This is a genomic window from Sphingomonas sp. (genome assembly GCF_035317925.1).
Taxonomy (GTDB): Bacteria; Pseudomonadota; Alphaproteobacteria; order Sphingomonadales; family Sphingomonadaceae; genus Sphingomonas_I.
Map to the genome: position 1 here is coordinate 1 of NZ_DATHFV010000044.1, position 40,950 is coordinate 40,950.

At 65.4% G+C, this 40,950-nt stretch carries 42 protein-coding genes and 2 pseudogenes; 15 read left to right on the forward strand and 29 right to left on the reverse strand.

Annotated features, from left to right (window positions below; genetic code table 11):
- A pseudogene (locus tag VK533_RS03360) lies at positions 1 to 1,093 on the forward strand (ATP-dependent helicase C-terminal domain-containing protein); the annotation flags it as partial.
- On the opposite strand, the gene VK533_RS03365 reads toward VK533_RS03360, so the two are convergent.
- Positions 1,062 to 1,577: a BLUF domain-containing protein gene (locus VK533_RS03365; protein WP_324375014.1), complete on the reverse strand. Its 516-nt coding sequence runs from the start codon at positions 1,575 to 1,577 to the stop codon at positions 1,062 to 1,064. The pseudogene VK533_RS03360 and the gene VK533_RS03365 sit on opposite strands and share 32 nt — an antisense overlap.
- 141 nt (positions 1,578 to 1,718) lie before the next feature.
- Between VK533_RS03365 and VK533_RS03370 the strand changes: the two genes are divergently transcribed.
- Positions 1,719 to 2,018 carry an NADH dehydrogenase ubiquinone Fe-S protein 4 gene (locus VK533_RS03370; protein ID WP_324375016.1) on the forward strand — a complete coding sequence of 100 codons (300 nt, stop codon included), beginning with the start codon at positions 1,719 to 1,721 and terminating at the stop codon, positions 2,016 to 2,018.
- Entirely contained in the window at positions 2,018 to 2,611 is a 594-nt protein-coding gene (locus VK533_RS03375; RefSeq protein ID WP_324375018.1) for a YdeI/OmpD-associated family protein, read from the forward strand. Before VK533_RS03370 ends, VK533_RS03375 begins: the two co-directional genes overlap by 1 nt.
- Before the next feature lie 161 nt (positions 2,612 to 2,772).
- On the opposite strand, the gene VK533_RS03380 is transcribed toward VK533_RS03375, so the two are convergent.
- Both VK533_RS03380 and VK533_RS03385 read right to left on the reverse strand, forming a co-directional pair.
- Positions 2,773 to 2,934, reverse strand: coding sequence for a hypothetical protein (locus tag VK533_RS03380; protein ID WP_324375020.1), 162 nt, complete (start codon positions 2,932 to 2,934; stop codon positions 2,773 to 2,775).
- Between the two features lie 143 nt (positions 2,935 to 3,077).
- The gene (locus tag VK533_RS03385; RefSeq protein ID WP_324375022.1) at positions 3,078 to 3,563 is read right to left on the reverse strand and encodes a DUF4440 domain-containing protein; all 486 of its coding nucleotides are present in this window, start codon (positions 3,561 to 3,563) and stop codon (positions 3,078 to 3,080) included.
- 246 nt (positions 3,564 to 3,809) lie between these two features.
- Here VK533_RS03385 and VK533_RS03390 point away from each other — a divergent pair, with 246 nt between their 5' ends.
- A complete protein-coding gene (locus VK533_RS03390; RefSeq protein ID WP_324375023.1) occupies positions 3,810 to 4,418 on the forward strand; it encodes a PEPxxWA-CTERM sorting domain-containing protein in 609 nt (202 codons plus the stop codon).
- A 202-nt stretch (positions 4,419 to 4,620) separates the two neighbouring features.
- Here VK533_RS03390 and VK533_RS03395 read toward each other — a convergent pair whose 3' ends face one another.
- Positions 4,621 to 4,833 carry a hypothetical protein gene (locus VK533_RS03395; RefSeq protein ID WP_324375025.1) on the reverse strand — a complete coding sequence of 71 codons (213 nt, stop codon included), beginning with the start codon at positions 4,831 to 4,833 and terminating at the stop codon, positions 4,621 to 4,623.
- A 95-nt stretch (positions 4,834 to 4,928) separates the two neighbouring features.
- On the opposite strand from VK533_RS03395, the gene VK533_RS03400 reads away from it, so the two are divergent.
- A complete protein-coding gene (locus VK533_RS03400) occupies positions 4,929 to 5,507 on the forward strand; it encodes a hypothetical protein (protein WP_324375027.1) in 579 nt (192 codons plus the stop codon).
- Positions 5,508 to 5,573: 66 nt separating this feature from the next.
- On the opposite strand, the gene VK533_RS03405 is transcribed toward VK533_RS03400, so the two are convergent.
- From VK533_RS03405 to VK533_RS03425, 5 genes are all read right to left on the reverse strand, one after another.
- Positions 5,574 to 6,221, reverse strand: a complete 648-nt coding sequence (locus VK533_RS03405; protein WP_324375029.1) for an RNA methyltransferase — start codon at positions 6,219 to 6,221, stop codon at positions 5,574 to 5,576.
- Between the two features lie 35 nt (positions 6,222 to 6,256).
- Positions 6,257 to 7,336 (reverse strand): ribonucleotide-diphosphate reductase subunit beta, encoded by a 1,080-nt coding sequence (locus VK533_RS03410; RefSeq protein WP_324375030.1) that lies wholly within the window; start codon positions 7,334 to 7,336, stop codon positions 6,257 to 6,259.
- Between the two features lie 15 nt (positions 7,337 to 7,351).
- Positions 7,352 to 7,681: a hypothetical protein gene (locus tag VK533_RS03415; protein ID WP_324375033.1), complete on the reverse strand. Its 330-nt coding sequence runs from the start codon at positions 7,679 to 7,681 to the stop codon at positions 7,352 to 7,354.
- 2 nt (positions 7,682 to 7,683) lie between these two features.
- A complete protein-coding gene (locus VK533_RS03420; RefSeq protein ID WP_324375035.1) occupies positions 7,684 to 7,953 on the reverse strand; it encodes a hypothetical protein in 270 nt (89 codons plus the stop codon).
- Positions 7,954 to 8,103: 150 nt separating this feature from the next.
- Positions 8,104 to 8,277 carry a hypothetical protein gene (locus tag VK533_RS03425; protein WP_324375036.1) on the reverse strand — a complete coding sequence of 58 codons (174 nt, stop codon included), beginning with the start codon at positions 8,275 to 8,277 and terminating at the stop codon, positions 8,104 to 8,106.
- Between the two features lie 462 nt (positions 8,278 to 8,739).
- Between VK533_RS03425 and VK533_RS03430 the strand changes: the two genes are divergently transcribed.
- Positions 8,740 to 11,349: an AMP-binding protein gene (locus VK533_RS03430; protein WP_324375038.1), complete on the forward strand. Its 2,610-nt coding sequence runs from the start codon at positions 8,740 to 8,742 to the stop codon at positions 11,347 to 11,349.
- 130 nt (positions 11,350 to 11,479) lie between these two features.
- On the opposite strand, the gene VK533_RS03435 is transcribed toward VK533_RS03430, so the two are convergent.
- Positions 11,480 to 12,604, reverse strand: coding sequence for an acyltransferase (locus VK533_RS03435; protein ID WP_324375040.1), 1,125 nt, complete (start codon positions 12,602 to 12,604; stop codon positions 11,480 to 11,482).
- A gap of 174 nt (positions 12,605 to 12,778) precedes the next feature.
- Here VK533_RS03435 and VK533_RS03440 point away from each other — a divergent pair, with 174 nt between their 5' ends.
- Positions 12,779 to 13,021, forward strand: a complete 243-nt coding sequence (locus VK533_RS03440) for a DUF2171 domain-containing protein (RefSeq protein ID WP_324375042.1) — start codon at positions 12,779 to 12,781, stop codon at positions 13,019 to 13,021.
- A gap of 242 nt (positions 13,022 to 13,263) precedes the next feature.
- Here the strand turns inward: VK533_RS03440 and VK533_RS03445 are convergent, their stop codons facing one another.
- A complete protein-coding gene (locus VK533_RS03445) occupies positions 13,264 to 15,141 on the reverse strand; it encodes a ribonucleoside-diphosphate reductase subunit alpha (RefSeq protein ID WP_414712274.1) in 1,878 nt (625 codons plus the stop codon).
- 396 nt (positions 15,142 to 15,537) lie between these two features.
- Between VK533_RS03445 and VK533_RS03450 the strand changes: the two genes are divergently transcribed.
- Positions 15,538 to 17,061: a fumarate hydratase gene (locus VK533_RS03450; protein WP_324375045.1), complete on the forward strand. Its 1,524-nt coding sequence runs from the start codon at positions 15,538 to 15,540 to the stop codon at positions 17,059 to 17,061.
- A gap of 30 nt (positions 17,062 to 17,091) precedes the next feature.
- Here VK533_RS03450 and VK533_RS03455 read toward each other — a convergent pair whose 3' ends face one another.
- Together VK533_RS03455 and VK533_RS03460 are read right to left on the reverse strand one after the other, a co-directional pair.
- Positions 17,092 to 17,601 carry a hypothetical protein gene (locus VK533_RS03455; RefSeq protein ID WP_324375047.1) on the reverse strand — a complete coding sequence of 170 codons (510 nt, stop codon included), beginning with the start codon at positions 17,599 to 17,601 and terminating at the stop codon, positions 17,092 to 17,094.
- Between the two features lie 5 nt (positions 17,602 to 17,606).
- Positions 17,607 to 17,882, reverse strand: a complete 276-nt coding sequence (locus tag VK533_RS03460; RefSeq protein WP_324375086.1) for a helix-turn-helix transcriptional regulator — start codon at positions 17,880 to 17,882, stop codon at positions 17,607 to 17,609.
- 147 nt (positions 17,883 to 18,029) lie between these two features.
- Between VK533_RS03460 and VK533_RS03465 the strand changes: the two genes are divergently transcribed.
- On the forward strand, positions 18,030 to 19,118 hold the full coding sequence (locus tag VK533_RS03465) for an MBL fold metallo-hydrolase (protein WP_324375049.1): 1,089 nt from the start codon (positions 18,030 to 18,032) through the stop codon (positions 19,116 to 19,118).
- Positions 19,119 to 19,646: 528 nt separating this feature from the next.
- Here the strand turns inward: VK533_RS03465 and VK533_RS03470 are convergent.
- The 3 genes from VK533_RS03470 to VK533_RS03480 are packed head-to-tail and all read right to left on the reverse strand — an operon-like array spanning position 19,647 to position 23,097.
- Complete coding sequence (locus tag VK533_RS03470) at positions 19,647 to 20,906, reverse strand: MFS transporter (protein ID WP_324375051.1); 1,260 nt, start codon at positions 20,904 to 20,906, stop codon at positions 19,647 to 19,649.
- The gene (locus tag VK533_RS03475) at positions 20,903 to 21,745 is read right to left on the reverse strand and encodes an arylamine N-acetyltransferase family protein (protein WP_414712275.1); all 843 of its coding nucleotides are present in this window, start codon (positions 21,743 to 21,745) and stop codon (positions 20,903 to 20,905) included. Before VK533_RS03475 ends, VK533_RS03470 begins: the two co-directional genes overlap by 4 nt.
- Positions 21,742 to 23,097, reverse strand: a complete 1,356-nt coding sequence (locus VK533_RS03480; RefSeq protein WP_324375055.1) for an oligosaccharide flippase family protein — start codon at positions 23,095 to 23,097, stop codon at positions 21,742 to 21,744. Before VK533_RS03480 ends, VK533_RS03475 begins: the two co-directional genes overlap by 4 nt.
- 155 nt (positions 23,098 to 23,252) lie before the next feature.
- Here VK533_RS03480 and uvrB point away from each other — a divergent pair, with 155 nt between their 5' ends.
- The gene (uvrB, locus tag VK533_RS03485; protein ID WP_324375057.1) at positions 23,253 to 25,451 is read left to right on the forward strand and encodes an excinuclease ABC subunit UvrB; all 2,199 of its coding nucleotides are present in this window, start codon (positions 23,253 to 23,255) and stop codon (positions 25,449 to 25,451) included.
- Positions 25,452 to 25,474: 23 nt separating this feature from the next.
- Here the strand turns inward: uvrB and VK533_RS17235 are convergent.
- From VK533_RS17235 to accB, 7 genes and pseudogenes are all read right to left on the reverse strand, one after another.
- Positions 25,475 to 25,576: pseudogene (locus VK533_RS17235) on the reverse strand (PEPxxWA-CTERM sorting domain-containing protein); the annotation flags it as partial.
- 1,001 nt (positions 25,577 to 26,577) lie between these two features.
- A complete protein-coding gene (locus tag VK533_RS03495) occupies positions 26,578 to 27,411 on the reverse strand; it encodes a diacylglycerol/lipid kinase family protein (protein WP_324375059.1) in 834 nt (277 codons plus the stop codon).
- Between the two features lie 87 nt (positions 27,412 to 27,498).
- Positions 27,499 to 28,113: a PEPxxWA-CTERM sorting domain-containing protein gene (locus VK533_RS03500; protein WP_324375060.1), complete on the reverse strand. Its 615-nt coding sequence runs from the start codon at positions 28,111 to 28,113 to the stop codon at positions 27,499 to 27,501.
- Between the two features lie 61 nt (positions 28,114 to 28,174).
- Positions 28,175 to 28,510 carry an arsenate reductase (glutaredoxin) gene (gene arsC / locus VK533_RS03505; RefSeq protein ID WP_324375061.1) on the reverse strand — a complete coding sequence of 112 codons (336 nt, stop codon included), beginning with the start codon at positions 28,508 to 28,510 and terminating at the stop codon, positions 28,175 to 28,177.
- A complete protein-coding gene (locus VK533_RS03510; protein ID WP_324375062.1) occupies positions 28,507 to 28,869 on the reverse strand; it encodes an ACT domain-containing protein in 363 nt (120 codons plus the stop codon). Before VK533_RS03510 ends, arsC begins: the two co-directional genes overlap by 4 nt.
- Positions 28,866 to 30,218 carry an acetyl-CoA carboxylase biotin carboxylase subunit gene (accC, locus tag VK533_RS03515; protein WP_324375063.1) on the reverse strand — a complete coding sequence of 451 codons (1,353 nt, stop codon included), beginning with the start codon at positions 30,216 to 30,218 and terminating at the stop codon, positions 28,866 to 28,868. Before accC ends, VK533_RS03510 begins: the two co-directional genes overlap by 4 nt.
- A 6-nt stretch (positions 30,219 to 30,224) precedes the next feature.
- A complete protein-coding gene (gene accB / locus VK533_RS03520) occupies positions 30,225 to 30,689 on the reverse strand; it encodes an acetyl-CoA carboxylase biotin carboxyl carrier protein (protein ID WP_324375065.1) in 465 nt (154 codons plus the stop codon).
- Between the two features lie 128 nt (positions 30,690 to 30,817).
- On the opposite strand from accB, the gene thiS reads away from it, so the two are divergent.
- From thiS to VK533_RS03535, 3 genes are all read left to right on the forward strand, one after another.
- Positions 30,818 to 31,822, forward strand: a complete 1,005-nt coding sequence (gene thiS / locus VK533_RS03525) for a sulfur carrier protein ThiS (protein ID WP_414712276.1) — start codon at positions 30,818 to 30,820, stop codon at positions 31,820 to 31,822.
- Positions 31,823 to 31,905: 83 nt separating this feature from the next.
- A complete protein-coding gene (locus VK533_RS03530; RefSeq protein WP_324375068.1) occupies positions 31,906 to 34,926 on the forward strand; it encodes a TonB-dependent receptor in 3,021 nt (1,006 codons plus the stop codon).
- 207 nt (positions 34,927 to 35,133) lie between these two features.
- Complete coding sequence (locus tag VK533_RS03535) at positions 35,134 to 35,367, forward strand: hypothetical protein (RefSeq protein WP_324375070.1); 234 nt, start codon at positions 35,134 to 35,136, stop codon at positions 35,365 to 35,367.
- On the opposite strand, the gene VK533_RS03540 is transcribed toward VK533_RS03535, so the two are convergent.
- The 5 genes from VK533_RS03540 to cobA are packed head-to-tail and all read right to left on the reverse strand — an operon-like array spanning position 35,364 to position 39,265.
- The gene (locus VK533_RS03540) at positions 35,364 to 36,143 is read right to left on the reverse strand and encodes a phosphoadenylyl-sulfate reductase (protein WP_324375072.1); all 780 of its coding nucleotides are present in this window, start codon (positions 36,141 to 36,143) and stop codon (positions 35,364 to 35,366) included. The two genes, VK533_RS03535 and VK533_RS03540, sit on opposite strands and share 4 nt — an antisense overlap.
- Entirely contained in the window at positions 36,136 to 36,558 is a 423-nt protein-coding gene (locus tag VK533_RS03545) for a DUF934 domain-containing protein (protein WP_324375074.1), read from the reverse strand. The genes VK533_RS03540 and VK533_RS03545 overlap by 8 nt, the downstream gene beginning before the upstream one ends.
- Entirely contained in the window at positions 36,555 to 38,183 is a 1,629-nt protein-coding gene (locus tag VK533_RS03550; protein WP_324375076.1) for a nitrite/sulfite reductase, read from the reverse strand. The genes VK533_RS03545 and VK533_RS03550 overlap by 4 nt, the downstream gene beginning before the upstream one ends.
- Positions 38,184 to 38,480, reverse strand: coding sequence for a DUF2849 domain-containing protein (locus VK533_RS03555; RefSeq protein WP_324375078.1), 297 nt, complete (start codon positions 38,478 to 38,480; stop codon positions 38,184 to 38,186).
- The gene (cobA, locus tag VK533_RS03560; protein WP_324375080.1) at positions 38,477 to 39,265 is read right to left on the reverse strand and encodes a uroporphyrinogen-III C-methyltransferase; all 789 of its coding nucleotides are present in this window, start codon (positions 39,263 to 39,265) and stop codon (positions 38,477 to 38,479) included. Before cobA ends, VK533_RS03555 begins: the two co-directional genes overlap by 4 nt.
- A 147-nt stretch (positions 39,266 to 39,412) precedes the next feature.
- On the opposite strand from cobA, the gene VK533_RS03565 reads away from it, so the two are divergent.
- Both VK533_RS03565 and VK533_RS03570 read left to right on the forward strand, forming a co-directional pair.
- On the forward strand, positions 39,413 to 40,075 hold the full coding sequence (locus VK533_RS03565; RefSeq protein WP_324375082.1) for a cytochrome b: 663 nt from the start codon (positions 39,413 to 39,415) through the stop codon (positions 40,073 to 40,075).
- Positions 40,076 to 40,210: 135 nt separating this feature from the next.
- Positions 40,211 to 40,528 (forward strand): endonuclease domain-containing protein, encoded by a 318-nt coding sequence (locus VK533_RS03570; RefSeq protein ID WP_414712277.1) that lies wholly within the window; start codon positions 40,211 to 40,213, stop codon positions 40,526 to 40,528.
- 129 nt (positions 40,529 to 40,657) lie between these two features.
- Here VK533_RS03570 and VK533_RS03575 read toward each other — a convergent pair.
- A partial coding sequence (locus VK533_RS03575) for an aldehyde dehydrogenase family protein (protein ID WP_324375084.1) occupies positions 40,658 to 40,950 on the reverse strand: 293 nt, incomplete at its 5' end.

Genomic DNA, 40,950 nt, shown 5'->3' on the forward strand with positions numbered 1-40,950 from the left:
CGGAGCAGGGACTGGGCGGGAACGATCCCGATCTGGAGACGCGGCTGCGGCGCTGGCGGAGCGAGAGCGGGCGGCGGGCCGAGGCGGCGCGCGGGCTGGCGCAGCGCTGGGCGAAGCTGGCGGGCGGAAAGGGCGGCGAAGGGCCGATCGGCGCGTGCGTCGCCCTGGCCTTTCCCGACCGGGTGGCGAAGCGGCGCGGGGCCGACGGGGCGGACTGGATATCGGCGGGCGGGCGCGGCTTCCGGCTCGATCCGGCCTCGTCGCTTGCGCGCGAGGAGTGGCTGGCGGTGGCCGAGACGCAGGGCTCGGCGGCAGGGGCTCGCATCCTGTCAGGTTCAAAAATAGGCGATTCCGAACTGAATGATTGTTTCGGGACCGTATCGAAACTCGGCGGACGGTGACGTTCGATCCGGCGAGCGGGGCGGTCCAGGCGGTGCGCGAACAGAGGCTGGGGGCGATCCGGCTGTCGTCGGGGCCGGACACGAATGCCGATCCGGCGGAGGTCGCGGCGGCTTTGGTCGAGGGCGTACGGACGCATGGGCTGGGGTTGCTGCCCTGGTCGGAGGCGGCGCGCGCATTGCGGCTGCGCGCGGGGTTCGTCGGCGGGGCGGATCTGTCGGACGAGGCCTTGATCGCGCGGCTCGACGAGTGGCTGCCGTCGCTGGTCGAGGGCAAGCGCAAGCTGGGCGATGTGGATCGCGGGGCGCTGTTCCAGGCGCTCGAAAATCTGATCGGGTGGGAGGGGAAATCGGCGATCGACCGCGAGGCGCCGTCGCACTTCACCTCGCCGCTCGGGACGAGCCATGCGATCGATTATGGCGCGGAAGGCGGCCCGGCGGTAGAGTTGCGGGTGCAGGCCTTGTTCGGGCTGGCGGCACATCCGATGATCGGGACGACGCCATTGGTGCTGCGGCTGACCTCGCCCGCCGGGCGGCCGATCCAGACGACGCGCGATCTGCCGGGGTTCTGGAAGGGGAGCTGGGCGGCGGTGGCGAAGGAGATGCGGGGCAGATATCCGCGCCATCCGTGGCCGGACGATCCGACGCAGGCGGATCCGACGCTCAGGACCAAGCGGGCGGCGGCTCGCCCCTAGCCTCGGCGAGCTCGGCCGGATCATCGTGGGCCGAGGCGAATTGCACGAGCATCGCCGCGAGCCGGTCGATTTGCCTATGGTCGGGCTCGAGGTCTTTTCCGAGAAGCGGCTCGATGCGGTTCGCGACGTAGCTGGATGGCCCCGAATACGCCATCGACCAATCCGGCAGTTTGCGACGCGTTATCGGATAGTAACGAAGGATCTGAACATTGACGTGGCGCGGGTCGTCTTCGATGCGCTCCATCAAATCGTCAATCGCTTCGCCGGGGCCTTCCAGGAGCTGCGCGAACGCGTAGTTCGTGTTGATCAGACCCCCTGTAATCCCGACCTTGGCGTTGTGCACGCGCGCGGTCGCGAGGATATTCGCGATCTCTGCCTTGTCCGTTTCGAGCGGAATGGTCTTGCGGCTTATGTACAAAAGAGATCGGTCCATCGGCTTCTTTTCCGCTCCGGCCCGACGCAGATTGCGGGCGATTGGGTGCAACTACCCCCGGGCCCCCAATCCTCCTTCTTCGTGAACGATCTTCGCTGGTCGGTTACCGTAATAATACGTGCCGGCGTCGGCGCTGGAATGACGGACCAAGGAGTCCCTTGATTCCCGCCGCGCCCATTGTATCCAGCGCCTATGGTTCAGGCCCGCATCCGTCAGCGCATCAAGAGCAGCATGCAATCGGGCCGCGCGCTCGAGGGCAAGTGGATCCTCGAATATGAGCCGGCGGAGGCGAAGAAGCCCGATCCGCTGACCGGCTGGGCGGGCTCGGGCGATACGCGCGAGCAGGTGCGGCTGGGCTTCGAGACGCTGGATGCGGCCAAGGCCTATGCCGAAAAGCATGGGCTGGCCTTTCATGTCAGCGTCGCGGGCGCGGAGCGCAGCCTGAAGATCCAGACCTATTCGGACAATTTCAAAGGCCCGGACCTCTTCTGATGGCGCGCGACCCGAGGGTCGACGCTTACATCGCCGGGGCCCAGCCGTTCGCGCGCCCGATCCTGACGCATCTGCGCGACGTGATCCACGCCGCCTGCCCCGATGCGGTCGAGACGATCAAATGGAGCCGTCCGTTCTTCGAGCACAAGGGCCGCATGTTCGCGGCTTTGGGCGCGTTCAAGGCGCATGCCTCGCTCATCCTGTGGCGGATGGGGGAGAGCGGCGGCATCACCAGCCGCGAGCGCGACGGCATGGGCCAGTTCGGCAAGATCGCCAGCCTGGCCGATCTGCCCGACGATGCCGAGGTGATCGCGGCGGTGCGCGACGCGATGGTGGCGATCGACACGGGCAAGCCGGCGCGGGCGAAGACGGCGCCACGCCCCGAGCTGCCGGTGCCCGACGAACTGGCCGCCGCATTGGCGGAAGCGCCCGGCGCCAAGGCGACGTTCGACGGCTTCTCGCCCAGCCAGCGGCGCGATTACAATGAGTGGATCGGCGAGGCGAAGCGCCCGGAAACGCGCGCCGCGCGGGTGGCGCAGGCGATCCTATGGCTGTTCGAGGGCAAGCCGCGGCACTGGAAATATCAGAAATAGGGGGCGGTTCCCCGCTGCCATTGTGCTTACTTTGTCACCCCGGACTTGTTCCGGGGTCCACTCTGAGGCTTGGCGCCTGCGTCCCGGTGGATGCCGGAACAAGTCCGGCATGACGAGAAGAAGCTGGATTCCCGCGTTCGCGGGAATGACGGCTGAGGGACTCAGGCGGCTTCGTGTTTGTCGTCGCGGACGCGGCGGGCATAGGCTTGGGCGAACTGCATGTGAATCTGCTGCACGCCCGGATCGTTCGCCTGCGCGGCCATCTCGCGCGACTGGCGCTCGCGTTCGCGATAATAGATTTCGTCGTCGTTGCGGGCGGACACTCCACCCTCCCTTCGCTCTACAGGCGGCAGCGGCTGCATGAGCTGTCGATCAGGGCAATGCCTGTGGGTGAGTCGGCCCCGACTGTGGATAGAATACACCCAAAAGCGGGGGTGCCCCAATACCCATGTTAGCGTAGGTGCGCTTACCCGCCGCCCGCCGCCTGATGCTTGTAGCTGAGCACGCGCGACAGCCGCCACACGCCATCCGCGCCAAGCTGCCAGAGCTGGACGAAATGCGCCTTGCCCGTCAGCTTCTCGGGCCCGTCGCCCTGGCGTTCGTAGAAGAGGTGATCGCCTTCCTCGACCGCGCCGAAGCCCGGTATCGGATCGACATAGAGGCTGTCCGCCACCAGTTCGCGGCGCGAGCGGAAGGCGTCGGGCTTCTTCCTGGCTTCGCATTGCGTGGCATAAACGTCGACGAACGCCTGCGCCGATCCTGCGACCTTGCCGCCGCGATCATGATAAAATTCCAGATCGGGCGCGAGGAAGCCCGTCATCTTCGCGAGATCGCATTCCTCGAAGAAGGTGTGGAACAAGGCGGCGTCGCGCGCGGCGATCGCCTGCGTCAGCGCGGGGCCGGTCGGGACCTGGATTGTGGCCGCGACGGCAAGAGCGAGGAAAGCGAGCATGAGGGCGTCCTTGAAGTGTATTACTACACTAATACGCTTGGACGCTTATGCAAGGTCGGATTTCAAGTCGTTACGGAGCCGTTCCTTGACATTGAAGGGTGATCAACTCAGGGTCAGCGCGCGTCGCCGTGGGGTTGGCGCGGGGGGTGCTGTCTTTTTCTCGATGATCCTGCAGGCAGGCCGTTCGAGCAGTCGTGGCGTCGTTATCGGGCGGGCGGAAGCCTGCCCCTGTTGGGGGATGATGAAATGAATCGGTCTTTTTGGGCGCTCGCGCCGCTTGCCGCCGTGATGCTTGCTTCGCCGGCGCTGGCCGGCCCGGGCTTCACCGGCGGCTATGCCTACGGGACCTGGACCTCGGTCAACACCGATGGCGGCCCGACCGCCTCGTCGATCGACGGCTCGCAGCAGATCCTGACGCTGTACGAGCCCGACTTCAACAACGATTATATCGAGCAGGAGTTCGACTTCTCGCACATCGCGCTGGCTTCGGGCACGGTCTCGTTCGACTGGGCGTTCGACGGGGCGGACGACCCGTGCTGCTCGGGCCTGAACTTCTATGTGAACGGCAATCTGGTCGCGAACCTGGCCAATGGCTATTTCGGCAATCCCTATAATTGGCAGGGCAGCCCCCTGTCCGGCTCGTTCAGCATCGCGGTGGATTCCGGCGATCTGCTGACGTTCGGTGCGTACAGTGCCGACGGCTGCTGCGGCCCGAGCGTGACCACGATCTCCAACTTCAGCGCGCCGGGTGGCGCGGTGCCCGAGCCCGCGAGCTGGGCGATGATGGTTGGCGGCTTCGGCCTGATCGGCGGCGCGCTGCGCAGCCGCCGCCGTGCGGCGGTCACTTTCGCCTAAGTTCGTCGCTTAAACGCGAATAGAAGCGCCGTCGGTCTTCGGACTGGCGGCGCTTTTCGTTTGCGCGCGCTCTGTGTGCCGGCGGCGGGAATGGTTATGCTTCGTCACCCCGGACTAGTTCCGGGGTCCACTCAGCGGCGAGGCGCTTGCCTCACGGTGGATGCCGGAACAAGTCCGGCATGACGGTTGTGGTTTGCTATGCTCAGTCCTTCGACGTGTCGGCCGCCTGATCGGCCGGGGCTTTGCGCCTTTTGCTGGGAATGGCGGTGGCGGCCTTGCGGGCGCGGATGAGCACATCCAGCGCGGCGATCCGGTCGCGCTGCGCCGATCCGACGGGCAGGCCCTTCAGCCGCGCCTCGGCCCACAGCCGGTTACGTTCGCCCTGCAATTCCCTGATCGGTATTTCGTCCGCCATGTCGGCTCCTTGTTCGCAGCAAGCATAGTGAGTGGCTTGCCGGAAGGCGACCGGGCTATTGGGTCATCCTGCGGGCGGGAAGGAGGCACGGCAATATGCGCACGCCGAAAACGGTCGAGGCCCTGACGAAGCTGGGCCGGGTGCGATTGTCCAAAAGCTTCTTCATGCGCGATTTCCTCTATTCGGAGATCGCGGCGGTGCACGGCATCCTCAACGTGCCGGACGATCCGGACCTGGCGATCAGGGTCGGCACGCGTCTGTGCGAGGATCTGCTCGAACCGCTGCAGGAAGAATGGGGGCGGGTCGCGATCCGATCCGCTTATCGTTCGGCCGAGCTCAACGCCTTCGGCAACCGGATGCAGAAGGAAGGCAGCAGCGGTTACACCTGTGCCTCGAACACGGCCAACGCGGCCGGCCATATCTGGGATCTGCGCGATGCCGACGGGCTGACCGGCGCTAGGGCCTGCGTCGTTCTTCCGCATTTCTGGGACCAGCATCAGGCGCCGGGCGAATGGCAAATCCTGGCCCGCTGGATCCACGAGAATTTGCCCTATTCGGCGCTCCAGTTTTTCCCGACCTACTGGGCGTTCAACATCTCATGGCACGAGCGGCCGAAGCGGCAGATCCACTCTTATGCTGATCCGAAGGGATGGCTGGTAAGAGGGATTGGGTAGTGCTTTTCTGCGGAGGCAGCACCGCATAAATAAATGCACTGTAACGGCAATGGCGTTGCGCGATGTCTACTCGCGATGCGGCATCACTGTGGGTAGCGGCTTCTCACGTTTTCTGCGGTGATCGCGCCAGCGATATTGGCTCTGATAGGCGCGCCGCTGCTTTGCGACCTCATAGAGGACAATGCCCGAACTCGTTCCTAAGTTGAGGCTCTCGACCATACCGAACATCGGAATGCAGACGCACATGTCGCTGCGCTCGACGGCGCGATCGCTGATGCCGATCGCTTCACTTCCAAACCAGACTGCAAGCTTGTGGTGAGTCGTGTAATCCCCTTCGTCGAGGAATATGCTGGTTTTGCCCTTCACATGGGGCGACGTGACAATCGATTTGAACTTCTTGCTCTCGAGGTAATCGAAGCATTCGTCGGTGCTGTCGAACCGCCGCACGAACGTCCATTTCACGGCTGACACTGACGTCTTAGATACCCGTTTCGCTTCGCGCAGCTCCTGCCAGTCGTCGGGCAGCGTCCGGTGGGGATCAACGACGTAGACCTTCTCCACGCCGAGCGCATTCACGTTTCGGATGACGGTGCCGATATTCTGCACGTCGCTGGGGTTCTCAAGAACCGCGATCAGGTTCTTGCAGCGAAACTCCCGGATCGCGTTGGCGCGCTCTCGAACGCTGGGCTTCGATTTCTTCTCGTCGGTATCCATATCCGCGATATAGCGCCCGGCGACCGGGGCACCAACTACTCCGCCGCCACCCCGGAATTCCCGAACAGCCCGCCGCCTTCGCCGCCGGCCTCGTCGCTGCCGGCCGCATCCTCGTTCGCGACTTCAGCCGCCGCCTTGGCCTGCTTGCGCCGATCGAAGCTGTCCCACACGTCGCTCCAGTCGCCGCGCGTCGCCGCCTTCGAATATTCGGTCGCGCGGGTTTCGAAGAAGTTGGCGTGCTCGATGCCGTTGAGCATCGGCGCGAGCCAGGGGAGGGGGTGTTCCTCGATCATGTAGATCGGCTTGAGGCCGAGCTGGCCGAGGCGCCAGTCGGCGATGTAGCGGACGTAGCGCTTGATATCCTTCGGCGTCATGCCGTTGACCGGGCCCATCTCGAACGTCAGGTCGATGAAGGCATCCTCCAGCCGTACCGTCTTCTGGCACATGTCGAGGATGTCGTCCTTGACCGCGGGGGTCAGGCAGTTCCGCTCCTTACAGAAAGCGTGGAACAGGCGGATGATGCCCTCGCAATGGAGCGTCTCGTCGCGGATCGACCAGGTGACGATCTGGCCCATGCCCTTCATCTTGTTGAAGCGCGGGAAGTTCATCAGCATCGCGAAGCTGGCGAAGAGCTGGAGCCCCTCGGTGAAGCCGCCGAACATCGCCAAGGTGCGCGCGATATCCTCGTCGGTGTCGACGCCGAACGTGCTCAGATAGTCATGCTTGTCCTTCATCTCCTTGTACTGGAGGAAGGCCGAATATTCGCTCTCGGGCATGCCGATCGTGTCGAGCAGGTGGCTGTAGGCGGCGATGTGGACCGTCTCCATGTTGGAGAAGGCGGTCAGCATCATCTTGATCTCGGTCGGCTTGAACACGCGGCCGTATTTTTCGTGGTAGCAATCCTGCACCTCGACATCGGCCTGCGTGAAGAAGCGGAAGATCTGCGTGAGCAGGTTGCGCTCGTGGTCCGAGAGCTTCTGCGCCCAGTCGCGGCAATCCTCGCCCAACGGCACCTCTTCGGGGAGCCAGTGGAGCTGCTGCTGGCGCTTCCAATATTCGAACGCCCACGGATATTCGAAGGGCTTGTAGGAGCGCGAGGCTTGCAGGAGGGGCATGGACGGATACTCCGGTCAGAATTTTGGATGATCGTGTGGGGGATGGTCGGCGCCGCGCTTGGCACGTCGCGACCAGATGAAGAAAGTGGCGAGAAAGGCGGGCATCGACCAGATCCAGGCGAAGAGCGCATATTCGCCGAGATAGCCGCCGTGGAGCAGGATCGGGCTATGCCACAAATCAGACATCCAACAGGCCTTGCCCTGGCAGTGGAAACCGTAGCGATCAGGCCAGCCGATCCGCATCTCCAGCCACATGCCGAGCGCGGCCCAGGCCGTCAGCACGGCGATGATCACCCAGAATACGGGCGCCTTCAACACTTCCCAGGTCTCGCGCAGACTGGTCATGCCTACCTGCGCGTCTGGCTGGCGCCGCCGGCAAAGCCGCCGATGCCGAGGACGAAACCGAAATTGTACCAGCCGCCATCGTTGGGGACGGCATAGACCGCGACGTCATGGTCGAAGAGCGAGACGATGAACGTCACCGGCGCGATGAAGCCCTGGACGAGGCCGAACAGGAAACCGGGCGCTTCGGGCTTGACCACGCCCTGCATCTGCGTCGCGCAGCCGGCGAGCAGGATCGGCAGCGCCAGCACCGCGAAACGGGCGGCTTTCCGCATCGAAATCGGCCATTCATTCATCACAAACAGCCTCCCACGGAACACAGCGCGAACATGTGTATATATAGGGAAAGCTACGCCCATTCGCCACAAAGTCTAGCGTGAATGCGGCCTTTTCCACAGGTATATAGGGGGCTGTGGATGGGTCGTTCAGGGCCCGGGCCGTGTCGACAGCCAGGCCGCCAGGATCGCGACCGCGAGGCCGCTGACGATCAGCACGATCCGGGTCTGTCTGGGCATGGAATCCGGGTCGCCGCGCCCGAACGCGATCGCGCCCGCCAGCAGCAGGGCGACGACGATGATGACGAAATAGAGTGAGTGCATGGTTGCGATTCCGCCGCTGGTTTGCGGGGCAAAGCTACGCCGGGGCGCGGGGGAGTCCAGCCCTGGGGGATCAATGGCACCGCCCGTGGGGTGAGTGTCCTGGCGGTCATTCCCGTGCAGGCGGGGATGACGACTGAACGGGCGGTCGGCATCACATTCCGCGCCGTCACCCCGGACTTGTTCCGGGGTCCACCGACGGGCGGGCTCACCCTTTGAGCCATGAACGCTGTCCGTGCGGCACCGTGGACCCCGGAACAAGTCCGGGGTGACGGATGAAGGGATACGGACGCTGCGCTTGTGGATGGGGTGGATGCCGGAACCCCAGCCTTCGCTGGGGCAGGCAAGTCCGGCATGACGGATAGGCTTCAGACCAGTCGTTCCCGCATCGCGCTGCATTGCGGCGTAGAGTTGGACTTGGGACCGGGCGGCGGATAAGGCCGGGAGGTCGCCACAGGGGGTGAGATGATCGAGGTCGGTGCGGTGCGTGTGATCGCTCTCCAGAAAGTGAGCTCGCCCGCTTATCTGCATCAGATATTCGCCGCGTGGCGCGCGCGCGACGTGATCGTCCCGACCGACGATCCCGCGACGCTGACGCTTCCCCACTGGCCGATCGCCGAACGGCTGATGGTCGAGGCCGGCGGCGGCTGGTTCGACGAGAGCCTGCCGCTCGACGACGATCCCGCGCCCGCGCAGATCAGCTTCACGTCGGGCACGACCGGCACGCCCAAGCCGATCTTGCTCAGCCGCCGCGCGCTGAGCGACGTCACGCGCCGGCTCAATGATGTGATGCGGATCGATGACAGCATCCGCGAATATGTCGGCGTGCCGGTGACCTTCTCGTTCGGGCTGGGGCGGGCGCGGGCGATCGCGGCGGTGGGCGGCAAGGCCTATCTGCCGCCGAACGGTTTCCGCCCCGACGAGCTGGCCGACATGCTGATGCGGGGCGAGGTGAACGCCCTGTCGGCGGTGCCGACCTTGCTCCGCATCCTGATCCAGCAGAGCGACCTGATCGCGGCGGCCGGGCCGAAGCTCAAATGGCTCGAGATCGGCAGCCAATATATGAGCGCGGAGGAAAAGACGGCGGTACGCGCGCTGTTCCCCAAGGCGCGGATCGTCCAGCATTACGGGCTGACCGAGGCGTCCCGCACGACCTTTCTGGTCGTATCCGACACCAAGGGCGCGGCGCTGGAGAGCGTGGGCCAGGCCGAAGCGCCCGATCGGGTGCGGATCGACGGCGAGGGACGGATCGCGATCCGCGGGCCGCATGTCGCCGACGGGATTTTGACCGAAACGGGCGTGACCCCGATCGCGGATGCGGACGGCTGGCTCACCACCAACGATCTGGGCGCGATCGACGCGCAGGGCTTCGTCCATTTCCGGGGGCGGTCGGACCATCTGCTCAACGTCAGCGGCATCAAGGTGCCGGCCGAATTGTTCGAACAAAGGCTGGCCGAGGCGCTGGGGCCGGACGGGGCGAAGATCGCGGTCGCGGCGCGCAAGGATCCGTTGCGCGGCGAGGCGGTGCTGGTCTGTCATCTGCCCGGCGTCGCGGTGAAGCCGCTGCAGGACAAGGCGCGCGCGATCGCGCTCGGCTTCGGGCTGGGCGCGGCGGATGTGAGCGTGACCGAAGTGCCGTCGATCCCGCGCACCGATACCGGCAAGGTAAGGCGCGGCGAGATCACCGATCTGTACGGCGCGGCGCCGGCGGCGGTGGCGGCGTCATCCGGCGCCGGCGATGCTGACGATGATGGGGAATTGACCGACCGCGAGCGCGAGATCGCCGCGATCTGGACCGACGCGCTCGGCGTGTCTCCGATCGGCAAGCATGAGAGCTTCTTCGATATCGGCGGGGATTCGCTGTCGGCGATCACGGTGATGATCAAGATGGAGCGCGCGGGCGTTCCGAAGTCGCTGACCCAGCAGATTTTCGAAGGCCGCACGATCGCCGAGATCGCGGCCGATGCCGAGGCGACCGACCAGTTCGGCGTCGCTCCCGGCGCGGGCGGCCCGCGCGGCCTGCGCGCGGTCACCACCGATGCGATCAGCATGACGCGCGCGGTGCTGGTGATGCTGGTGATCGTCAGCCACTGGTCGCCCTTCCTGTTCGGCAAGTTCGGCCCGGGGGGGATGGAGATCTATCACTGGCTGGTGCCGATCTTCCGCGCGGGCACGCCCGGCTTCGCGGTCGTGTTCGGGGTCGGGCTCGGCTATTTCCAGGCGCCGGTCGCGCGCAAGAATCCCGAGCGGCTGACAAGCTGGCGGCGGACGCGCGTGGCGATCATCGGCGGCGCCATCCTGGTGCTGGGCGTGGTGCGCACCGCCGACCTGTATCTGCACACCGGCGGGTTCGACGCGCAATGGCCGACCGAGCTCTTCTTCGGCGTGCTGTGCTTCTATCTGCTGATGGTGCTGACCGCGCCCGAATGGCTACGGCTGATCGGCCGCGCGCGCTATCCGATCGTGGCGGCTTTGGTGGCGGCGGCGGTGAGCTATCTGCTGTCGGCCCTGTTTTCCTGGCTGTGGATCGAGTCCGACACGAGTGGCTTCGTCAATTTCGGGCGGCTGCTGCTGGTGACGCGCTATTCCTATCCGGAGATGCTGGGCCACGCGATGGTGGGGCTCGCGATCGGGCTGTGGATCGGCCAGAACGACCAGCGCCCCGATCTGGCGCGCGCGGCGGCGTGGGGCGGAGCGGCGATCCTGCTCGGCGGGCTGGTGCTGTCGCTGCGCGGCGACGTGATCCACTGGTTCGACAATGTCGCGTCGCTGCCGCAGGTGCTGACCTATGCCGGCGGCGCATTGCTGGTGTTCAGCGTGGCGTTCGCGCGCGCCCGGCGGCAGGAGCATGCGCCGTGGGCGCGGCGCGTGATGCGGATCCTGATCGTGATCGGCCTGCTCGCGCTGCCGGCCTATGTCGGCCATGAGGGCGTGACGCCGGTGACGAACGTGCTGACGCAGCTGGGGCTGCGGCCGATGCTCGCGATCGGGCTGCCGGTGCTGGCGTTCGTCGGCGGCATGCTGTTCGCGATGCAGCGCGTCTATCGGCTCTATTATCGGGAAAGCGCGGGTTAGTTTTCTGTTCCAGTTTCACTGAAACGGCGCCGCACCGGCCCGCACGCCCACCCGGCCTCCCATAGAATAAACTGATTGGGAGGCCGGTGGGGGTGCGGGCCGGTGCGGCTTCAGCCCAGCAAAACGCGGCTTAACCGCCGTTGAGATAGATGACGGTGCCGCCGATCAGGCCGATCCCGACCAGCGCATAAGCGATCCCGCCCAAGGCGCGGCCGCGCGCGGGGCTGTACCAGCCGGCGCGGCGCTTCATCACCAGCCGATCGACGAAGAACCAGCTGGCGATGCCGACCAGCACCGCGCCGCCATAGGCGATCGCGACCGCGATCACGGCGGGCAGGGGCCCCGTGACCTTGGCGACGACGTGCATCGCGAACGCGCCGATCCAGTGGTTGAGATAGAGCGGATAGGAGATCGCGCCGAAGAACAGCCCGATCCGCGCGCGCGGACCGATAAAGGCCAGCGACAGCACCACGCCGATCGAGAACAGGGCATGGAGCGGGGTGACGTCGTAGCGCCACATCGCCGCGAGCAGGATCGCGGTGAGCGCGACCAGCAGCCAGTGCGCGACGCGCTTCGCCTGCCACGCGCCATAATCGCGCTGGGTGATCGCGGCGGCGACGCCCAATGCGATCGGCGCGGCGCGCACCTCGAACCCGACCAGCAGGGCGCTCAGCACCAGCCACAGCCACAGCTTCTTGCCGAACGGGAGCGTCAACATCACGATCGGCGCGAGCAAATAGAATTGCTCCTCGATCGACAGGCTCCAGAAATGGTTGCCGGTGCCGCCGAGCGGCATTTCCATGAGCGCGCGCGGGAAGGTCGTGAAGGTGTAGTGGGTGAAGGTGACGTCGTAGAAGAGGTATTTGAGCCAGTTGAGGCCGGCCCCTTCCTTGGCGACCGCCAGCCCGTACACCAGCAGGATCGCGACCGCGTAGGGGATCCAGATGCGGGTCGCGCGGTTGAAGAAGAAGCGCGGCAGGCCCGCAACCGGGGTCGCGATCAGGATGCCGCCGATCAGCCAGCCGCTGAGTGCCAGGAAGATATCGACCGCGAGCCCCGCCGAGATCGGGCCGGGGAAGGGAACGCCCTCATGCGCGAGCGCCACGGTCGAGGCGAGCGCGAAGCGCAGCCAGTCGAGGCCGGGATAGGAATCGAGCTTGTGCGTCTCGGGATTGGCGCCGAACGCGGCCGCGTCCGGGTTTTCGTCGGCGCGGCGCAAATGGCCGGCAGATGGTGCGTCCTGGCTGACGGTCATAGCGGCCCTTCGATCCCTGCTGGCGCCCGTCTTACCATCTGCCGCGCTACATGAAAGCGACGCCGATGCGGTGTATGACGGCTCCGGAACGACCGGCCGCGAGTCGCGCGTCGAAACGATGCGGCTTTCCCGGTTTTTGTGCGTTCGGCCCGTGTCTTTCAAAGGAGAATGAAAATGGCTGATCTGTCCCGGATCAAGGAACATATGGAAGTGATCGGCGCCGACGGCGTCCATGTCGGCACGGTCGACCATGTCGACGGCGACCGCATCAAGCTGACCAAGTCCGATTCGGGCGAAGGCAGCCACGAAGGCCATCATCATTATATCTCGGGCGGCCTGGTCGCCGAGGTCGAGGGCGACAAGGTGCGTCTGTCGGCCAATGCCGCGGTCGCGGTGACGTTCGAGGAAGAGGCTTAAGCCTGACGGGGCGTCGCCACGGCGACGCCCCGCTTCTACCGTCACCCCGGACTTGTTCCGGGGTCCACTCCGCGGCTTGGGGCTTTCCTCCCGGTGGATGCCGGAACAAGTCCGGCATGACGACAGAAAGCAAAAGGGGCGCCGGTAACGGCGCCCCTTTCTTTTCCCCGCTCCGGGAAGCTTACAGCCCGCCGCTTATTGGCAGGCCAGAGTGCCGGCCGATCGACCAGTGATCCGGGGGATCACTGGCAGGCCAGACACTCGTCATAATCCTTCGCCTCGACCTCGATCGTGCGCAGGACCGAGGTGTTGTCGGCCTCGACGCCGCCGGCGAAGCCCGCGCGCTGGATCGACTTGGAGCGGAGGTAATAGAGCGACTTGATGCCGAGCTCCCACGCACGGAAGTGGAGCATCAGCAGGTCCCACTTCTCGACATCGGCGGGGATGAACAGGTTCAGCGACTGCGCCTGGTCGATATAGGGCGTACGATCGGCGGCGAGTTCGATCAGCCAGCGCTGGTCGATCTCGAAGCTGGTCTTGAACACGTCCTTTTCCTCGGCCGAGAGGAAATCGAGATGCTGGACCGAGCCGCCCTGCTCGAGGATCGTGTTCCACACCGCGTCGGAGTTCTTGCTCTTCTCGCTGAGCAGTTTCTCCAGATACGGATTCTTGATCGAGAAGGAGCCCGATAGCGTCTTGTGGGTGTAGATGTTGGCCGGGATCGGCTCGATGCAGGCGCTGGTGCCGCCGCAGATGATGCTGATGGAAGCGGTCGGCGCGATCGCGGTCTTGCAGCTGAAACGCTCCATCACGCCCATGTCGGCGGCGTCGGGGCAGGGCCCGCGTTCGTTGGCGAGATGCATCGAGGCTTCGTTCACCTGCGCCTGGATGTGCTTGAAGATGCGCATGTTCCACGACTTCGCCATCGCGCCTTCGAACGGCAGGTTGCGCGCCTGGAGGAAGGAGTGGAAGCCCATCACGCCGAGGCCCACCGAACGCTCGCGCTCGGCCGAATAGCGGGCGCGCTCCATGCCGGGCTCGGCACGGTCGATGAAGTCCTGCAGGACATTGTCGAGGAAGCGCATCACGTCCTCGATGAAGCCCTTCTCGCCGTTCCACTCGTCCCACGTCTCGAGGCTGAGCGACGACAGGCAGCAGACCGCGGTGCGGGCCTCGCCATATTGGTCGCGCCCGGTCGGCAGCGTGATTTCCGAGCAGAGGTTCGAGGTCGAGACCTTGAGACCGACATCGCGGTGATGCTTGGGCATCGCGCGGTTCACCGTGTCGGCGAACACGATGTACGGCTCGCCGGTGGCGAGACGGGTCTCGACCAGCTTCTGGAAGAGTGAGCGCGCATCGACTTCGCCGCGCTTCGAGCCGTCCTTGGGCGACTTCAGATCGAAGCTGGTGCCGTTGCGGACGGCTTCCATGAATTCGTCGGTCAGCAGCACGCCATGGTGCAGGTTGAGCGCCTTGCGGTTGAAGTCGCCCGAGGGTTTGCGGATTTCGAGGAATTCCTCGATCTCGGGATGGGCGACGTCGAGATAGACCGCCGCCGAACCGCGCCGCAGCGAGCCCTGGCTGATCGCGAGGGTGAGGCTGTCCATCACGCGTACGAACGGGATGATGCCGCTGGTCTTGCCGTTCAAGCCGACCGGCTCGCCGATGCCGCGGACGCTGCCCCAATAGGTGCCGATGCCGCCGCCGCGCGAGGCGAGCCACACATTCTCGTTCCAGGTGTCGACTATGCCGTTGAGGCTGTCGTCGACCGAGTTGAGGAAGCAGGAGATGGGCAGGCCGCGCCCGGTGCCGCCGTTCGAGAGAACGGGGGTCGCGGGCATGAACCACAGGCGCGAAATATAATCGTAGATGCGCTGGGCGTGCGCCTGATCGTCGGCATAAGCCGAGGCAACGCGCACGAACAGATCCTGGTAGGATTCGCCCGGGAGCAGATAACGGTCCTTGAGCGTGTCCTTGCCGAAGTCGGTCAGGAGCGCGTCGCGCGAATGATCGACGTCGAGCGGAAACGGCTTGTCGCGCCGTTTGCTGCCGGTTTCGGCGGCAGGCTCGGCACCAGGCTCTACTGGGGCAATTTCCGCCGCGTCCAAGAGGGTGGCCATATCGTTCGTTTCCCGATCGCTGCTGCTCGAAAGGTCCATCGCCCGTTCCCCTAATTTTGTTCTCAATTCGTTCGACTCGGGGGACGTATCCCCCGGGATGCTACGCGCATCGCCAGAGGGGGCAAGGATCGAGACCGCAACAAGCCGTTCCATCCCCGTGTTCCACAGGGCCGGTGGCTCCGGAAGCAATATGGTGATTGCTCCCGCGTTTCTCAATCTAGCGCCGGACCCCCTGGTGCCGACACAACAGATAGTGTCACTACCGATTCACGCGCACAAGATGTTTAATTTCTGTGACAGCAGATTGTCTGCTTGACGCTTCCAAAAGAGTCAGTTTTTCGCGCCTCGTTGCGGGTGCGGCTCGCATCCGGGAAAAGGCGGCGCTAGGGGCGAACCATGACCACGATCATCCGCGAAGCCGATCTGATCGAGAGCGTCGCCGACGCGCTCCAGTACATCTCCTACTTCCACCCGATGGATTATATCCGCGCGCTGGGCGAGGCCTATGAGGCGGAGCAGTCGCCCGCCGCCAAGGACGCGATCGCGCAGATATTGACCAACAGCCGGATGTGCGCGGAAGGGCATCGCCCGATCTGCCAGGATACGGGTATCGTCACGGTGTTCGTGAAATGGGGGCAGGATTGCCGCTTCGCCGACGGATCGCGCAGCCTGCAGGACGTGGTCGATGAAGGCGTGCGCCGCGCCTACCTCTTCCCCGAGAACAAGCTCCGCGCCTCGATCCTCGCCGATCCCGCGTTCGGGCGGGTCAACACCAGGGACAATACGCCGTCGGTCCTGCATGTGGAGATGGTGCCCGGCCACCATGTCGAGGTGATCGTCGCGGCCAAGGGCGGCGGCAGCGAGAACAAGTCCAAGTTCAAGATGATGAATCCGAGCGATTCGATCGTCGACTGGGTGCTGGAGACGGTGCCGCAGATGGGCGCGGGCTGGTGTCCGCCCGGCATGCTCGGCATCGGCATCGGCGGTACCGCCGAGAAGGCGATGCTGCTCGCCAAGGAATCGCTGATGGGCGATATCGACATGGCGCAGCTCCGCCAGCGTGGGCCGTCCAACAAGATCGAAGAGCTGCGGATCGAATTGTTCGAGAAGGTCAACGCGCTCGGCATCGGCGCGCAGGGGCTGGGCGGCTTGTCGACCGTGCTCGACGTCAAGATCCTCGACTGGCCGACGCACGCCGCGAGCCTGCCGATCGCGATGATCCCCAATTGCGCCGCCACGCGGCACGCGCATTTCCATCTCGACGGGTCAGGGCCTGCCTTGCTCGAGACGCCCGATCTGAACGATTGGCCCAAGGTCGAATGGACGCCGTCGAAGGAGTCGATCCGGGTCGATCTCAATAGTTTAACGCCCGATGTTGTCGCGAGCTGGAAACCGGGCGACCGGCTTTTGCTCAACGGCAAGATGCTGACCGGGCGCGACGCCGCGCACAAGCGCATCGCCGACATGCTGGCGAAGGGCGAGCAACTGCCGGTCCAGTTCAAGGGCCGCGTCATCTATTATGTCGGCCCGGTCGATCCGGTTGGCGACGAGGTGGTCGGCCCGGCCGGCCCCACCACCGCGACCCGCATGGACAAGTTCACGAGGATGATGCTCGACCAGGGGCTGCTGGCGATGGTCGGCAAGGCCGAGCGCGGACCGGTCGCGATCGCGGCGATCAAGGAAGCCAAATCGGCTTACCTGATGGCGGTCGGCGGCGCGGCCTATCTGGTCGCGCGTGCGATCAAGGGCGCCAAGGTGGTCGGGTTCGAGGATCTGGGCATGGAAGCGATTTACGAGTTCGATGTCAAAGACATGCCGGTGACTGTTGCGGTCGACTCTGAGGGTGTCAGCGTCCACCACACGGGGCCTTTGGTGTGGCGCGAGAAGATCGCCCGCGAAAAATTGCTGGAGAGAGTTTAGCCGACGACCCGGCGGTGGCCGGGCGGCGGGTCAGTCCTCGTCGTCAACGAGGGGGCGCGGCTGCATCCAGCTGGCGATCAGCGTGGGCAGGAGCATTCCAACCGCCTGAAGTCCAAAGCCGAGATTGACCCAGTCGGTTACGACATGGGGATGCCAGAGGCCCAGCAGATCCGCGCTTGCCATGTAAAAACAGCCCAGCATGGCGAAAGAGGCGACCACAACGCCGGAGACGGCATGCGCGCGCGCTTTCACCATCAGTTCGCGCTCATCCAGCGGACTGAGCGCGGTCGCCGTGAAGCGCGGGCCGAAGACGCGTGCGAAAGCCGCAGCGAGGAATGCGCTGTAGAATAGCGCCCACCCGATCAGAAAATTGCGATCGGGGAAGCTCGCGTTTTTCGCCATCAGTACATAGCCCGCGACCATGACCGCGAGCACGACCAGGGGCGTCCAGCGCAGGGTGCGCGGCTTGAATTTCATGAAGATGATGCGGTCGATGCCGGTCGCGTAGACGGCGCGGTCCATTTTCTCGAGCAGGGTCATGGCGGTCATTCTCCCACCGCGGCGGCGCGGCGCAGCGTGTCGGCGACGGATTCGAAGGGGCGAAAGGAAAAGAGCAATTCGATCGGCACGCCGAAGAAGGCGGCGATCTTCATCGCGAGCTCGAGGCTGGGTTTGTAATCGCCGCGCTCTAGATAGCCGATCGTCTGGTTATTGACGCCCACCGCCTCGGCGAGATCGCGGCGAGAGACGCCACGCTCGGCTCGGAACAGGGCGATGCGATTGTATAAAATTGTAACGCCCCGTAGCTGGTAGCGGATGATATGTTGTGTTTACACAATGGTTCGTAGCTTTGTCAATTGTGTTTGGACGTCGCCGCCGTCTGGCGAACCAAATCTTGCCGTCGATGTGATCAGCCCCCTGTTCGCAAGCGTATTGTTGGGCTAAGGCACCCCGCGATGGGGCACGCCATGAAGCGGATCTGGAGCTGGGCGTGGCGGCTGCTGCTGGGCGCGCTGATCGTGCTGCTCCTGGTGCCGACTTTGGTGCCGCCCTTCCTCGACCGCATCTATTATCGCGGGCCGGTCAGCGGCCATTATGACGGCCGGCATTTCTTCAATCCCGAGGGCGAGCAGGGCACCGGCGGCTTGCAGAAGAGCGGGCTGCTCGGCGTCGCGCTGCGCCTGCGCCGGCTGGACGACAAGGCGCCCTGGCCGAAGCATGTCGCGACGCCGCACGGCCATGCCGCGGTGGTCACCGATCCGAAGCGGATGGTCGTCACCTGGATCGGCCATTCGACCGTTTTGGTGCAGTCGGGCGGGATCAACATCCTGACCGATCCGATCTATGCGCAACATGCGGGGCCATGGGGCCGGCTCGGGCCTTCGCGCGTGCGCGATCCCGGCATCGCCTTTGCCGATTTGCCACATATCGATCTGGTGCTCGTCAGCCACGATCACTGGGATCATATGGACCTGCCCACGCTCAGGAGATTGTGGGATCGCGATCATCCTTTGATCGTCACCAGCCTCGGCAACGACACGATCCTGAAAAGCGCGGGCGTGCCTTCGGTGGCGCGCGACTGGGGGCAGAAGGTCGCGGTGCGGCCCGGCATCATCGTCACGATCGAGCGCGTCCATCATTGGGGCTCGCGCTGGATGAAGGATCGCGACCGCGCCTTGTGGTCGGGCTTCGCGGTGACCCTGCCGGGCGGCAATCTGTTCTTCGCGGGCGATACCGGCCCCGGCGACGGCAGCTGGCAGATCGAGGACGCCAGGGACGGGCCTTATCGGCTGGCGCTGATTCCGATCGGCGCATACCAGCCGCGCGACGTGATGAGCGGCAATCATATCGGCCCGGTCGAAGCGGTCGACGCCTTTCAGAAGCTGGGCGCGGCCAATGCGCTGGCGGTGCACTGGGGCACGTTCAAGCTGTCGAGCGAAGGGATCAACGATCCGCCCAATCTGCTGCGCGCGACGCTGGCCCAACGCGGCATCGCGCCGGGCCGGTTCCGGGCGATGGAAGTCGGCGTGAACTGGGACGTGCCGCCGATACGATAGCGGTGGGTGGCTATTCGCCGGCCGCAACTGGTGGTTTCGGGAAAGTCTGCTCTTAGCGCGTATCAAAAATGCAGCCGTCGCGAGTTGTCTGCTGATCAATCAATTGGCCGCAGCTGGTCGGCGATGATCAAAGGCTTTCCGGTAGCGTCGGAGACGACCTTTCCTGAGAGATACACCTCTCGTTCGACGATACCGAATTTGCGCGCAGGAGCCGCTTGTACGATGCGGTAATACGACCGCCGGACGTCGTCGTTCTCGATGCTAAGGCCCGCGGGGACGCAGTTTCGTCCGCCCACGTTGGCCCCGCATTCGGTACACCGTTGTTTGAATGTTGAGAGGATCGCGGTACCCGCGACCTTGTCTCCGGCTGAAACTGACCAACATCGATCAGCAGCTATTTGAACTTCTTTCGCTCCACATGAGGAAAGCGCAAAGAAGCTCAAACTGATCATTGGGAAGGGCCGCATTTAGGTAGCCTTGCAGAAACATGAAACGGCCGCAACTGGGTCGAAAGCGGCCACTGAAAGCCTAGATCCCCCGCCTCTCGCGCAACGCGATCGTGGCCACCAGCGCAACACCGATCATCGCGGTGACGTACCAGAAATAATAGCTTTCATGGCCGGCCTGCTTGAGGCTGAGCGCGACCGCTTCGGCCGAGCCGCCGAAGATCGACTGGCTGATCGCATAGGGCAGGCCGACACCGAGCACGCGGACATGGGGCGGGAACAGCTCCGCCTTGACGATCGCATTGGTCGCGGTCGCGCCCGACAGGATCACCAGGGCCGTCAGCACCAGCGCGAAGGCGACCAGCGGATTGTGCGTGCGGCCGATCGCGGTCATCAGCGGGACGGTGCCGACGATGCCGCCGATCGCGAACCAGTAGAGCAAAGGCTTGCGCCCGATCCGATCGGACAGCACGCCCAATGCGGGCTGGAGCAGGATCGCGATGATCGTCGCGAGCGCGCAGATCTGACTTGCGGCCGGTTTGGCGAAGCCGGAGCTAACCACCAGATATTTCTGCATATAGGTCGTGTAGGTATAGAAAGCGACGTTGCTGCCGATGGCGAGCCCGAACGCGATCAGCACCGCACGGCGATGGTTGAACCACAATTCCGCGATGCCGCCCGCCCGCCGCTCGGGCGCGGCTTCGCTGGCGAAGACCGGGCTCTCGTCGATATTGCGGCGGAGCAGATAGACGCCGAAGGCGAGGGCGGCGCCGACCACGAACGCCAGCCGCCAGCCCCAGCCCGACATCGCGGCCTCGCTCGCGCCGCTCGCCTGCAGGCCGAGCAGGAAGGCCAAAGCGAGCAACTGGCCGCCATAGAGCGTGACATATTGGAAGCTGGACCACAGGCCGCGCCGCCCTTCGGGCGCGATCTCGGACAGGTAGGTGGCGGCCGCGCCATATTCGCCGCCGAGGCTGAGGCCCTGGACGATGCGCGCGCACATCAGCAGGATCGGCGCGGCGATCCCGATCTGCGCATAACCGGGTATCGCGGCGAGGAGCAGCGAGCCGCCGCCCATCAGCGCCACGCTCCACGCGAGCGCGGTGCGGCGGCCATAGCGGTCGCCGATCCGGCCGAGCAGCCAGCCGCCGATCGGGCGCATCAGGAAGCCGATCCAGAAGATGCCGCTGGTCGCGAGGAACTGGGCGGTCTGGTCCTGGCCCGGGAAGAAGGCTTTCGCGAAATAGAGCGAGAAGGCCGAGTAAACATACCAGTCGAACCATTCGACCAGATTGCCCGCCGCGCCGCCGAGGATCGAACGGAGAGGCGCGGCGCGTTTCATGCCGCTTGCTGGAACAGGCCGAGCGCGGCGACCTCGTCTGCGCTCAGATCGATGCCGAACATCATGCTGAGGCGCAGGCGATAGACGCGTGGATCCTCGATATCGCCCGACGCCTCCTGCTCGCCATTGCGGCGGCGGTAGAAGCGGTCGGTCATGGCGGCATAGCCATGGGGCAAGGCGACGCTGACGATGCGCAATTGCGTGAAACGGGTCCCGGGCGCGGTCGAGGTCCAGTGGTTGGACATAGCGAGGTCCGCCGCGAACACCGGATCGAGCGTGAAGCTATATTGCGGAACCCAGCCTTCTTGTGCGCCGCGGCCGTCGGTGGCGCCGGGATGGCCTTCGCGCTCGAGCATCCAGCCGTAAAGCGGATCGCGCATCAGCCGGAACTGGGAGCCGTCGGGCGCGGGCGCGGTCTCACCGTCGGCAAGCGGCATCGGCGGCGCATAGGAACCGCCGAAGCCCGCGTCCGCGATCCAATCCTGCCCGTCGATCGTGACGAGGCACAAAGCATGCGTCTTGCCCGGCGGCGGTCCTTCGTAGCCGAGCCAGACGCGCCCGAGCAAAGGCCGCCAGACGAAGCCCAGCGCGTCGAGCGCGTCGCCGAACAGGCGGTTCTGCTCGAAACAATAGCCGCCGCGCCGCGCGGTCACGAGCTTGGCGAACACCGACGCGCTGTCGATCGCGATGCCACGGCCGAGGATGACGTCGAGATTCTCGAACGGGATCACCAGCCGGTGCGCGTGCTGGAGTATGGCGAGGCCCTCGGCGGTTGCCGCCGGCGGCTCCTTGAGGCCGATGCGGGCGAGATAGAAGCCGAGATCGAATGCCATCGTCATAGCCCCGGAAACAGATGGAGCACGGTCATGGCCAACAGCCAGCCGAGGCCGGCGCCGGTGCCGCCCGCCGCCAGGCCATAAGCCTCCTCGCGCAGATCGAGCAAATGGGCGCGGTGCAGGAACCACCAGTAACAGATCATGCCTGGCAGTTCGGTCGTGCCGACCATCGCCACCAGCAGCATGATGTTGCCCGTCCACAGTCCGATGCCGCCGCCGATCGCGAGCCATGCGACGCGGAACACGTTGGCGAGGAAAGTCACGTTCATGCGGCCGGTCGCGACCATGACCTCGTTCGCGGCGAGGCTCGACATGCGCAGCACCGCCGAAATCGTGATCAGTTCGAGGAAGGGCGCGACGCCGCGATAGCGCGGATCGTACAGGATCGCGATGATCAGCGGCGCGCTGCCCAGCATGCCGCCGACCGCGAACATGTAGAGCAGGGAGAAATTGCGCCGCGCCCGATAATAAGTGCCGCGCAGCGCATCCGGCGCCTCGCGCGCGATCCGGGCATAGATCGGGTAGAGGATGCGGGTGGCGTAAGGCGAAGCGAGCGATCCGGGCGCGGACGAAAGCGTGACCGCAATCGCATAGAGGCCGAAGGCCGAAAGCGGCATCAGCCGCGCCAGCACCAGTTTGTCGGACTGCAAGATCAGCAGCGACAGCATGCTCGACAGCGCGATGAAGCGCGAGAATTGCCACAATTCGCGCGAGCGCCCGCGATGGAAATGAAAGCGACGGCGCGTCGCCGGAAACAGGACGTAGGACAGGATGAGCTTGAGGATCGCGCCCGCGCCCATGCCGGCGATCATCGCCCAATAGTTCGGCCACACCAGAGCGAAACTGATCGAGACCAAAAGCATCATGACGTTGGACGCGAGATCGAGCGAGCTCAGCCGCCAGAGCTGCTGATTGCGGATCGCGGTGGCGAAGGCGAGCGACGACAGGCCGTCGAGCAGGAAGCTGAGGCTCCAGACCGCGATCACCGGCGTCAGTTCGGGTTTGCCCAGCAGGATCGCGGCGGGCTTGGCCAGCACCGCCATCGCAATCGTGAGGCCGAGCCCGCGCAGCGCGCGCAACGTCCAGATCTGGTCGAGGAAAGTGGGGTCGTCGCCGTCCTTGTGGCGGACGATGAAGCCGAGCAGGCCGATATCGGACAGCATCGCCAGCACGACGGTGATCGAGGTGATCACGCCGACGACGCCGTACGCATGCGAATCGAGCAGGCGCGTCAGCGTCATGCTGCTGACGATGCGCAGCACGTTGGTGACGGCGACGCTCATCGCGATGCTCGCGGCACCGCCGGTGGCAAGCTGTCGAAGGCGCTGGACGGAAAGTCCGCGGGCTACAGGCATGGATATCCGGCTGCTGAGGTCTTGGAGCCGCTATAAAGAGCGGGTTGGGTTACGCAAATGCGAAGGCGTGCGTGCCGGCCGAGGCTGACTGCTGACATGATGCTGACAGCAGGCCGGCTGGAACCGAGTGCCCGCAACGCCCATATAGCGTGGATATGGCAATCCAGATCCGCACGAGTCTCGCCGAGCCGGAAACCGGCGAGACGTTCGTCCCCCATCGTCCCGAGCGGCCCGAGAAGAGCCAGGGCGGCAAGGCTTTCCGGCTGGTGGCGGAATATGAACCGGCGGGCGATCAGCCGACCGCGATCGCCGAACTGGTCGAGCAGGCCAGAGGCGGCGAGCGCGATCAGGTGCTGCTGGGCGTGACCGGATCCGGCAAGACCTTCACCATGGCCAAGGTGATCGAGAGCCTGCAGCGGCCGGCGTTGATCCTTGCCCCCAACAAGATACTCGCCGCGCAATTGTACGGCGAATTCAAGAGCTTCTTCCCCGATAATGCGGTCGAGTTCTTCGTCAGCTATTACGATTACTACCAGCCCGAGGCCTATGTGCCCCGGTCCGACACGTACATCGAGAAGGAAAGCTCGGTGAACGAGGCGATCGACCGGATGCGCCATTCGGCGACGCGGTCGTTGCTCGAGCGCGACGACGTGCTGATCGTGGCGTCGGTGTCGTGCCTGTACGGCATCGGCTCGGTCGAGACCTATTCGGCGATGATCTTCGACCTGAAGACCGGCCAGACGGTCGACCAGCGCGAGATCATCCGCAAGCTGGTCGCGCTTCAATACAAGCGCAACGACGCGGCCTTCCAGCGCGGCAATTTCCGCGTGCGCGGCGACACGCTCGAAATCTTCCCGTCGCATTATGAGGACAGCGCGTGGCGGATCGCCTTCTTCGGCGACGAGATCGAGCAGATCACCGAATTCGATCCGCTGACCGGCAAGACCTCGGCGACGCTCAAGGAAGTCCGGGTCTACGCCAACAGCCATTATGTGACGCCGGGGCCGACGCTCAAGCAGGCGACCGAGGCGATCAAGTTCGAGCTGGCCGAGCGGCTCAAGGAATTGCAGATCGAGGGCAAGTTGCTGGAAGCGCAAAGGCTGGAGCAGCGCGTCCATTTCGATCTGGAGATGATCGCGGCAACCGGCAGTTGCGCGGGCATCGAGAATTACAGCCGCTTCCTGACCGGCCGGCTGCCGGGCGAGCCGCCGCCGACCCTGTTCGAATATCTGCCGGAGAACGCGCTGCTGTTCGTCGACGAGAGCCATCAGACGGTGCCGCAGATCGGCGGCATGGCGCGCGGCGATCATCGGCGGAAGATCACGCTCGCCGAATATGGCTTCCGCCTGCCGTCGTGCATCGACAATCGGCCGTTGCGCTTCAACGAATGGGACGCGATGCGCCCGCAATCGGTCTATGTCTCGGCGACGCCGGGGCCGTGGGAGATGGAGCGGACCGGCGGCGTCTTCTCCGAACAGGTGATCCGCCCGACCGGACTGATCGATCCGCCGGTCGAGGTGCGGCCGATCGAGAGCCAGGTCGACGATCTGGTGCACGAGGCCAAGCTGACCGCGCAGAAGGGCTATCGTTCGCTCGTCACGACGCTGACCAAGCGCATGGCCGAGGATCTGACCGAATATCTGCACGAGGCGGGCATGAAGGTCCGCTACATGCATTCGGACGTCGAGACGCTCGAGCGGATCGAGCTGATCCGCGACTTGCGGTTGGGCGTCTATGACGTGCTGGTCGGGATCAACCTGCTACGCGAGGGGCTCGACATCCCCGAATGCGGGCTGGTCGCGATCCTCGATGCGGACAAGGAGGGCTTCCTGCGCTCGGAGACGTCACTGATCCAGACGATCGGCCGCGCGGCGCGCAATGTCGACGGCAAGGTCATCCTTTATGCCGACCGCATCACCGGATCGATGGAACGCGCGATGCTCGAAACCTCGCGCCGGCGCGAGAAGCAGGCGGCGTTCAATCTCGAAAATGGCATCACGCCCGAGACGATCCGGCGCGGTATCAGCGACATCGTCGGCCATCTGTCGTCGCGCGATCAGGTGACGGTCGAAACCGGCATCGAGGACGCGCCGCACATGGTCGGCCACAATCTGCGCGCGTATATCGAGGATCTCGAAAAGAAGATGCGCGCCGCCGCAGCCGACCTGGAGTTCGAGGAAGCGGGCCGCCTGCGCGACGAGATCAGGAAGCTCGAGGCCGACGAGCTTGGCCTGCCGCACGAGCCGAGCCACGCGCCGATCCGCGGCAATTCGACGCTGGGCAAACCGGGCACGCGTCAGACCAGGTACGGCAAGGCCAAGCAGAGCCGGATGGGCAAACGCGGCGGACGCTGATCGCCTCCGCCGCGCCTTAACACTCAAACGAAGCGGACTTTGGTCCGCCGGCCGCGCATCGTCGCGCCGATCAGGCCGAAGCCGCCCAGCATCAGCGCCCAGCTCGCCGGTTCGGGCGCGGCTGACTGCGCTTGCGGCGGACCGAAGCCGCCCACGTCGAGCGTCAGCAGATTGCCATAGGGCGCGAGCAGGCCGGACAGCGTGATCGTCGGATCGATGAACGCCGCCGCGTCGCCGGGCCAGATGCCGAGATTGCCGATGCCGGCATCGGCTTCGGCGGTGATGTTCATCACCGCGTAGAAGTAATTCGAATTGCCGTCCGCGAACTGATCGCCGCGCACGAAGCCGAGGTTGATGTTGAACGCGCCGGCCCCGCAGCCGCCGCTATGGTCGCTAAAGCTGGTGTTGGTGCCGTCATCGCACTGCGTGAACATGCTATAGCTGCTGTCGCCATCGGGGCCGTAGGCGCTGAACGCGCCGGCATAGCTCTCGCCATAGCCCGACGCGCTGAGGTTGTAGTTGCCCTGCACCGTGGCGAAGGGGTTCGACCCCATCAGCGCCTGGATCGCGTCCGCCGTCGCGGCGTTGGGCGTCGCCAGGGTCACCAGATAGCCCATCGTCACGCCGACATCGGCGCGGCCATGATAGAGGTCCTGATGCGCGGTGACGGCAATCGTCGGATCCGGCGAAAAATAGTTCTGTAAAGTGACGACCGAATTGCCGCCGCCATAGGTATGAACCGTATTATCGAAGGGCACGCCGACGCCGCCGCCGAAGGTCGACAGATAGAATTGGCCGGCATTGCCGTTGTAATAGGACGTGCCCTGAACGACGTTGCTGTTCCAGCCATCCGACGGAATGGCGAAATAGCTCGCACTCTGGCTGACGGCCAGAAAAGGCAGGTCGGGAAGCGACGGCGGACCGCTGGGGCCGCCGCAATCGCCTTCGCTCTCGCAATCCGACGCCATCGCGCCCTGCGCCATCAAGAATGCCGCGGCGATGGCCACGCCCGTACGCAAAACCGCCTTCATGATTAGACCCCCAATTACCCCACATTTGGCGCGCTTGTCGGGATTCGGGGGCGCCGGCACAATTGCCTATATAGGCAGGTGGCGCCGGACCGCCGTCAGGCGAAGGTCAGGGTCGCCGGATCGATGCGGATATCGACCGGCAAGCGCGCGACGATGTCGCCGTCCGCTTCGAGCGGCGCGTCGCCTTCGATCCGCAGCGCCGCGCAGGTGAAATGCGTCACGCCCGGCAGCATGATCACGGACTTGCCTGCGACCAGTCGCCACAGAAAGCGCGCGTAGAGCAGGCGCGTGGCGCGGCCGAGCGTGACGACGTGGAACAGGGGATCGCCCAAAGCCGCCTCGGGCGCGAAGCTCCACGGCCCCGCGAACAGGCGGCCCTTGGCGATATAGACCGCCTCGCATGCGACCTCGCCGCCGTCATGGATGACGCGCAGATGCGGACGGGGCCAGCGGATCAGCAATGTCAGGAAGGACCAACCATAGGCGAGGCGGCCGATCCTCCGCTTGAGCGCGGTCGACAAAGCCGCGACCGCATAGCTGTCGGCCCCGACGCTGGCGCAGGTGAAGAAGGGGGTCGTACCGATCAGGCCATTGTGGTGCGTACGAGTCGTCCCTGCGAGCACGCGTGCGGCGAAACCGGCCGGATCGAGGCGATAGTCGCACTCGCGTGCGAGCAGATTGACCGTTCCGGTGGGATAGAGGCTGAGCGCGAGCGGCCGGCCTGCGCGGGCGATCGCGGCCGCGACATGGCGCAAGGTGCCGTCGCCGCCGACCGCACAGACATGGGTCGCGTCCGCCGCGACTTCAGACTGCCCGAAGACTATGCGTGCGCCGGCGGCCTCGAACGCGCGCACCAGCGCCGCCACTCGCTTGCGCGAGGCGGAGCCCGCGTTGGGATTGACGAAGAGTTGGACGGTGGGCTGGGTCACGATGCGTACGTTCGAGAGGGAGGCAGCGCTTTAGTGCCCCGTCCCGAGCGCAACAATCACTACCTCAGCCCGGATGTCCCCGCGCGTTCAGGCGAACCGGACGCGCCGCGTGCGCTGCCGCATCGCCGCGCCGATCAGCCCGAAGCCGCCCAGCATCATCGCCCAGCTGGCGGGTTCGGGTGCGCCCAAAGGGGCGTCCAATTCCGTCACGACGCTCGATTCGACAGTGTTGTCTAGATAGGTAACCCCACCGGAAAGCGAGGCGATCCGGAAACAGGGATTGGTACCGTCGCACTGCAAGCCCGTGCCATTCGGGCCGCCTATCATGGCAAAGGAGGCCGGATTGATGACGACGACGCCGTCCGCGCCATATGCGCCGGTCATGCTGTTCAGCGTCGGACCGTAATCATAAAACAGGCCGCCATTCGTCTGGAAATCCGCGAACGTCCAATCCTGCGCGCCGACGAGGCTGTTGCCGCTGAAATGCGCGCTGAAGTCCGTGACTTCGAATAGATTTAGGGCGGAATAGCCCGCCAGCGTGCCGTCGTTGTTGGTGTCGTCGCCCGAGAACGTGCCGGTCAGGGTAGCGCCATCGGTGAAGCCGCTGACCGAGAATTCGAAATAGCGCACCTGCGCGGCCGCCGGAACGGCAAGGCCCAGAGCCGACGCCAGCAGCGCCGCACGCATCATCACCGTCTTCATATCATTGCCCCCAAAGCTAAGAGCCGGCCGATAGCATCGGCGGCGTAACGAAGCGAATCCGCTAGAGGATCTCGCGCACCTTTTCGGGCGGGCGGCCGAGCCGCACACCCTTTTCGGTCTCGACCAAAGGGCGTTCGATCAGGATCGGATTGGCAGCCATCGCATCGAGGATCGCATCGTCGGACGCGCCCTTGAGCGGCTTGGCGGAATCCTCGGCGGTGCGCAGGCCCTGGGTCGGGGTCATGCCGGCTTTGGCGTAGAGGCGGGCAAGCCCGGCGCGGCTGGGTGGCGTCTTGAGATATTCGACCACGGTCACATCCGCGCCCGCCGCTTCGAGCAAGGCGAGCGTCTCGCGCGACTTCGAGCAGCGCGGATTATGGTAGATGGTGGCTTTCACGAGGACGGCTCCGATAGCGCGGTCAGGATGTCGATCGCCTCATGCCGCCGTTCCCACGGGACGAGGATATGATCGTGGTGAAAGCCCGCGACGATATTGGCGGGCAGGCCGCGATCCGCGAGCGCGCGGGCGACGGCGGCGCTCAAGCCCACCGCCGACAGGCTCGAATGGACCGTGAGGCTGATCCGGGCCCATTCGCCGTCGGGGAAGGGCGCGATCAGGGTCATGCCTTCCGGCTCCCAGATCAAAGCGAACACGTCCGCGGGCAGAGGCGCGTCGGGGTCGAGCAGTTCGAACGCGTAAGGCTCGTCGTGCAGCACCGGCCGCATCTCCGCCAGGAGAAGACCGAGGTCGGTCAATCCTCCTGGTTCGCCAGCCACTGCTCCAGCCACTTGATCGTGTAATTGCCCGTCTGGAAATCGGGATCGTCCAGCAAGGCTTGGTGGAGCGGGATCGTCGTCTTGACGCCGTCGACCACGAACTCCTCGAGCGCGCGGCGTAGCCGCCGGAGCGCGCCTTGGCGGGTGGTGCCGTAGACGATCAGCTTGGCGATCATCGAATCGTAATAAGGCGGGATGCGGTAGCCGGCGTAGAGCCCGCTATCGACGCGCACGTTCATGCCACCGGGGGCGTGATATTGCGTCACCAGCCCGGGCGAGGGCGCGAAGGTGCGTGGATCCTCGGCGTTGATGCGGCATTCGATCGCGTGGCCGCGGAAGACGACATCCTCCTGGCGGAGCGTGAGGGGGTGGCCCTCGGCGATGCGGATCTGCTCGCGGACGAGATCGAGGCCGGTGATCGCCTCGGTCACCGGATGTTCCACCTGGAGGCGGGTGTTCATCTCGATGAAGTAGAATTTGCCGTCTTCGTACAGGAACTCGATCGTGCCCGCGCCGCGATAGCCCATGTCGGCCATCGCGCGGGCGACGATCCCGCCCATCTCCGCGCGCTGCTCGGCGGAGATGACCGGCGAGGGGGCTTCCTCGACCACCTTCTGGTGGCGGCGCTGGAGCGAACAATCGCGCTCGCCGAGATGGATCGCGTTGCCTTCTCCGTCGCCGAACACCTGGAATTCGATGTGGCGCGGATCGCCGAGATATTTTTCCATGTAGACGGTCGCGTCGCCGAACGCGGCGGCCGCCTCGCTGCCCGCCTGCTCGATCAGGGTTTCGAGCTGGCCTTCGTCGGGCACGACCTTCATGCCGCGCCCGCCGCCGCCCGAAGCCGCCTTGATCAGCACCGGATAGCCGATCTGCTTCGCGACCTTCTTCGCCTCGGCGATGTCCTTGACCGGGCCGTCCGATCCGGGGACGAGCGGCAGGCCGAGCTTCGCGGCCGTAAGCTTGGCTTCGATCTTGTCGCCCATCGTCCGGATATGTTCGGGCTTGGGCCCGATCCAGATGATGTCGTGCGCTTCGACGATCTCGGCGAACTTGGCGTTCTCGGAGAGGAAGCCGTAGCCGGGGTGGATCGCGTCCGCGCCCGAGATCTCGGCCGCCGAGATGATGTTGGGGACGTTGAGATAGGATTCGGTCGCCGACGGCGGCCCGATGCAGATTGCCTCGTCCGCCAGCCGCACATGCATCGCGTCCGCGTCGGCGGTCGAATGCGCCGCGACCGTCTTGATGCCCATTTCATGGCAGGCGCGGTGGATACGGAGCGCGATCTCGCCGCGATTGGCGATCAGGACCTTCTTGATCTCAGCCACGAGGGCTTACTCTACGACAACGAGCGGCTGATCGAATTCGACCGGCTGGTTGTTCTCGACCAGGATTTGCGTGACCTTGCCCGCTCGGGGCGACAGGATCGGGTTCATCACCTTCATCGCCTCGACGATCAGCAACGTATCGCCGGCGGCGACCTCTGTGCCCACGCCGATGAACGCCTTCACGCCGGGCGCGCTCGACATATAGACGGTGCCGACCATCGGCGACTTGATCGTGCCGGGATGATCGCCCGCAGGGGCAGGCGCCGGCGCGGCGGCAGGCGCGGCAGCGGCCGGCGCAGCGACCGGTGTGGGCGCGGCGGGCGCCGGAATCGCGATATTGCGCACGACGCGGATCCGGCGGTCGCCGTCCTGGACCTCGATTTCGGTAAGTCGGGTATCATCGAGCAGTTCGGCGAGCTGGCGGACCAGCCCGGCATCGACCTGCATCGAAGAGTTATTGGTTTCGGTCATCCACCGATGCCCTCTCGAAAGTGAAGCGGCGCTATTGGCAGGGCGCGGCGCATCAGTCCAGCGCAGCAACGCCGAGACGGGTTTCATCCTTCGTATGCAGCTCTTAGAGCGAGCGCATGACGACTCCGATTCACAGCGACGGCACGATCACGATCACGGTCAATGGCGAGCATAAGCGCGTCATGGCGGGTATGAGCATCGCCGCGCTGGCGAACGAGCTCGGGCTGGTGCCGGAAAAGGTGGCGGTCGAGCGCAACCTCGAAGTGGTGCCGCGTTCGACGCTGGCGCAGGTCTGCCTGGAGGATGGCGACGATCTCGAGATTGTCCACTTCGTTGGTGGTGGAGATCACGCCGCTCCAGTGGACGAGGACCGCTGGACGGTGGCGGGGCGCAGCTTCCGCTCGCGGCTGATCGTCGGCACCGGCAAATATAAGGATTTCGAGCAGAATGCGGCGGCGGTCGCGGCGTCCGGTGCGGAGATCGTCACGGTGGCGGTGCGGCGCGTCAACGTCACCGATCGCCACGCGCCGATGCTGACCGACTTCATCGACCCCAAGAAGGTCACCTATCTGCCCAATACCGCGGGCTGCTTCACCGCCGAGGATGCGATCCGCACGCTGCGGCTGGCGCGCGAGGCGGGCGGCTGGGATCTGGTCAAGCTGGAGGTGCTGGGCGAGGCGCGCACGCTCTATCCCGACATGGTCGAGACTTTGCGCGCGACCGAGATCCTCGCCAAGGAGGGCTTCCTGCCGATGGTCTATTGCGTCGACGATCCGATCGCCGCCAAGCGGCTGGAGGATGCGGGCGCGGTCGCGATCATGCCGCTGGGCGCGCCGATCGGATCGGGGCTCGGCATCCAGAACCAGGTCACGATCCGGCTGATCGTCGAAGGCGCCAAGGTGCCGGTGCTGGTCGATGCGGGCGTCGGCGCGGCGTCGGACGCGGCGGTGGCGATGGAACTGGGCTGCGACGGCGTGCTGATGAACACCGCGATCGCCGAGGCCAAGGACCCGATCATGATGGCGGCGGCGATGAAGGCGGCGGTCGAGGCGGGGCGGCTGTCCTATCGCGCGGGCCGCATGGGCAAGCGCCGCTATGCCGATCCATCGAGTCCGCTCGCCGGCCTGATCTGACGCGAAAACCACACGGAAATTTTCGTTCCGGCGACGGAAGCCCTGAAAGCTTGCGTTCAAGTTCGGATTTTTAGGGGCTGTGCGTGCGCAAAATATCGTTCCTGTTCGGGCTGCCACTTCTGCTGACGCCCGAAATGGCGTTGGCCCAGACTGCTTCCACCGCGACCGCTTCCACTTCGGCCCCTAAACCGCCCGTCACCAGCCGGCCCGCGCCGCCGCCAGCCGCCGCCGACAGCGATGACGAGGATGTCGTCATCACCGGCCAGAAGCCGCGCGGATCGGTCGTCGGCGATATCCCGCCCGAGGTGACGCTCAACCAGGCCGACGTGCGGGCCTATGGCGTCAACAATATCTCCGACCTGCTCGATCAATTGTCGCCGCAGACGACGAGCGGGCGCGGCGGCCAGCCCGTCATCCTGCTCAACGGGCGGCGCATTTCCAGCTTCAGCGAAATCCGGGATCTGCCGACCGAGGCGATCTCGCGCGTCGAGATATTGCCCGAGGAAGTCGCGCTCAAATACGGTTATTCGGCCGAGCAGAAGGTCGTGAACATCGTGCTGCGCGAGCGCTTCCTCGCGCTGATCGGGCAGGCGGGCGGGAGCACTTCGACCGAGGGCGGCGGCACCAGCGTCAATCCGGAAGCCAATTATGTCCGCATCCGCGGCGACAACCGCTTCACGGTCAATCTGCGTTATCAGGCAAATGCCAAGCTGCTCGAAAGCCAGCGCAACGTCACCGATATCGGCACCAACCAGCCGTTCGACCTGACCGGCAATGTCGGCATTCCGGTTTGCCCCCCCGGCAATTCGGCCACCTGCTCCCCGCGTAGCGAGATCGATCCCGCCTTGAGCGCGCTCGCCGGGCAGACGGTCACCGTCGCAGGCGTGCCGGCATCGGCCGCGAGCGGTGCGCCGGCCTTGTCCGCCTTCGTGCCGGGCGCGAACAAGCCCAACGCGACCGACGTGACGCGCGACCGCACGCTCAAGGCCTCGTCGCAACAATGGAGCGGCAATGTCGTCTATGCGCGGCCGATCTTCGCACGCTCGACGCTGACGCTGAACACCACCCTGTCCTATACGACCGGCGACAGCCTGCGCGGCCTGCCCGCCACGGCGTTCGCGCTGCCGGTGGGCGATCCCTTCTCGCCATTCGCCGATCCGGTTTCGGTCTATCGCTATCTCGACACCGATCCGCTGCATCAGCGCACCGACACGCTGACCGGCCATGCCGGCCTGACCGTCAACGGCGACAAGGGCCGCTGGCGCTGGTCGGTAACGGGCAATTACGATCATACCGACAGCCTGACCAAGACGCAGACCGGAATCGACACGAGCGGCTTCCAGGCGCGGCTGAACGCGCTCGACCCGACCGCCAATCCGTTCGCGCCCTTCGCGGCGGGCGATCTGGGCGGGCTGCAGACCAACCGCGCGCATTCGATCTCAAACAGCGGCGATGTCCAGGCGCTGGTCGGCGGGCCTTTGATCAAGGTACCGGCGGGCGACCTGTCGACCAACATCAAGGTCGGCTTTGCCTATACCGGCTTCGACGCGTCCTCGACGCGCGGCCTGTTCACGCAGACGAACAGCAATAATCGCGGCAACGCCAACGGCCAGATCAATTTCGATCTGCCGCTGACCAGCCGCCGCACGGGCGTGCTGCCGTGGATGGGGAGCCTGTCGCTCAACGCCAATCTGGCGGTCAATCATCTGTCCGATTTCGGCACGCTCACCACGTTGGGCGGCGGCTTCGTGTGGACGCCGATCGCGCCGATCAACCTGATCGGGTCCTATACCAAGCAGGGCGACGCGCCGAGCGTCAACCAGCTCGGCGATCCGACGGTGATCACGCCGCAGGTGCGCGTGTTCGACTATGTCAGCGGCGAGACGGTCGACGTGACGCAGACCAGCGGCGGCAATCCCGACCTGCTGCACGATCGCAAGCAGACGTGGAAGCTGGGGCTGACGCTGAAGCCGTTCGGCGACAAGAACGACCTCACGATCGTCGCCAATTACTTCCACACCGTGACCAACAACGCGATCGCGTCTTTGCCCGAGCCGACCGCGGATCTGGAGGCGGCCTTCCCCGACCGCTTCATCCGCAATGCCGATGGCGACTTGGTCCAGATCGACACGCGCGCGACCAATTTCGCGCGCGAGCGGCAGGATTCGATCCGCTACGGGCTCAATTTCTCGATCAACCTCCATTCGATCATCCAGAAGAAGTTCGAAGCGTGGATCGCCGCACGCCGCGCGGGGCAGAATCTGCCGCCGCCGATCCCGTTCAACAGCTTCCAGCCGACTCTGGCGGGCAACAAGGCCGATCTGGCGAAAGCGCGCGCGGACGCGCAGGCGCGGCGCCAGCAGCAGCAGGCGGCGAACGGGCAGACGCCGGCCGCCACTGCTCAGACGCCCCCAGCTAGCGGTCAGACGCCACCAGCCAATGCGCCGGTAGGGCAGCAGGTCGCCAGCGCGCTGGGGTCGACCCCGGGCACGCCGCCCGCGCCGCCTCCGGGCGGCGGCGGTTTCCGGGGCGGCGGTGGCGGCTTCGGTGGCGGCGGTGGTGGTGGTGGTGGTGGTGGTGGCCGGGGCGGGGGCGGCGGCGGTCGGCTGGGTCAGGCTTCGGGCCGGCTGCAGGTCGCGATCTACGATACGTGGACGATCCGCGACGATGTGCTGATCCGGCAGGGTGTGCCCCTGCTCGATCTGCTCAACGGCGATTCGGTCGGCGCGGGCGGCGGCCAGTCCGAACATCAGGTCCAGCTGCAGCTCGGCTATTCGAACAACGGCATCGGCATCCGCGCCGACGGCAATTGGAAGAGCGCGACCTTCGTCCATGGCGACGGCACCGGCACCACCGGCGACCTGCATTTCTCGGATCTGGCGACGCTCAACCTCCGCCTGTTCGCGGACCTCGGGCAGATGCCCAAGCTGATCGCCAAGCCGTGGGCGCGCGGCCTGCGTGTCAGCTTCGGCGTGAACAACCTGTTCAACAGCCGCCAGCGCGTGCGCGACGACAATGACGATACGCCTTTGCGCTATCAGCCGGCTTATCTGGATCCTTTGGGGCGGACGGTGTCGATCAGTATCCGGAAGCTGATTTTCTAAGACCGGCCCGGCGTTCGAAACGTCAGCTCCGGTGAGGGGAAACATTCGCTGTGCCGAAGACGTCGCGCTCGGTCGAACAGGCGTCAACGGTTCGGCGCGTCGTTAGGCTTTAGTTAAAAGACCGAAACCAAAGCGGAAATGCCTGTGGGGGCAAACGTGTGAGCAGTGAGGTTGATCATGCCGGAATCGTCCCCTTGGCACCAAACGATGACCCAGATGCAGATGCTGGCGCGCATCCTGCCCGAAGATCCGCTTTGGTCGGTGGCACTGGCCCGCGCGCTGGTGGACCTTGTCACCGATCTCGAATCCAGCCTGACCACGCAGCAACGCGTTCTGCTGGTCGGGATCGGCTCGATCTTCGCCCGCCAAGCCGCGAACGAGACGATGGCCGCCCTGGAAGCATCGATCATGATCGATCGGGCCAGCAGGCCATTGCCTTAGAAGATCGGATCGTCCGCGCTGGGGCCGTCGAGGGGCGTGTGGATGCCGCATTCGACCTTGTCCCAGCCGCGCCAGCGGCCGGCGCGCGGATCTTCGCCGGGGGCGACCTTGCTGGTGCAGGGCGAGCAGCCGATCGAGAGATAGCCTTCCGCCTCGAGCGGGTGATGCGGCAATTCGTTCGCGTCGAAATAGGCGTTGAGTTCGTCCTTCGACCAGCTGGCGAGCGGGTTGATCTTGAGCTTGGGGCCGTCGGCATGCTCATGGTCGAGCTCGAACAAGGGCAGGGCCGTGCGCGTGCCCGACTGGAAGCCCTTGCGGCCTGAAATCCACGCATCGAAGCCCTTGAGCGCGCGCTGGAGCGGCTCGACCTTGCGGATCGCGCAGCAGCCGTCGGGATCGTAGGACCAGCGCAGGCCGGTCTCGTCCTTCTGGGCGAGCAATTTGGGGTCGGGGCGATAGACGCGCATGTCGGTGAAGCCGAGCCGCTCGGACAATTCGTCGCGATAGGCCAGCGTCTCGCCGAACATCTTCTGGGTGTTGGTGAAGATGAGCGGGATGGCGCGATCGATCTCGGCCACGAGGTGCAGCAAAACCGCCGATTCCGCGCCGAAGGAGGACACGAGCGCGGTGCGCCCGGCCAGTTCGCCGGTCAGCAATTCGCGCAGCATCACCGCCGCCGGCACGCCGGCATAACGCGCATTGAGCGCGTCGACGTCCGCCTGGGTGAAAGCGGGGCGCACGTCCATCGTGTCGAGCTTGCGCGCGGCCTCAGCCATGACGCAATTTCCACACCGGCGCGCGATCGTCGGCGGCCTTCTGATAGACCGCCGGGAAACGCGCGAGCGCTTCCTCGACCGCCTGTGGATCGAGCGGGGCCTCGCTCGCGAGCGCGTCGAAGCCGCAGCGGCGATAGTCGATTACCTGATCGAGCAGGATGTCGCCCTGCGCGCGGAGTTCGCCCACATAACCGGCCTCGCGCAGGATGCGCGCGGCGGAGTAACCGCGCCCGTCGCGGAAGGCCGGAAAGGCGATCTCGATCAAGGCCAGCCGGTCGAGATAGGGGATGAGCGCGCGCGCGTCCTCGCCCGCCTCCAGCCGCACGGCGGTGGCGTTGGACTGGCCGAGGAATTCGTCGAGCGTGCCCGCGGGCTCCTCGTGCGCCTCGTCGGTGCGGAAGCGGATCAACGTCATGCGTAGATCGCCGCCTTGAACGGTTCGAGCCCGACCCGGCGATAGGTGTCGAGGAAGCGCTCGCCCTCGGTACGCAGCGCGCGGTAGGTTTCGAGCGCCTTTTCGACCGCATCGACCACGCCGTCCTCGGAGAAACCGGGGCCGACGATCTTGGCGAGGCTCGCATCCTCCGCGCCCGAACCGCCGAACGAGAGCTGGTAATTCTCGGTCCCGTGCCGGTCGACGCCGAGGATGCCGATATGGCCGGCATGGTGGTGGCCGCAGGCGTTGATGCAGCCCGAAATCTTGAGCTTCACCTCGCCGAAATCGCGCTGCGTCGCCATGCTGAAGCGCTCCGACAATTTCTGCGCGAGCGGGATCGAGCGGGCATTGGCGAGGCTGCAATAATCGAGGCCGGGGCAGGCGATGATATCGCTCAGCAGATCGAGATTGGGCGTCGCCAGTTCGGCGGCGTCGAGCGCCTGCCACACGGCGTAGAGATCGGCCTTGCGGACATGGGGCAGGACGATGTTCTGCGCATGCGTGATGCGCAATTCGTCATGGCTGTAGCGTTCGGCGAGATCGGCGATCAGGTCCATCTGCGCCGAGGTCGCGTCTCCCGGAATGCCGCCGATCGGCTTGAGGCTGACGGTGACGATCGCATGATCCTCGCGCTTGTGCGCGGCGGTCTGCTGGTCGAGCCAGAGCGCGAAATCGGGGTCGCTGCGATCGAGTTCGGTCGAACTGCCGACAAATTCCGGGAGCGCGAACATCGCCGCGATCCGTTCCAGTTCGGCCGCGGGCGGATCGAGCGCCAGCGTGCGGACGTGGAGGAATTCTTCTTCGACCTGGCGGCGATATTCGTCGGCGCCGATCTCGTGGACGAGGATCTTGATGCGCGCCTTGTAGATATTGTCGCGCCGGCCGTAGCGATTGTAGACCCGCAAACAGGCCTCGAGATAGCTCACGAACTCGCCCGCCGGCACGAAATCGCGGATGAGTGGCGCGACCATCGGGGTGCGGCCCTGGCCGCCGCCGACATAGACCGCGAAGCCCAGCTCGCCGGCGTCGTTCCGCTTCAACAGCAGGCCGATATCGTGCAGCCGCATCGCCGCGCGATCGTCTTCGGAGGCGATCACCGCGATCTTGAACTTGCGCGGCAAATAGGTGAATTCGGGGTGGAACGTGCTCCACTGGCGCAGCAGCTCGGCATAAGGGCGCGGGTCCGCCACTTCGTCCGCCGCCGCGCCCGCATATTGATCCGACGAGATGTTGCGGATGCAATTGCCGCTGGTCTGGATCGCATGCATCTCGACCGTCGCCAGCTCGGCGACGATGTCGGGCGCGTCTTCCAGCTTGATCCAGTTATACTGGAGGTTCTGGCGCGTGGTGAAATGGCCGTAATCGCGGTCATATTTGCGCGCGATATGCGCCAGCATCCGCATCTGGGTGCCGTTCAATGTGCCATAGGGAATGGCGACGCGCAGCATGTAGGCGTGAAGCTGGAGATAGAGGCCGTTCATCAGCCGCAGCGGCTTGAACTGATCCTCGCTCAGTTCGCCCGACAGGCGGCGCGCGACCTGATCGCGGAATTCCGCGACGCGGGCGTCGACGATCGCCTGATCGTAATCGTCATAGCGATACATTCAGATCACCCAGCTTTCGGATGCGGTCTCGGCCGCCTGGATGCCGAGATCGCGGCGCACGGTCGGGCCGGCGGCGCGAATCCGCTCCTTGATGTGGAGCGGCACCGGGCCGTGCGGGCCGGCTTCGGCATCGATGATATAGGGGCCGTTGACGCGGCGCGCGGCTTCCTCGCGCTTGGCGATCGCATCCGCGCCTTCGCCGACGTCGACCGCATCGGCGACGAGGCGCGACCAGTCGCCGTCGGCCCACCAGATGACGTCGCCGGTGACGAGATCGTTGCCGGTGAGCAATCTCACGACAAAGCCTCCGCCTGCGAAGCGAACGCCGTCAGCCGGTTTTCCGCGTCGGACAGCAGAACGACTTCGCCGACGACGATGATCGCCGGGCTCTGCACCTTCTCGCGATCGATCAGGCCGCCGAGATCGGCGAGCACGGTGCGCATCGCACGCGAGCCGGGCAGAGTGCCGCGCTCGAGCACCGCGACCGGCATGTCGGGGGCGAGGCCGTCGGTCATCAATTTATCGGCGATGCAGCCGCCCGACGCGACGCCCATATAGATGACGAGCGTGCGGCCGACGCCGGCAAGGCCGGACCAATCCTGTTCGGACAAGCCCTTGCACTGGCCGGCGACGAAGCTGACCGCGCTCGACCAGTCGCGATGGGTGAGCGGAAGCATCGCCTCGGCCGCGCAACCCAAAGCGGCGGAGACGCCGGGCACGACCTCGACGGTGAGGCCGGCGGCGCGGACCGCCTCGACCTCCTCGCCGCCGCGCCCGAACACGAACGGGTCGCCGCCCTTGAGGCGCACGACGATCGCGCCGGTCCGGACATGCGCGACGATCAAGGCGTTGATCGCTTCCTGCGGCAAGGTGTGGCGGGCGCGCTGCTTGGCGACCGAGATGCGCTGGGCGTCGGCAGGGGCGTAATCGAGCACGCGCGGGTCGATCAGGCCGTCATGCACCACGATATCGGCCGATTTGAGCGCTTCGACCGCGCGCAAGGTGAGCAGGCCGGGGTCGCCGGGACCGGCGCCGACCAGGATCACTTTGCCGCGTGACTGGGGATCGAGAAGGCTCGCCATGATGGAGCGGGAGATGGTCGTTCGGCGCGGCTCGCGCAATCGAGCGATAATTGGGGGTGCGCTAGAGATACTTTCGTCGCTTCAGCACTTTGAACCCCAGGCGCGCTACGATAGACCCATGTCCGACAACGACTTGGGAGCCCGGACATGGTGGACGATGCGGCGGCGCGGCTGCGCTACAGCAAAGGGGCGATCATCCTCCATTGGACGATTGCTGTTCTGATACTCTACAATCTGACGACCGGCCTGCTGCACGACACATTGCCCAAGGCGGCATTCCAGTTCCACGTCTCGTCCGGCATCACCATTCTCGTCCTGACGGTGTTGCGGATCATCTGGCGGCTGACGCACAAGCCGCCGCCCTTCCTGCCGATGGCGAAGTGGGAGAAGGGCCTCGCCAACGTCGTTCATTTCCTGCTTTATTGCGCGATGCTGGCGGCGCCGCTGACCGGCTGGGCGATGCTGTCGGCGCATGTCGACAAGCCCAAGCCGGCGGTCGAAGGCGCCGCCCCGCCGCCGCAGCCGATCGGGCCGCCCAAGCCGCACCAGACCCTGATCTGGGGCGTGATTCCGCTGCCCAAGCTCAAGCCGATCACCGATATCGGCCAGGGCCCCGATGGGCCGGCCAGGCTCAAGGAAACGCATGAGCAATTCGAAGACATACACGGCACGATCGGCTGGATTTTCCTGTTCCTGCTGATCCTGCACATCGCCGGCGCGCTCAAGCATGAGCTGATCGACAAGAGGCGCCAGCTGGCGCGGATGGGCGTGGGCAAGGCCGAGCCGAAGCATTGGGATACGGCGGCTTAGGTCTGTCGCATTGCCTTGACGTGATCCTCCCCCGCCAGGGGGAGGTGGCGCCGAAGGCGACGGAGGGGGAGGGCGGCGATACGTCTCGAAGGCTCGGATAGCGCCCGACGCAACGCGAAGCGATTGCGCAAGGCTATGACGTCGCCGGAGATTGGCCTTTGGCTTGCCCTTCGCGGAAACGACGCCGGCTTACGTTTCCGCAGGCAACATGCCGCCGATGGCTATGTACTGGATTTCTATTGCGCCGCGGCCAGGTTGGCGATCGAGGTCGATGGCGAAGCGCATAACCGGGGCAACCGTCCGCAGCGGGATGCCGTGCGCGACGAATGGCTCGCGACGCAGGGCACGCACGTGCTGCGCTATTCGGCGGGCGAGGTCCTGACCAACCTCGAGGGCGTCGTTCGCGAAATCATGACGATCGCGCTTGAGCGACGAGATCGACCCGCGGGCTGATCGCCGCCCTCCCCCTCCGTCAGGCTGCGCCTGCCACCTCCCCCTCGCGGGGGAGGATCGGAGCGTCCGTTAGCGGGTGGAAAACCGACATCGTCCGACTGAGGCGTTTCGATCCGTCCGGAAGCTGGCTCAGCCCTCCAGCAACCCCTGCCCGATCGTCGCGCGCGCCTGCTCCGCTTCCACCGACGTAACCGGGTAAGCGCAATAATCCGCCGCGTAGAAGGCGCTCGGCCGGTGATTGCCCGACGCGCCGACCCCGCCGAACGGGGCGTTGGACGGCGCGCCGTTGGTCGGGCGGTTCCAGTTGATCACGCCCGCGCGGGCGTTGGCCCAGAAGCGGTCGTAGAGCTCGGGCTTGCTCGTGATCACGCTCGCGGCGAGGCCGTAGCGGGTGGCGTTGGCCTCGGCGATGGCGGCATCGA

Bases quoted from the DNA above. Each gene is read 5' to 3' on its own strand.
- VK533_RS03370 (WP_324375016.1), top strand. From the start codon at position 1,719: ATGGTTCAGGCCCGCATCCGTCAGCGCATCAAGAGCAGCATGCAATCG.
- VK533_RS03375 (WP_324375018.1), top strand. From the start codon at position 2,018: ATGGCGCGCGACCCGAGGGTCGACGCTTACATCGCCGGGGCCCAGCCG.
- VK533_RS03385 (WP_324375022.1), bottom strand. From the start codon at position 3,563: ATGCTCGCTTTCCTCGCTCTTGCCGTCGCGGCCACAATCCAGGTCCCG.
- VK533_RS03390 (WP_324375023.1), top strand. From the start codon at position 3,810: ATGAATCGGTCTTTTTGGGCGCTCGCGCCGCTTGCCGCCGTGATGCTT.
- VK533_RS03395 (WP_324375025.1), bottom strand. From the start codon at position 4,833: ATGGCGGACGAAATACCGATCAGGGAATTGCAGGGCGAACGTAACCGG.
- VK533_RS03400 (WP_324375027.1), top strand. From the start codon at position 4,929: ATGCGCACGCCGAAAACGGTCGAGGCCCTGACGAAGCTGGGCCGGGTG.
- VK533_RS03405 (WP_324375029.1), bottom strand. From the start codon at position 6,221: ATGGATACCGACGAGAAGAAATCGAAGCCCAGCGTTCGAGAGCGCGCC.
- VK533_RS03410 (WP_324375030.1), bottom strand. From the start codon at position 7,336: ATGCCCCTCCTGCAAGCCTCGCGCTCCTACAAGCCCTTCGAATATCCG.
- VK533_RS03415 (WP_324375033.1), bottom strand. From the start codon at position 7,681: ATGACCAGTCTGCGCGAGACCTGGGAAGTGTTGAAGGCGCCCGTATTC.
- VK533_RS03420 (WP_324375035.1), bottom strand. From the start codon at position 7,953: ATGCGGAAAGCCGCCCGTTTCGCGGTGCTGGCGCTGCCGATCCTGCTC.
- VK533_RS03425 (WP_324375036.1), bottom strand. From the start codon at position 8,277: ATGCACTCACTCTATTTCGTCATCATCGTCGTCGCCCTGCTGCTGGCG.
- VK533_RS03430 (WP_324375038.1), top strand. From the start codon at position 8,740: ATGATCGAGGTCGGTGCGGTGCGTGTGATCGCTCTCCAGAAAGTGAGC.
- VK533_RS03435 (WP_324375040.1), bottom strand. From the start codon at position 12,604: ATGACCGTCAGCCAGGACGCACCATCTGCCGGCCATTTGCGCCGCGCC.
- VK533_RS03440 (WP_324375042.1), top strand. From the start codon at position 12,779: ATGGCTGATCTGTCCCGGATCAAGGAACATATGGAAGTGATCGGCGCC.
- VK533_RS03445 (WP_414712274.1), bottom strand. From the start codon at position 15,141: ATGGCCACCCTCTTGGACGCGGCGGAAATTGCCCCAGTAGAGCCTGGT.
- VK533_RS03450 (WP_324375045.1), top strand. From the start codon at position 15,538: ATGACCACGATCATCCGCGAAGCCGATCTGATCGAGAGCGTCGCCGAC.
- VK533_RS03455 (WP_324375047.1), bottom strand. From the start codon at position 17,601: ATGACCCTGCTCGAGAAAATGGACCGCGCCGTCTACGCGACCGGCATC.
- VK533_RS03465 (WP_324375049.1), top strand. From the start codon at position 18,030: ATGAAGCGGATCTGGAGCTGGGCGTGGCGGCTGCTGCTGGGCGCGCTG.
- VK533_RS03470 (WP_324375051.1), bottom strand. From the start codon at position 20,906: ATGAAACGCGCCGCGCCTCTCCGTTCGATCCTCGGCGGCGCGGCGGGC.
- VK533_RS03475 (WP_414712275.1), bottom strand. From the start codon at position 21,745: ATGACGATGGCATTCGATCTCGGCTTCTATCTCGCCCGCATCGGCCTC.
- VK533_RS03480 (WP_324375055.1), bottom strand. From the start codon at position 23,097: ATGCCTGTAGCCCGCGGACTTTCCGTCCAGCGCCTTCGACAGCTTGCC.
- uvrB (WP_324375057.1), top strand. From the start codon at position 23,253: ATGGCAATCCAGATCCGCACGAGTCTCGCCGAGCCGGAAACCGGCGAG.
- VK533_RS03500 (WP_324375060.1), bottom strand. From the start codon at position 28,113: ATGAAGACGGTGATGATGCGTGCGGCGCTGCTGGCGTCGGCTCTGGGC.
- accB (WP_324375065.1), bottom strand. From the start codon at position 30,689: ATGACCGAAACCAATAACTCTTCGATGCAGGTCGATGCCGGGCTGGTC.
- VK533_RS03535 (WP_324375070.1), top strand. From the start codon at position 35,134: ATGACCCAGATGCAGATGCTGGCGCGCATCCTGCCCGAAGATCCGCTT.
- VK533_RS03540 (WP_324375072.1), bottom strand. From the start codon at position 36,143: ATGGCTGAGGCCGCGCGCAAGCTCGACACGATGGACGTGCGCCCCGCT.
- VK533_RS03545 (WP_324375074.1), bottom strand. From the start codon at position 36,558: ATGACGTTGATCCGCTTCCGCACCGACGAGGCGCACGAGGAGCCCGCG.
- VK533_RS03550 (WP_324375076.1), bottom strand. From the start codon at position 38,183: ATGTATCGCTATGACGATTACGATCAGGCGATCGTCGACGCCCGCGTC.
- cobA (WP_324375080.1), bottom strand. From the start codon at position 39,265: ATGGCGAGCCTTCTCGATCCCCAGTCACGCGGCAAAGTGATCCTGGTC.
- VK533_RS03565 (WP_324375082.1), top strand. From the start codon at position 39,413: ATGGTGGACGATGCGGCGGCGCGGCTGCGCTACAGCAAAGGGGCGATC.
- VK533_RS03570 (WP_414712277.1), top strand. From the start codon at position 40,211: ATGACGTCGCCGGAGATTGGCCTTTGGCTTGCCCTTCGCGGAAACGAC.